This window comes from Psychrobacter sp. CoH-33_TS_01, assembly GCF_058189395.1.
Genome location: NZ_JBVGQI010000002.1, coordinates 387,505 through 445,175 on the forward strand (window position 1 = coordinate 387,505; position 57,671 = coordinate 445,175).

50 protein-coding genes and 3 tRNA genes (2 of these 53 only partly in view) are annotated in these 57,671 nt (G+C 46.7%); 36 read left to right on the plus strand and 17 right to left on the minus strand.

From position 1 onward, the window contains the following. Positions 1-621 carry the 3' portion of a diaminopimelate epimerase gene (dapF, locus tag ACZ2XM_RS04720; RefSeq protein WP_490587457.1) on the plus strand. The gene continues 273 nt to the left of window position 1, outside the view, so 621 of the gene's 894 nt are visible here — the last part of the coding sequence; its start codon lies beyond the left edge, outside the window; it ends in the stop codon at positions 619-621. Positions 622-781: 160 nt separating this feature from the next. After that, a complete protein-coding gene (locus ACZ2XM_RS04725) occupies positions 782-1,726 on the plus strand; it encodes a tyrosine recombinase XerC (RefSeq protein ID WP_490587458.1) in 945 nt (314 codons plus the stop codon). Positions 1,727-1,808: 82 nt separating this feature from the next. Here ACZ2XM_RS04725 and ACZ2XM_RS04730 read toward each other — a convergent pair whose 3' ends face one another. Beyond that, positions 1,809-2,699, minus strand: a complete 891-nt coding sequence (locus tag ACZ2XM_RS04730; RefSeq protein ID WP_490587226.1) for a nitrilase-related carbon-nitrogen hydrolase — start codon at positions 2,697-2,699, stop codon at positions 1,809-1,811. A 388-nt stretch (positions 2,700-3,087) separates the two neighbouring features. On the opposite strand from ACZ2XM_RS04730, the gene ACZ2XM_RS04735 reads away from it, so the two are divergent. Together ACZ2XM_RS04735 and hpf are read left to right on the plus strand one after the other, a co-directional pair. Continuing rightward, positions 3,088-4,725 carry an RNA polymerase factor sigma-54 gene (locus ACZ2XM_RS04735; protein ID WP_490587227.1) on the plus strand — a complete coding sequence of 546 codons (1,638 nt, stop codon included), beginning with the start codon at positions 3,088-3,090 and terminating at the stop codon, positions 4,723-4,725. Between the two features lie 345 nt (positions 4,726-5,070). Then, positions 5,071-5,454: a ribosome hibernation-promoting factor, HPF/YfiA family gene (hpf, locus tag ACZ2XM_RS04740; protein ID WP_490587228.1), complete on the plus strand. Its 384-nt coding sequence runs from the start codon at positions 5,071-5,073 to the stop codon at positions 5,452-5,454. Between the two features lie 335 nt (positions 5,455-5,789). Here the strand turns inward: hpf and thiS are convergent, their stop codons facing one another. The 4 genes from thiS to ACZ2XM_RS04760 form a co-directional block, all read right to left on the minus strand. After that, positions 5,790-5,990: a sulfur carrier protein ThiS gene (thiS, locus tag ACZ2XM_RS04745; protein WP_490587229.1), complete on the minus strand. Its 201-nt coding sequence runs from the start codon at positions 5,988-5,990 to the stop codon at positions 5,790-5,792. 206 nt (positions 5,991-6,196) lie between these two features. Next, positions 6,197-6,562 (minus strand): DUF423 domain-containing protein, encoded by a 366-nt coding sequence (locus ACZ2XM_RS04750; RefSeq protein ID WP_490587230.1) that lies wholly within the window; start codon positions 6,560-6,562, stop codon positions 6,197-6,199. Positions 6,563-6,601: 39 nt separating this feature from the next. Next, entirely contained in the window at positions 6,602-7,462 is an 861-nt protein-coding gene (gene rpoH / locus ACZ2XM_RS04755) for an RNA polymerase sigma factor RpoH (RefSeq protein WP_490587459.1), read from the minus strand. Between the two features lie 677 nt (positions 7,463-8,139). Further along, positions 8,140-8,631, minus strand: a complete 492-nt coding sequence (locus tag ACZ2XM_RS04760; RefSeq protein WP_490587231.1) for a sulfurtransferase TusA family protein — start codon at positions 8,629-8,631, stop codon at positions 8,140-8,142. 273 nt (positions 8,632-8,904) lie between these two features. Here ACZ2XM_RS04760 and ACZ2XM_RS04765 point away from each other — a divergent pair, with 273 nt between their 5' ends. After that, positions 8,905-10,572: a M48 family metalloprotease gene (locus ACZ2XM_RS04765; protein ID WP_490587232.1), complete on the plus strand. Its 1,668-nt coding sequence runs from the start codon at positions 8,905-8,907 to the stop codon at positions 10,570-10,572. A 138-nt stretch (positions 10,573-10,710) separates the two neighbouring features. Here ACZ2XM_RS04765 and ACZ2XM_RS04770 read toward each other — a convergent pair whose 3' ends face one another. Further along, positions 10,711-11,160: a GatB/YqeY domain-containing protein gene (locus ACZ2XM_RS04770; RefSeq protein ID WP_490587233.1), complete on the minus strand. Its 450-nt coding sequence runs from the start codon at positions 11,158-11,160 to the stop codon at positions 10,711-10,713. Positions 11,161-11,338: 178 nt separating this feature from the next. After that, on the minus strand, positions 11,339-11,554 hold the full coding sequence (gene rpsU, locus ACZ2XM_RS04775; protein ID WP_201498049.1) for a 30S ribosomal protein S21: 216 nt from the start codon (positions 11,552-11,554) through the stop codon (positions 11,339-11,341). Between the two features lie 478 nt (positions 11,555-12,032). Here rpsU and ACZ2XM_RS04780 point away from each other — a divergent pair, with 478 nt between their 5' ends. The 4 genes from ACZ2XM_RS04780 to crcB all read left to right on the plus strand — a co-directional run bounded on the left by ACZ2XM_RS04780 (position 12,033) and on the right by crcB (position 14,806). Next, on the plus strand, positions 12,033-12,452 hold the full coding sequence (locus ACZ2XM_RS04780) for a hypothetical protein (RefSeq protein ID WP_490587234.1): 420 nt from the start codon (positions 12,033-12,035) through the stop codon (positions 12,450-12,452). Between the two features lie 121 nt (positions 12,453-12,573). Beyond that, a complete protein-coding gene (locus ACZ2XM_RS04785; protein ID WP_490587235.1) occupies positions 12,574-13,080 on the plus strand; it encodes a c-type cytochrome in 507 nt (168 codons plus the stop codon). Positions 13,081-13,333: 253 nt separating this feature from the next. Further along, positions 13,334-14,431 carry a tRNA (adenosine(37)-N6)-threonylcarbamoyltransferase complex transferase subunit TsaD gene (gene tsaD, locus ACZ2XM_RS04790; RefSeq protein ID WP_490587236.1) on the plus strand — a complete coding sequence of 366 codons (1,098 nt, stop codon included), beginning with the start codon at positions 13,334-13,336 and terminating at the stop codon, positions 14,429-14,431. Positions 14,432-14,434: 3 nt separating this feature from the next. After that, the gene (crcB, locus tag ACZ2XM_RS04795) at positions 14,435-14,806 is read left to right on the plus strand and encodes a fluoride efflux transporter CrcB (RefSeq protein WP_490587237.1); all 372 of its coding nucleotides are present in this window, start codon (positions 14,435-14,437) and stop codon (positions 14,804-14,806) included. A 24-nt stretch (positions 14,807-14,830) separates the two neighbouring features. Here the strand turns inward: crcB and ACZ2XM_RS04800 are convergent, their stop codons facing one another. From ACZ2XM_RS04800 to potA, 4 genes are all read right to left on the minus strand, one after another. Further along, positions 14,831-15,721, minus strand: a complete 891-nt coding sequence (locus tag ACZ2XM_RS04800; RefSeq protein WP_490587238.1) for a LysR family transcriptional regulator — start codon at positions 15,719-15,721, stop codon at positions 14,831-14,833. Positions 15,722-16,010: 289 nt separating this feature from the next. Beyond that, positions 16,011-16,865: a spermidine/putrescine ABC transporter permease PotC gene (gene potC, locus ACZ2XM_RS04805; RefSeq protein WP_490587239.1), complete on the minus strand. Its 855-nt coding sequence runs from the start codon at positions 16,863-16,865 to the stop codon at positions 16,011-16,013. After that, positions 16,865-17,740 (minus strand): spermidine/putrescine ABC transporter permease PotB, encoded by an 876-nt coding sequence (potB, locus tag ACZ2XM_RS04810; RefSeq protein WP_490587240.1) that lies wholly within the window; start codon positions 17,738-17,740, stop codon positions 16,865-16,867. The genes potC and potB overlap by 1 nt, the downstream gene beginning before the upstream one ends. Beyond that, positions 17,737-19,005, minus strand: coding sequence for a spermidine/putrescine ABC transporter ATP-binding protein PotA (gene potA / locus ACZ2XM_RS04815; protein ID WP_490587241.1), 1,269 nt, complete (start codon positions 19,003-19,005; stop codon positions 17,737-17,739). The genes potB and potA overlap by 4 nt, the downstream gene beginning before the upstream one ends. A gap of 484 nt (positions 19,006-19,489) precedes the next feature. On the opposite strand from potA, the gene ACZ2XM_RS04820 reads away from it, so the two are divergent. From ACZ2XM_RS04820 to ACZ2XM_RS04830, 3 genes are all read left to right on the plus strand, one after another. Next, complete coding sequence (locus tag ACZ2XM_RS04820) at positions 19,490-20,128, plus strand: carbonic anhydrase (protein ID WP_490587242.1); 639 nt, start codon at positions 19,490-19,492, stop codon at positions 20,126-20,128. A gap of 123 nt (positions 20,129-20,251) precedes the next feature. After that, complete coding sequence (gloA, locus tag ACZ2XM_RS04825; RefSeq protein WP_490587243.1) at positions 20,252-20,842, plus strand: lactoylglutathione lyase; 591 nt, start codon at positions 20,252-20,254, stop codon at positions 20,840-20,842. A 116-nt stretch (positions 20,843-20,958) separates the two neighbouring features. Then, positions 20,959-21,879: a mechanosensitive ion channel family protein gene (locus ACZ2XM_RS04830; protein WP_490587244.1), complete on the plus strand. Its 921-nt coding sequence runs from the start codon at positions 20,959-20,961 to the stop codon at positions 21,877-21,879. A 136-nt stretch (positions 21,880-22,015) separates the two neighbouring features. On the opposite strand, the gene ACZ2XM_RS04835 is transcribed toward ACZ2XM_RS04830, so the two are convergent. The 3 genes from ACZ2XM_RS04835 to ribA all read right to left on the minus strand — a co-directional run bounded on the left by ACZ2XM_RS04835 (position 22,016) and on the right by ribA (position 24,725). Then, positions 22,016-22,492, minus strand: coding sequence for a c-type cytochrome (locus ACZ2XM_RS04835; RefSeq protein ID WP_490587245.1), 477 nt, complete (start codon positions 22,490-22,492; stop codon positions 22,016-22,018). Positions 22,493-22,818: 326 nt separating this feature from the next. Next, positions 22,819-23,817 (minus strand): oxygen-dependent coproporphyrinogen oxidase, encoded by a 999-nt coding sequence (hemF, locus tag ACZ2XM_RS04840; protein WP_490587246.1) that lies wholly within the window; start codon positions 23,815-23,817, stop codon positions 22,819-22,821. Between the two features lie 209 nt (positions 23,818-24,026). Further along, positions 24,027-24,725, minus strand: a complete 699-nt coding sequence (gene ribA / locus ACZ2XM_RS04845) for a GTP cyclohydrolase II (protein WP_490587247.1) — start codon at positions 24,723-24,725, stop codon at positions 24,027-24,029. A gap of 473 nt (positions 24,726-25,198) precedes the next feature. Between ribA and dxs the strand changes: the two genes are divergently transcribed. Further along, positions 25,199-27,247, plus strand: coding sequence for a 1-deoxy-D-xylulose-5-phosphate synthase (dxs, locus tag ACZ2XM_RS04850; protein WP_490587248.1), 2,049 nt, complete (start codon positions 25,199-25,201; stop codon positions 27,245-27,247). A gap of 88 nt (positions 27,248-27,335) precedes the next feature. Continuing rightward, positions 27,336-28,163 carry an inositol monophosphatase family protein gene (locus tag ACZ2XM_RS04855; protein ID WP_201498035.1) on the plus strand — a complete coding sequence of 276 codons (828 nt, stop codon included), beginning with the start codon at positions 27,336-27,338 and terminating at the stop codon, positions 28,161-28,163. A gap of 304 nt (positions 28,164-28,467) precedes the next feature. On the opposite strand, the gene ACZ2XM_RS04860 is transcribed toward ACZ2XM_RS04855, so the two are convergent. Beyond that, positions 28,468-29,853 (minus strand): WS/DGAT/MGAT family O-acyltransferase, encoded by a 1,386-nt coding sequence (locus tag ACZ2XM_RS04860; RefSeq protein ID WP_490587249.1) that lies wholly within the window; start codon positions 29,851-29,853, stop codon positions 28,468-28,470. A gap of 186 nt (positions 29,854-30,039) precedes the next feature. Beyond that, positions 30,040-30,873 carry a thiazole synthase gene (locus ACZ2XM_RS04865; RefSeq protein WP_490587250.1) on the minus strand — a complete coding sequence of 278 codons (834 nt, stop codon included), beginning with the start codon at positions 30,871-30,873 and terminating at the stop codon, positions 30,040-30,042. Positions 30,874-31,363: 490 nt separating this feature from the next. Here ACZ2XM_RS04865 and gspE point away from each other — a divergent pair, with 490 nt between their 5' ends. Next, positions 31,364-32,887, plus strand: coding sequence for a type II secretion system ATPase GspE (gene gspE, locus ACZ2XM_RS04870; RefSeq protein ID WP_490587251.1), 1,524 nt, complete (start codon positions 31,364-31,366; stop codon positions 32,885-32,887). Between the two features lie 62 nt (positions 32,888-32,949). Here the strand turns inward: gspE and ACZ2XM_RS04875 are convergent, their stop codons facing one another. Further along, positions 32,950-33,588, minus strand: coding sequence for a DUF4442 domain-containing protein (locus ACZ2XM_RS04875; protein ID WP_490587252.1), 639 nt, complete (start codon positions 33,586-33,588; stop codon positions 32,950-32,952). Between the two features lie 269 nt (positions 33,589-33,857). Between ACZ2XM_RS04875 and ACZ2XM_RS04880 the strand changes: the two genes are divergently transcribed. The 21 genes from ACZ2XM_RS04880 to ACZ2XM_RS04980 form a co-directional block, all read left to right on the plus strand. Next, positions 33,858-34,214 carry a rhodanese-like domain-containing protein gene (locus ACZ2XM_RS04880; protein ID WP_490587253.1) on the plus strand — a complete coding sequence of 119 codons (357 nt, stop codon included), beginning with the start codon at positions 33,858-33,860 and terminating at the stop codon, positions 34,212-34,214. Next, the gene (locus tag ACZ2XM_RS04885; RefSeq protein WP_490587254.1) at positions 34,211-35,671 is read left to right on the plus strand and encodes an McrB family protein; all 1,461 of its coding nucleotides are present in this window, start codon (positions 34,211-34,213) and stop codon (positions 35,669-35,671) included. Before ACZ2XM_RS04880 ends, ACZ2XM_RS04885 begins: the two co-directional genes overlap by 4 nt. A 108-nt stretch (positions 35,672-35,779) precedes the next feature. Then, a complete protein-coding gene (locus tag ACZ2XM_RS04890; RefSeq protein ID WP_490587255.1) occupies positions 35,780-37,300 on the plus strand; it encodes a 5-methylcytosine restriction system specificity protein McrC in 1,521 nt (506 codons plus the stop codon). 120 nt (positions 37,301-37,420) lie between these two features. Beyond that, positions 37,421-37,497, plus strand: a tRNA-Pro gene (locus ACZ2XM_RS04895). A gap of 83 nt (positions 37,498-37,580) precedes the next feature. Further along, positions 37,581-37,657, plus strand: a tRNA-Arg gene (locus ACZ2XM_RS04900). A 40-nt stretch (positions 37,658-37,697) separates the two neighbouring features. Beyond that, positions 37,698-37,773 (plus strand) — tRNA-His (locus tag ACZ2XM_RS04905). A 690-nt stretch (positions 37,774-38,463) separates the two neighbouring features. Next, on the plus strand, positions 38,464-39,441 hold the full coding sequence (locus ACZ2XM_RS04910; protein ID WP_490587256.1) for an AraC family transcriptional regulator: 978 nt from the start codon (positions 38,464-38,466) through the stop codon (positions 39,439-39,441). A 418-nt stretch (positions 39,442-39,859) separates the two neighbouring features. Further along, the gene (locus ACZ2XM_RS04915; protein WP_490587257.1) at positions 39,860-40,834 is read left to right on the plus strand and encodes a hypothetical protein; all 975 of its coding nucleotides are present in this window, start codon (positions 39,860-39,862) and stop codon (positions 40,832-40,834) included. A 318-nt stretch (positions 40,835-41,152) separates the two neighbouring features. Continuing rightward, positions 41,153-42,358 (plus strand): type II secretion system inner membrane protein GspF, encoded by a 1,206-nt coding sequence (gene gspF, locus ACZ2XM_RS04920; protein WP_490587258.1) that lies wholly within the window; start codon positions 41,153-41,155, stop codon positions 42,356-42,358. A 387-nt stretch (positions 42,359-42,745) separates the two neighbouring features. Next, entirely contained in the window at positions 42,746-43,174 is a 429-nt protein-coding gene (gspG, locus tag ACZ2XM_RS04925) for a type II secretion system major pseudopilin GspG (protein ID WP_490587460.1), read from the plus strand. Positions 43,175-43,622: 448 nt separating this feature from the next. Beyond that, the gene (locus tag ACZ2XM_RS04930; RefSeq protein ID WP_490587259.1) at positions 43,623-45,809 is read left to right on the plus strand and encodes a cytochrome c biogenesis protein CcdA; all 2,187 of its coding nucleotides are present in this window, start codon (positions 43,623-43,625) and stop codon (positions 45,807-45,809) included. A 172-nt stretch (positions 45,810-45,981) separates the two neighbouring features. Then, positions 45,982-46,536, plus strand: coding sequence for a DUF3465 domain-containing protein (locus ACZ2XM_RS04935; protein WP_490587260.1), 555 nt, complete (start codon positions 45,982-45,984; stop codon positions 46,534-46,536). Positions 46,537-47,076: 540 nt separating this feature from the next. After that, on the plus strand, positions 47,077-48,432 hold the full coding sequence (locus ACZ2XM_RS04940; protein WP_490587261.1) for a phospholipase A: 1,356 nt from the start codon (positions 47,077-47,079) through the stop codon (positions 48,430-48,432). Between the two features lie 162 nt (positions 48,433-48,594). Next, on the plus strand, positions 48,595-49,359 hold the full coding sequence (locus tag ACZ2XM_RS04945) for a ComF family protein (protein WP_490587262.1): 765 nt from the start codon (positions 48,595-48,597) through the stop codon (positions 49,357-49,359). Positions 49,360-49,759: 400 nt separating this feature from the next. After that, the gene (locus ACZ2XM_RS04950; RefSeq protein WP_490587263.1) at positions 49,760-50,224 is read left to right on the plus strand and encodes a prepilin-type N-terminal cleavage/methylation domain-containing protein; all 465 of its coding nucleotides are present in this window, start codon (positions 49,760-49,762) and stop codon (positions 50,222-50,224) included. Continuing rightward, positions 50,221-50,727, plus strand: coding sequence for a type IV pilus modification protein PilV (pilV, locus tag ACZ2XM_RS04955; protein ID WP_490587264.1), 507 nt, complete (start codon positions 50,221-50,223; stop codon positions 50,725-50,727). Before ACZ2XM_RS04950 ends, pilV begins: the two co-directional genes overlap by 4 nt. A gap of 1 nt (position 50,728) precedes the next feature. Continuing rightward, complete coding sequence (locus tag ACZ2XM_RS04960; protein WP_490587265.1) at positions 50,729-51,802, plus strand: PilW family protein; 1,074 nt, start codon at positions 50,729-50,731, stop codon at positions 51,800-51,802. Positions 51,803-51,866: 64 nt separating this feature from the next. Next, on the plus strand, positions 51,867-52,682 hold the full coding sequence (locus ACZ2XM_RS04965) for a pilus assembly PilX family protein (protein ID WP_490587266.1): 816 nt from the start codon (positions 51,867-51,869) through the stop codon (positions 52,680-52,682). Positions 52,683-52,766: 84 nt separating this feature from the next. Further along, positions 52,767-56,801 carry a pilus assembly protein gene (locus ACZ2XM_RS04970; protein WP_490587267.1) on the plus strand — a complete coding sequence of 1,345 codons (4,035 nt, stop codon included), beginning with the start codon at positions 52,767-52,769 and terminating at the stop codon, positions 56,799-56,801. A 17-nt stretch (positions 56,802-56,818) separates the two neighbouring features. Beyond that, a complete protein-coding gene (locus ACZ2XM_RS04975) occupies positions 56,819-57,454 on the plus strand; it encodes a type IV pilin protein (RefSeq protein ID WP_490587268.1) in 636 nt (211 codons plus the stop codon). After that, positions 57,455-57,671, plus strand: partial view of a type IV pilin protein gene (locus tag ACZ2XM_RS04980; protein ID WP_490587269.1) — the 5' portion only. It continues 275 nt past the right edge of the window; only the first 217 of its 492 coding nucleotides appear in the window; its start codon is at positions 57,455-57,457; the stop codon falls past the right edge of the window.

Consider the following 57,671-nt stretch of genomic DNA (forward strand, 5'->3'; position numbering starts at 1 on the left):
TCGTTTAAGCAGCGTTTACGTGTAGAAACGGCTAGTGGCATCATTACCTTAACCACCGACCGCTATGGTTGGGTGCAAGTGGATATGGGCAAGCCTAAATTTGAGCCTGACGAAATTCCTTTTACCCCAAAAGCGACCACCAAGATTCAAAACGCCTATCATCTTGATGTGAATGGCACGCCGGTACAGCTGTATGTCGCCAATATGGGCAACCCACATGCAGTGATTAAGGTCGATGATATCTTATCTGCGGAAGTCGAAAAGTTGGGCAAAGCAATAGAGTCGCATCCGGCCTTTCCAGCTCGGGTCAACGTCGGCTTTATGCAAGTGATGAATCAGCGTCATGTGCGTTTGCGCGTGTATGAGCGCGGTGTTGGCGAGACCCAAGCGTGTGGTACCGGCGCTTGTGCGGCCGTAGCGGTTGGCGTGCGTGAAGGCTGGCTTGATGAGGGCGAAGAAGTGCGTGCGCAATTGTACGGCGGTAGCTTGTTAATCCATTGGCAGCCCGGCTATTCCGTTATGATGACTGGGCCGACGGCATTCGTTTACGAAGGCGTGTTCAGTCCCGATGGGCTAATGGCGCAAGCAGGCATTAAGCCGCCGGCTGCTGATAAAGGCTAAGCGCTTCTGATTAAAAGTCAGCGGTTAAAACTGATAATTTATTAAAGTAGCCCAGGGTAGCCAACATGAAGGGGACAACGTGACCAGCGCTAAAAAATCTTTACAGCGTGCGGACAGTGCGGAGCTAGCAGGGGACAAAGTAGCCGTTGAAGCTGATACTCTGTCTGAGCACCTAGAGACTTTATTAGCCCCTGTAGAAGCTTGGCTGCATACCTTGTCTATTCAAAACCATTCCCCGCATACGCTAGCCGCGTATCATGCAGCTTTAAAACAGTTGGCGTATGGGTTAGAGGAAAAAGCGCTCACTTGGACACGCTGTGATAAACGCCAATTGGCACGGCATATTGGCCAACGTTTAGACCGCGATAAGCTGAAGCTCTCTAGTGTGCAGCAAGAGCTATCGGCTATACGACATTTTTATGGCTGGTTGATAGAGCAGGGGCAGGCGCGGATTAATCCAACGACCGGCTATCAACTCAAGCGTAGCCCGCGGCCGCTCCCTGCTATCGCTGACGTCGATATGATGACGCAGCTGTTAGATCAGGCGATGCCGGAGCAGCCCGAGCAAGCGCGTTTGTGGATTCGGGATAAGGCGATGTTTGAATTGCTGTACAGCAGTGGCCTGCGGGTCGGAGAGCTGGTCAGCTTAGATGTCAGTTCTGTGGACTTATCTTCGCAGCAAGTACGCGTGACCGGTAAAGGCAATAAAACGCGGATTGTGCCTTTAGGAAAGAAGGCAGCCGAGGCGATTGAACGTTATCTGCCGCACCGCTATCTGTGGGTAGAAAACCAAGACCAAGCCCTGTTTATTAGCGAAAAGTTAGGCACTCGCTTATCGACGCGCGCCGTGCAGCAGCGGTTAAAAGTGGCTGCCAATCGCGCCGGTATCGCGCAGAATTTATATCCACATTTACTGCGGCATTGCTTTGCATCCCATGTGCTATCAGGCAGTGGCGACTTGCGCGCAGTACAAGAGATGCTGGGCCACAGCGATATTAGTACCACGCAGATTTATACCCACGTGGACTTTGCCAAGCTCACCCAAGTCTACGATCAAGCCCACCCTCGCGCCTCGCATCCTACCAAAGCGGCTGTAGAAGAGTAAGGCCGTTTTTCCCCTATTTTACGGCTTATTAGCAATCTTGCTTGCGACTTATAACCCATCTTGCTTGTGACTTATCACTAACCTAAGCCAAACGATGGCAGTGACCCGTAGGCAATTGCTGGCGGGCCAAGTGCTGCGCTGCAGGGTCGAAATTTGCTAGCACTAAAGCGTATTGCTGCGCCGCCTCACTAGTGGCAACTTGCAGAGCACTGTGCTCATATTCGCTAACACAGATGCCATCGTGACTAGCAATGGCAGCATGCCCCCAAGTCTGTCGTATAGCGCCGTCTGCGTAGTGATGGTCGCCCCCTTGCGCCGCCCCAATAACCAGACACTGACTATCGAGAGCACGGGCCCGCAGCAGTAACTGCCAATGTGCTTTGCCCGTTTGGTAAGTAAAAGCGGAAGGGGCAGTCAATAGATCGGCACCAGCTTGCCGTAAGCGCTGCGCTAGCGCGGGAAAGCGCAAATCAAAGCAAACCATCAACCCTAAGTGATAAGTCCGCTCAGCGAGCGTAATAGGCGCCACTACGGTCTGGGAGCCCGGCTCAAAAGTAGCGGCTTCATTATAGCTGCCTTGATTATCGTTGACGGTGGCGGTAAACAGATGAATTTTATCGTAGCGGGCTAGCCGGCTGCCATGCGGGGCAAACAGTTGGCTGACTTGGCGTAGACGACCATCGCTAATGGTAGAGCCATCAGGACGATAGGGACAGGGCAATGACCCAGCAACCAAATGCACTTGATACTGAGCAGCCAGCTTACCCAGCTGCGCGCTTAGGTCATCAAAGCGCTCTGCCGTCTCGTGTTGACGTCCCATACTGCAAGCATTTTCTGGTATCACCACCAGTTCCGCGCCCGCTTGACTGGCGGCAGCAATACTCGCTTCGATAGTGACTAAATTTTGCGCGATATCTTGTTGGCTATTCATTTGAATAGCTGCGATTTTTGGGGTATGGGTTGCAACCGTCATAAGGGGTTCTCAGTAATCAGGGTTTTTTAGATATAACCAATTTAGATGTAACCACGTTAGATATAACCGTAACTATAACAATGACTAGATTTAACCGGCTTTATCTATGGCTGTCGTTACCATAGCATAGGTTCGTTATAATAGTGACTAGGCTATCAAGCTGATGCTAGCCCTGTGTTAGCCTAGCTACGCACACAGTAGCGCTATGAGAATTAGCATAGCAAATTTATAAGAAAAGATGCTATCTTCCCGTTAAGCCCGTAAGTTTTAGCCATTTCTAAGCTTATTTTTGCTTAGACTTTGCTTAATTTAGTCCCTTTGTGTCAGTATACTAATAGGAGAGTTAACCCTTTCTTATTTCTCACGACTTGGAGTGCCCCCAGTAGCAATGAGTATGTCATTCGGATTAGGCGCGAAGCTTGCGACCTCACAAAAACTTACGCCGCAAATGCAACAAGCCATCAAGCTATTGCAGATGTCTAGCCTAGAGCTTGCGCAAGAAGTGCAACTGAAGCTGGACAGTAATCCTTTACTGGAACGGGATGAGTCTTCGGAGGATGCGCTCGATAGAAGCGAGAGCTTAGACGACTTGGCGGAAGAGGGTAGCAGCGCTGCGACCTTACTAGAGGCGCAGCAAAACAGCGAGCTATGGAACAATACTGCGACGACCCAAAGTAGCGACAGGGCGACAACATCGACCAACGATGCAGAGTCAGACTTACCTGACAGCGCCGAAAAGCTGCAACAGAATACGATAGAGGACAGTCCTTTAGACAGTGCTGTACAGACGGACTGGGACGACTCGTACAGTTATGAGGCAACTGGGCTAGCACGGCCAGATTACGATGATATGGATGACTATCAAGGCAGTACTACGGCTTGTATCCAGGATCATGTACGTTGGCAGTTGAATTTTAAGCACCTATCCGAGACCGATATGCTCATCGCCGACTATCTCGTGGATGCGATGGATGATATCGGCTTTGTACAATTGGATATAGAAGAGCTCGAGCAAAGTCTCGCGACGATGGCTAGCTTCTATCAATGGGACGATGTGGTTGATAAAGCAGAAATTGAGGCGGTGCTGCGGGTCATACAGTCGTGCGATCCGCTCGGGGTAGGGGCGCGCAGTTTACCGGAGTGTCTACTGCTGCAACTGAATAAGCTGCCCAACACCACCCCTGATCTAGCCTCGGCAAAAGCCTTACTGACAGCGCCGCAGCATCTGGTCAGTAATAATATCAAAGCGTTAATGGAAGAGACGGGACTGCGACAAGAGCAGATTCAACCCGCGCTCAACCTAATCCGCACCCTCAATCCCTCGCCCGGGTTAGCGTTCGTCAATGCCCAGCCCAATTACGATACCACTCCTGAGAGCTACGATATTCCAGATGTGTTAGTAGCAGCTACCGTGGCTAGGTCAGTGGTAGGAGAGGAGGTGCAGCATTGGCAGGTGCGGCTAAACCCCGATACGCTGCCCAAGCTGCGGGTAAATAAAGAATATGCCAATCTGGTCAAACGTGGCGATGACAGCCCAGACAATCTATATTTACGCGAGCATCTCACTGATGCGCGCCTGTTTATTCGTAGTATAGAAGAGCGCAATCAAAACTTACTGAAGGTGGCTACCTGCATCGTAAGCCGCCAACAAGCCTTCTTGCTGCAAGGTGCCACAGCCATGCAACCATTGATCCTCAAAGACGTAGCAGACGAAGTTGGGTTGCATGAGTCTACCGTATCACGCCTGACGACTAGCAAAAGTATCCTAACGCCACAGGGCTTGTATTCGCTCAAATACTTTTTTTCCTCCCACGTAAACAGCAGCCAAGGCGATGTCTCTTCCACCGCTATTAGCGCGATGATTATGGAAATGATTGCGGCAGAAGACCCGAAAAAGACCTTGTCTGATAGTGCGATTAAGGAGCGTTTAGCTGGCGAGGGTATCGATATTGCCCGCCGTACGGTAGCGAAATACCGAGAAGCGATGAATATTGGCTCTTCCACACAACGCAAGCAAAAGTACTAAAATAGCCGATTGTGCAACAGAAGCTTAGGTTTAAAAATAAAATTTTTCGATTATATAAAAATCTGACAAAAACAAAAGCAATATTTACAAATAGTTACATAGTAAGACCTTGCCAGTGACGCGTTTTCATGACAAATTAAGGACATCTCCTAAGCACTTATAATCGCATTATAAAAGACAGTTGGTTATTGCTCTGAAAGTTAAATAAGCAGATAACTAATAGAAAAAGTCTTTTTTATCAAAATGTTAAGTAGCGTATTCTGAGATGGGACGCAGTTGTTCACATCGCTAAGGTTAGGCGAAACAACTGCTCTTTATGACACGATTATCACAAGGAACAGGCATATGAATATTTCCATCAGTGGCCATCACATCAGCATCACCGACGCAATGAAAGCAGCCGTCATGGACAAGCTTGAGAAGGTTGAACGCCATTTTGATCAAATTCAAAGCATTAAAGTAATCCTATCGCTTGATAATAACCGCGCAGAATCCGCCGGCAATGGCAAAAATAATCATAAAGCAGAAGCCATCATGCGAGTATCGGGACAAGAGATGTTTGTCCAAGCCAGTGATGATAATATGTATCAGGCCATTAATGAGATGGCAGACAAGCTAGATCGCCAAGTGCGCAAGTATAAAACCAGAATTGAACGCAAGGCTCGTGGCGGTAAGCGTGATGCCCAGCCTGTAGAAATGGAAGAGACCGCTGATTTGGCGATGCCATAATAAGTGGGTACTTACCTACAATGCGGTAGAAGAAAATTGAGCGCAATGCAATAAAGAAGCAAAGTTATAAAGAATTGGTTTCACTAGATTAAAAGGAGATTTGCTAAGTCGTTTAAGTAGATATTTTAATAGACACGAAACCATAAAAAGCCCGCGATATCATCTGATAAAGCGGGCTTTTTCTTGCTAACCGTTTAATAAGATAGGTTTATAAACTCTCTTATATACTTTTTATCGCTGACTTTAGGACTGCTACAGTGGCTATCCCACTCTATTAGCGCACTGCTGCTATTGGCTTCATGGACACGATGGCTAGGATGAGCTGACTAATAAGCTTAACCACCACCTACGGCTTGCACTACCTCAATCACCATACCCTCTTTAATATGCGTCTGATCCAGCTGACTCTTAGGGACTAAGTCCCCATCGACCTCTACCGCATAACGTCCTTGGCTTAGGCTTAGCTCGTTGACTAACAGCTGCACAGTTTGGTGGGTGGTCTGCATAGTTTTACCATTGACGGTAACAGTACTCATTATAGCGTCCTCTTTAGGCGAATATCGAAGGGGAATAGCAAATCATTAATACTATAACAATTATGAGCTTAATAGCCAATCTCGCCCAGACTACGGGGGTAGCCAAGCTATGAAGTAATCAAACCACTGAGGATTTCGCACAAGGCCTAGCCGTTACCAACAGGAGGGACTGTATGATTATAATAGTTATTTTATAGGAGCAGCGGCTAGCCTTGATAACGAAAAGCCAGTACGGCTAACCATAGCCAACCCACTATCATGAAGACCCCACCGATAGGCGTAATAGCTCCGAACCAACGCGGTGCGCCCAATGCCATCGCATACAGACTGCCCGTAAAGATTAAACTGCCGATTTGCAGCAGCCAAGCGGGGGTCTGAGACACCATTTGCAGACGAATCATAATGCCGATAGCCAGCAGGCCTATAGCATGTACCAATAAATATAAAGTTGCCGTATGCCACCAGTCCAATTGCGCAGCACTAGCGACTTTTTTGAGACCATGCGCCCCAAAAGCGCCGAGCCCCACCGCTACGGCCATATTCACAGCAGCGATTCCAATCCAATTTAGCATAAGTGGTTCACTTTCAAATAGGGGTGGCAGAGACAGCGCTTAGATATCGTCCGGCATAATGACGCTTTCAATGGTCATGGCTTCTTTAATTTTTTCCATGGCATTTTTTTCAATCTGTCGTACGCGCTCAGCGGAGATGTCATAAACCGCGGCAAGCTCATGCAAGGTAGATTTTTGCTCAGACAACCAGCGCTGCTCCACGATATCGCGTGAGCGCTCATCTAAAGTATCCATGGCAGCGATTAGCGCCGAGTTATTATTCTCTTCCCAATCAGCTTCCTCGACCATTTCTGCAGGGTCTATGCCGTCCTCTAAGAACAACTGCGGCGCATAGCGGCCATCATCGTCATCGCTCGACTGCGCTTCAAAGGAGGCATCGTAAGAGGTCAGGCGCGACTCCATCTCGAGCACTTGCTTACGCGTGACGTTTAAGTCGTTGGCGATGGCATCTGCCTCTTCTAAAGTCAGCTGGTTATTGGTCTTTTTCAAACTGCGTAAGTTAAAGAATAATTTACGATGCGCTTTAGTAGTAGCGACTTTGACAATACGCCAGTTACGAATCACAAACTCGTGAATTTCCGCTTTAATCCAATGCACTGCGAAAGATACCAAGCGCACGCCCTTGTTGGGGTCAAAACGTTTTACCGCTTTCATTAAGCCTAAGTTACCTTCCTGGATTAAATCGGCTTGTGGTAAGCCATAGCCGGAATAACTGCGGGCAATATGAATCACAAAACGTAGGTGCGACATGACCAACAGACGCGCAGCTTCGACATCGCCTTCATCGTAATAGCGATGGGCCAGCTCTTGCTCTTGCTCAGTGGTCAAAATAGGGATTTGATGCACCGTATTGATATAGGCCCCTAGGTTGACCCCAGGTGCACTTAAATGCGTCGGCATAGCGGGCACAAGATCACGCGTGCTAGTCGTGGCTAGCGCTGAGGCATCGTAAGGGGGTTTTGGCGTCATATTCGTCGCTCCACTAGCAGGCGCAGCGGACTTCGAGGCGCCAGTCTGCTTAGCGCTAGACTTGGTGGCGGCGGGAGAGACAGTGCCTGTGGTGGTTTTTGCCATGAGATAAACCTTAATATTGGACCGACAACTAATAATATTTAAAAGATTAATAATATTTAAACGACGGCTAGGCGCTTTACAGCGTAGCATTTTGTCTTATAGCGGCTGCTAATAGAGAGGAATGAAGCTTGTAAGTTAAGTAGGGCGGCTTTTAGACGGCTGTCCCTGTTTTGCATTTGAATAATTAAAAAGCTAATCTCTAGTGTACAAGTAATTAGTGTACAAATAATTAAAGACACTAGGAATATCATATTACTGATAGCAGAATTCAGTTTTTATCAAGCAAGCCTAAACCAGTATCAATCTCTCTTAAACTATAGCGCTAACAGGTTAGCTAAAGTAGCCAAACCCTTATTCAATACGAATAACAGGCCAGTATAGCGGAGCATAGACTAAAATATATATTGTACTTAACATTATATTGACTGCTGTCATTAGCAACCATCACTAGTGTTAGCAGCTATTTGTAATAGCAACAGATTAGTCCTAATTGTAAAGGATATCTACGCTGAGTTGCTATCAGTTTTGGTAATGATGAAGTGAAAGAATGTATCAGCTGACCCCTTTTGTGCGGCGTTATTCGCTACCGTAGCCTCCGAGAGAGCGTCATTGGCTATAGTCGCCGTCATAATTTCGCCATCGCTTTGATATTGCAGGCGTAAGTCTAGTTGAGCGCTCGCTGTATTGCTCAAGGTTTTAGCGCCACTTTGGCGGCAGAAAGCAGCAATATCTGCGGTAGAGTTAGGGTCGGTAGCGATGACATACAGCGCTTCCCCGCTATTGACGCTGCGCAAGGCCACTTTAGTCTTTAACAGTGGTAACGGGCACGCCATTCCGCGACCATCTACTACCGCAACGATAGCCATAGCTTCACAGGCCTCGGACACAGTGACAGGAATTTGTGGTAAAAAGTGCGTGAGTAACTGTTGCTGTGGCTCGGATAGCTCAGGGCTTATGCTCACTGCATAATCGGATAAAGTAGAGGGAGCGCTCATAGATAAGGCCTAAAATAACAAATATTTATAATGCTTATAGGATAACGAATATTGAGAGATTTTTCAGCTTAGAAAGTTGCAGGGCATGGTAATTCATAGGGGTAGCAGCCCCTAGCGCCGCCGCTTATTTATTGCTATAGCCTCACCCAATCATGTCATAACCGTGCGATAGATTGACCCTAGTTAAGCAAGCTCGTATAGTCAAAGCTGACCCTATTATAAACTATCCGTATATCCGCCGTATCTGTCCTACTATTATACAAGCGAGCCCTCATGACCCACCCTGTTCAGCAACGCCAACGGTTTAGTCAGCGGCCTTGGTCCCGCCTTAAAACTGTGCCTCTTGCCTTACCTAGTATGCTGACCACTATATTATCAGGGACGTTGTCTTGTACGCTAGCGGCCGCACAACCCATAGCTATGGTAGCGAACAGTGCTTATGCCTATAATAACAGCGCCTATAGCAGCGCTATGGTGACGAATAGTGGGTTTAGTGGCAGTAGTAATAGCAATGGCAGTTCCGAGACCTTGCGTATCCCTGATTTAAGCCGGCAGGGCGTCAGCTTTGCCGATCAGCATCAGAACCGGCTGGTCGGGGAGTGGTCATTACAGCGACTCAATGGTGAAGTGACCGCCCTCAATGACCCTTGGGTACAGACGGTGATGAATGACGTTACGTGGCAATTAAATGCGCAGGTACGCCAGCAGGCCCCGATAGCGTTAGTGGTGGTCAATGACCCCTCTATCAACGCCTTTGCGATACCGGGTGGCGTCATCGGTCTGCATACCGGCACCATTACCTCAGCCAAAAGTATGGATGAGGTGGCGAGCGTCTTGGCCCACGAAGTGGCGCATTTAAGCCAACGCCACTATGAGCACAGCAGCGAAGCCCGCCGTAATGCGCTGTTGTTACAAATTGGTGGTCTGCTCGCAGCCATTGCCGCCTCGTCAGCCGATGGCGATGCCGCAACCGCGATTATGATGGGCAGTCAGACGGCGGCGTTGGATAGCCAGATGGCCTTTAGCCGCTCTAATGAGCGCGAAGCCGATCGCGTTGGCATGCAAATTATGACGCAAGCCGGGTTTGACCCTAAGGCGATGCCGCGATTTTTCGCTACGATGAATGCGCGCAGTCAATTAAATCAATCGGATAAGAGTTTTCTCCCCAGCTTTATTCGCTCACATCCGCTGAGTAATGAGCGCTTAAGTGAAGCGCAAAGTCGTGCCCAACAATTCCCCAATGTGCCGTTAAATCAGCAACTGCGCCATGAGGCGCTATTTGATTTGCTGTATTGGCGGGTGCAACTGCTATCAAAGCAAGCGAATGAGCCAACGTTACAAACCGCGGCTAGGCACAGCCTTGGTGCCACACTCGCATTAAGTCATTGGTATGCGAGCCAGCAACGTTATGACGCTGCAGAGAAGACTTTAGCACCGCTGCTACAAAAGAGTGTCAATGAGCAAGCGGCGCTAGAGCCTTTACTTTCTATCACACGCAGTGAGTTGGCCAGTGCCCAAGGCAATTGGCAACAAGCCGCCGATATTTTACAAGCGCAGCAACGCTTATATCCTGAGCGCCGTGATTTACGCGTTTATTTAGCAGAGGCGCTGATTAATCTAGGCCAAGCGCAAGAAGCGCAGACCCTATTGAAACCTCTGGTGCAGCAGCAAGAGAGCGATATTCAGGCGTGGCAAGGGCTACAAAAAGCCAATGACTATCTGGCCAAGCACGCTACAGATGCGAAGCTAGCGCAAATAGCCACCATTAATGCCTTACGCTATCGCGGCCAAGTCGAGCTCTGGCGTGGGCGTTATAGCGACGCTCTAGTGTCGTTCACGCAGGGTTTAAACGTCGCCAAACAGGCCAAGCAGAACGCGCTAATAGCTACCATCAATAGTGAAATAGCCAACACAAAAATAGCCCGAGACTTCAAACCGTAAATAGGGGTCCCTAAGTAAATAGGAGGGCTATTAGGGTGAGCAATCGCGGGCTATCTTAAGGTCTGTAGGTTCGGGCTACATTTTCATTAGCGCACTAAACTGGTGAGACTAGTTCATTAGCGCACTAAACTGGTGAGACTAGCCTTGTAGCGCTTGTTTTACCAATTTAGAAACAATAGCAGGGTCTGCCTTGCCGGTAGTTTTCGCTTTTAAAACGGCCATGACTTGACCCATATCGCGCATAGAGGTGGCGCCTTGCTCAGCAATCTCGGCATTGACCATAGCGGCCAACTCTTCATCGCCCATCTGCTGCGGCATGAATTCATTGATGATATTAATCTCAAACTGTTCTTTTTCTGCTAAGTCTTCGCGGCCATTATCGGTAAAGATAGTGAGCGACTCTTGACGCTGTTTTAGCTGCTTTTGCAGAATGTCTAAGACGTCGGTATCGGTCAATTCAATTTGGCGATCGATTTCAATCTGTTTGATGACCGCTTGCACATTGCGCAGTACCTTCACTTTTTCTAGCTCACGCGCTCGCATGGCGGTTTTGACGGCTTCAGTCAGGGTATTTTTTAATTCGCTCATTATTATTCCTTAAACAGACAATCAAAGAGTAGCGGCTGTATAAAGCCCGCAAAATCGACAAAAAGTGTAGCATAAAAAACGCCACTGATATCATTCGATAACAGTGGCGCTTATAAAACTCTTATTAAGAATAAAGTTGTAGTATAAAGTTACAGCAACTTACTCTCAATAATGACGACTAGTATTTACGAGTCGTGCGGATAGACTCACGCTGTAGTTTTTTCTTATAACGCTTTACCGCGGCTGCTTTTTTACGCTTACGCTCTTGCGTTGGTTTTTCATAAAACTCACGCTTACGTACGTCAGACAATACACCGGCTTTTTCGCAAGCGCGCTTGAAGCGACGGATAGCGATATCAACAGGTTCGTTTTCTTTAACCTTAACTGCAGGCATGAAGACTCCTTCGTTTGGATTGAGACAATAAGGGCATTAGCTTGGCTGTGTGATTAGTATTAGCCGCACGGTCTCAACTGTGCAGGCATCAGCTCAAACTAGGAAACTATAGGAAGTAATAATGACTAGATAAATCAAGCCTTTATTATTATTCCACTATAGCTAAGAGTAATCTTTATACATATAGTCTGTGAAACAGCTATAGCATAAGGGCGGATATAGTACAATAATTAAATCGCCGTGTCAATATAGCGCAGGCAGTTATTATAGCGTTTTTTAGGCTGGCAGTGGCAGGTATTCCAGCGCATAATTGCCCTCATAGAAATGCCATGATATGACTAAGGACTATGTTTTTAGCCACGAGATTTGCCCGAATTATGCTATTATATTGTTAAAATTTAATGCGTTTATTTCATTTTATGGCAAACGTTTTAATAATCAATTACTGCCCGTATTGGGCACTCATTTGGAGCACGGTATGACTAATTCAACAATTCAAGGTAAGCCCACCTTTCGTAGCCCCCTAATCAAGTCTACATTGGCAATCGTTACCGCTATTATGCTCGCGACGGGCCTCAGTGCTTGTGGTGAAAAACATGAAGCGGTCACTGCTCCTGATAAAGTAGACGAAGCGGCTGAAATGGCCCGTGCCAACGCGCCAGAAGCGGAAGTTATTGAGTTTGAAACGACGGCCGCACCAGCAGCTACGACGACGGAAGGTACTGATACTGCTGCGGCAGAGGGCGATATGGCCACAGATGCTGCTGCACAGCCAGACACTACTGAGATTGCAGCCGATGCCGACGCGCCAGCGGCTGATGGCACTGTGCCAGTAGTAAAAGAGGGTGAGCCCGCACTTGACGAAGCGCCAGCTACAGATACTACTAAAGTAGAATAGCTTTATGCTTCAATAGCTTTATTATTAATTAATTGCTTAGCTATTAATAAGTTGCGCGACCTACGACGATTCGAGACCCTGTATGTTTCATTTATCACCTGCTAACTCTCAAGGATGACCTATGATGAGCAAAACTTTAGCCGCCCTATTAGTCATTAGCGCCGCCACTGCAATGAGTGCGTGTAGCAATAATGATACGGCCAGTACCGCCCCAGAAGCCGAAGCCCCAGTAGCGGAAACGCCTGTCGTTGCTGAGCCGGAAGCGACTACTGATGATGCTGTGGAAGAAGAAGTGCCTGCCACCGAGCCGGCTGCTGAAGCTCCTGTAGAAGAGAGCGCACCTGCTGAAGAAACGGCTGCGGCCGCTGGCCCAGAAGTGGCCTTAGCCGCTGATGCTGGCAAATTGCTGTATGAAAAACAGTGCAAAGCCTGTCACGAATCAGGGCTGTTAGAAGCACCGAAGTATGGCAATAAAGAGGCTTGGGCGCCGCATTTAGCAAAAGATAAAGCCACTTTATATGAGCACTCAGCACAAGGCTTTAATAAGATGCCTCCGCAAGCGGTCAATGGGGTGAGCGAAGCTGAAGTACATGCTGCGGTAGACTATATGATTGCTAGCGTTAGTTAGGTCCAAAGTGTCTGCTTAGCTTAGTCCAAAGGGTTTATGCTACTCAGTAAATAGGGTCTATCTTATAGAGCGTTTATAGTAGCGCAACCGTTATAGCGGCGTATGAGCCCCTTGTAAATTTGCTACACTACCGTCATTGTCATCGGCAATGGCGGTTTTTATTTTTTAATTGCCGGGTAAATCGTGTGGTAAGGCACGATTGCAATGGCATTTTTGACCTCTTCTTGAAGCATAAGACAAAGTAGGTAAGACTATGAAAGTATTAGGACTAGAGACCTCGTGTGACGAAACGGGTCTGGCGATTTTTGATAACGAGCAAATAGACAGTCCTAATCAAGGGCTCGTCGGCCAAGTGTTATATTCACAGATTGAGCTGCACGCTACCTATGGCGGTGTGGTGCCTGAGTTGGCGAGTCGCGATCATATTCGTAAGTTGGTGCCTCTATTGAATGAGCTGCTCGAGCAGTGTCAGCTCAAAAAGTCAGATATCGATGCCATTGCTTATACTAAAGGCCCCGGCTTGATTGGGGCTTTGATGACGGGCGCGCTATTTGGCCGCAGCTTGGCGTATGGGCTCGGCATCCCCGCTATTGGGATTCATCATATGGAAGGGCATTTATTGGCCCCATTGATGGGCGCAAACCCGCCGGCTTTTCCGTTTGTTTCCTTGCTAGTATCTGGTGGTCATACTATGTTGGTCGCAGCGCGCGGCGTGGGCGAGTATGAGATATTAGGCGAGTCTATCGATGATGCCGCAGGGGAGTGCTTTGATAAAGCAGCGAAGATGCTAGGCTTGCCTTATCCGGGCGGCCCCAACATTGCCAAGTTAGCGGAGAGTGGCAATCCCAATGCTTATGAGCTGCCAAGACCTATGCTACACAGAGGGCTCGATTTCTCCTTTAGTGGCATGAAAACAGCCGTACATAATCTGATTAAAGATACCCCAGGCTCTGAGGCTACAGGCGACAACAGCAACTCACAAGTACGCGCAGATATTGCGGCTAGTTTTCAGCATGCCGTTGTCGATACCTTAGTGAAAAAATGCATTAAGGCTTTAAAGCAAGCCGGGATGAATCGATTGGTGATCGCCGGTGGGGTCAGTGCCAATACTTATTTGCGCGCCAGACTCACGAGTGAGTTAGCGAAGATACAGGCGACCGTCCATTATGCGCCACCTGCCTTATGTACGGATAACGGGGCGATGATTGCTTATGCCGGTTATGAGCGTCTCGCCGCAGGACAAGCCGATGATTTGTCAGTCAGCTGCGTGCCCAGATGGAATATTGATGAGTTGCCGCCAGTTAAGCCAGGTACGGAAACCCACACCGCCCCAATAGCGCTCGGAGAGTAGTCGATGCAATGGTTAGCTATCGGTTTCGGAGCCGCTTTAGGGGCGTGCTTACGCGCGTGGTTGTCGCGTTTTAACGCAGGCGCACATTGGTTGCCACTCGGCACTTTAAGCGCCAACGTATTGGGTGGCTTACTTATTGGGGTGGCTTTATTGCTGTTCGAGCGCTTTGGTGCTGGTCTTAGCCCGCATTTACGTCTGTTCGTGGTCACTGGGTTTTTAGGCGGCCTGACTACCTTTAGTACCTTTAGCGCCGAGGTCTTTGACCTACTTAACAGTGGTCGGTTATTAGCAGGATTGATGTTGATAGGACTGCACGTCACGTTGACGCTATTGGCCACTGCTATAGGGTATTACCTCGTTAAAGGGCTATTTTAACGGTAGCCTGTTTTTTATTATAAGCTAGGGCTTTACCAAATCTTCTAATAAACTGGCAAACCCTTGCATATAAGCGGTATCGCGACTCGAAGTGCGGGTTGCGGCATACAGTTGACAATAAACCCCATTGCCCAAGGGGCGCGACACCACCCAACCTTTTTTCTCATATTCTGCCACCACCCAATCAGGGAGGGCGGCTATACCACGCTCGCTCGCTACCAACTGAATTAACATAGCGGTGAGATCCGTCGTACGTATCTGTTTAAAGCTGGCTTTGGCTGGGGTCATAAATTGAGCGATAATATCTAAGCGTTTGGCCTCTACCGGATAAGCAATCAAGGTCTCACTGGTCAATTGGCTCGGTGCTATCGTGGCGGTCTCTGCTGCTAACGGATGGGTCGGTGATAATACTAGCCGGCTCTCGTATTCAAAGAGCGGCTGATAATCAATCCCAGCAATCGGTAAATTACTGGTGGTAATCAGCAGGTCAATATCCCCTTCCAATAACAAATGATGCGGCTCAGGCTCGAAGCCTGTGGCAAAGTCGAGCTCGACATCCGACCAGTCGCGGCGGTATTGATTGAGGATAGGCATGAGCCAATCAAAACAGCTGTGACACTCCGAAGCTAAGCGCAACCTACCGGCTTGCCCATGGGCCAGACGTTTTAAATTCGCTTTGGTTCGCGTCACTTGCGGCAACACACTATCGGCGAGCTTGAGCACAGCTTTGCCCGCTGGGGTAAAGGTTAAGGGACGGGTACGGCGATTTACCAAGCTAATATCGTAGTAGTTTTCTAGTTCTTTTAATTGGTGGGAGACGGCTGAGGCGGTGACATGCAGCTCATCGGCAGCAGCGGCTAAGGAGCCATGGGCTCTAAGGGCGGTCAAGGTTTTTAAGTGTCGAAGTTCTAACATACGCGTGGCCAGTCCAAAGCATTATTGAAGATTAAAAATACCATCTAAGGTGAATGTTATTCATTGTAAACTATATTAAGCTGATTTTCATTCAAATATGCTCAGCGTTAGGGCTTAGACGAAATGAATAGTGCCTGGTCGTTATTAACACCGATTATGGACCGTTATATTGTCACCTAATCCTAGCCAGTAAAAAGGGCTATAACCGTGCAGCCGTTATAGCCCTTTTTTTATCCGTGTTTTATTTATCTGCTTAATAGTTGCCTGCTAATAGCTTACTGATAGGATGTTAGCGTTTGCGCATAAGCAGCTGCGAAATCACGACCAAGATTAACGAGGCGCCCAACAGTAAGGTGCCGATAGCATTGACCTCAGGTTTTAGGCCGACCCGCACCATAGAATAAATACGCAGCGGTAAGATTTCATAGCTCGGCCCCGTGACGAAAGTCGACACCACCACATCATCAAGCGATAGGGTAAAGGCCAATAACCAACCGGCCATTACGGCAGGGAAAATGACAGGAATCAAGACGGTACGTACCATAGTTGATTCGCTAGCGCCCAAATCACGTGCCGCTTCCATCAAGCGCTCATCCAAACTACTCAAGCGAGCAAAAACAGTAATCACTACGAACGGCAGGCAGAAAGTAATATGGGCAATTAATAAAGACACAAAGCCCAACTGTAAACCAACCAATAAGAACAGCGCCAATAGCGAAATCGCCAACACAATCTCAGGTGACATCATCAGGACGAATAATAAGCCGTTGAGCAGCCCTTTGGCGCGGAAGTCATAGCGGTGTAATGCCAATGCGGTCAAGGTCCCAATCAGGGTAGAGATGGTGGCCGCAGCCAATCCCAACCAAATCGAATGCAAAAAAGCATCGACCATCGCTTGGTTGTTAAATAAAGACTCGTACCACTTGAGGCTAAAGCCGCCCCAGTTATAGCCAATCTTCGATTTATTAAACGACATGATGACTAAGATAATAATGGGCAGGTACAGTAGGGCATAGATAAACCCTAAATAGCTGCGGCCAAACAAGCCTAAAGAGCCACCGCCTGATTTTTTACCTTTACGCGCCGCTTTAGTCGCTGCGGGCATGGGGGTAGGAGCGGCACTGTTATTATTAATATCTGACATTAGGCCACCTCGTTAAAATCAGTTTTGCCAATCCGGCGACTGCTCGCATAGTACGCCCACAGCAATATCGCCATCGCTAGCGTCAGGAGCACACTAGCCGCGGCACCAAACGGCCAGTCACGAGCATCTAAGAACTGGTTTTTGATGACGTTACCGACGAGTAGGTTGCGTGCGCCGCCTAAAATATCGGCCACATAGAACATGCCCATAGCGGGAAGTAGCACCAGCAGTACACCAGAGATTACCCCCGGCGTGGTTAGCGGCAGTACCACATGCCAAAAGGTCTGCAGCTTGGAGGCACCCAAGTCTTTGGAAGCCAACAGCATATCGTCGCGTAAATCGGTAAAGACGGCGTATAACGGCAGTACCATAAAGGGAAATAACAGATAGGTCAGACCCGCGATGACCGCGCCTTGGGTATACAAGATATCGAGCGGTTTATCGACAATGCCTAAGGTTAATAGCAGCTTATTGATCAAGCCATTATTGGCAAATAATAGCTTAAGCGCATAAGTCCGCACTAAAGAGTTGGTCCAAAATGGCAAGATGAGCATCATCATGAGCAGCGGCTGCCAGCGTGGATTAGCTTTAGAGACCAACCAAGCAAAGGGATAGCCAAAAAGTAGGCACAGTACGGTGGTGATACCCGCCATCCATAACGAATGCACGAACACCTCGAGATAGAGCGGATCGAGCATGCGGCGATAGCTGTCTATCGTCACGGGCAGACTGATAAAGTCTACGGTATCACGCGAGAGAAAGCTGGTCGCGATGACTAGGATATTTGGCAATAACGCAAAGACGATGAGCCAAGTCCAAATCAACCATAAGGTGGCGGTGCGAAAAGGGCTTTTTGCTTGCGATTTAGCACTCATGAGCCGTCGCTCCCTTGACCAGTAGAGGCGGCCGCCAAGCTGTTCAAACTAACTAAGCTCTCTGGGCCACGAGCCTCTTCTTCAGGCAATACCCACTCCCAACCATCGACCCAAGAGACCTTGACCAGCTCACCCATTTTATAATCAAAGCTAGGGTCGTCTTCATCAAAAAACTCTGAGGCCTTGACCATATGGCCATTGTGCAATTGAATAATGGAGTCGAGCGTACTGCCTTTATAGTTGCTTTCTACGACTTTGCCCGGCAAGCCCTGATGGCTCGCGTCATTGATATCATAAATCCGTAAATCTTCTGGACGCAGCAACAGGTTGACGGTATCACCGACCTGGATTTTATGGGCGAAGGCCGGACGGCGTAGATTGCGTAACCATTGCTCACCTTCTGGCGTCTCACAGACCTCCACATCGATACGGCCATTGGTCACCTTGCCGTTTAAGTCCGCCTGCTCAGGATTTACCGCTTTGACCACGGCTTGGAAGAGATTGGTCTCGCCAATGAACTTGGCGGTGAATAGGTTAGCAGGGGTCTCGTAAATCTCAATGGGCGTGCCAATCTGTTGAAAGCGACCATCTTTCATAACGGCGATCCGGTCTGACATGGACAGCGCCTCTTCTTGGTCGTGGGTGACGAAGATAAAGGTAATGCCCAACTCGCGCTGTAGGCGCTTGAGCTCAGACTGCATCTGTAGGCGCAACTTATAATCGAGCGCGGAGAGGGGCTCATCCAACAATAGCAATTTTGGACGGTTAATCACCGCACGCGCAATGGCTACGCGCTGCTGCTGACCGCCGGATAGGTCTTGCGGTTTACGATTGGCCAAGTGTTCTAGCTGCACCATTTGTAGCGCTTGACTGACGCGAGTATTAATCTCGGCTTTGGGCACTTTTTTTAGTTTCAGCCCATACGCTACGTTTTGCGCTACCGTCATATGCGGAAATAGCGCATATTGCTGAAACACCGTGTTGACCGGGCGTTTATCCGCAGGCAGGCCGGCCATCTGCTCGCCATCTAGATAGATAGCGCCCGCTGTGGGCTGCTCAAAGCCGGCAATCAAGCGTAGCAAGGTGGTTTTGCCGCAGCCTGAAGGCCCTAACAGGGTCAGAAACTCGCCATGTTTAATATCTAAATTGATGTCTGTGAGGACTTCGGTAGCGTCATAAGATTTTTTGATGCCAGCGATACGGAGTAAGACATCAGAGTCAGTAGCGTTGGGGCGCGGCGCCGACACAGAAAGCGGGTCAGTCATGGTGGGCAATCCTAAAAATTAGCGCAAAAAACGGTGCAGGGTACGGCAAAAGTGAGGCGTCAAAGCCTGACTAATTAGGCTCCCTGTCGAGCTTTGCTAGCGGGTGGGTCAAAGAATGAGTGGCGACATAGCTACGGAGCTTATAGGCCTATAGCAGGTCATTGTTGGCTCACTGTTGAGGTATTATAACAAAATCACTACAGCGGTCATCGGGCAATTTGTAGAGGTAAGCGCCTAACCTAGTTAAGGCACGAGCTAGTTAAAGCAATAATAGCGCATAGAAAGTACGACAGTATTGCGGAGATGCGCTATAGAGAATCTAGGGTAATTTCGGTACAATTATTAACCCAAAGTCTTAAACCAAAAGCTTCACTACCATCTCGCTCTGTGCCTTTCGGCTGCCCCTTTCATTAGGGAGTAACGCCAAGGCAGCAGCGGTCACGGTGATACCAAGCGCTCTCTAATAAATAATAAGGAAATTCTCATGCCGCAACGCCCCCGTCCTACCACTGGAGCAGAAGCTCTGGCGATGCTCAAAGAAGGCAACCAACGTTACGTCGCCAGTTTGACCGACCCTGACCCTAGTATGCAAAAACGTCCTGAGCTGATTAATGATCAGGACCCAGTCGCGATTATCTTAGGCTGTTCGGACGCTCGCGTACCGGTAGAGATTGTATTTGATCAAGGGCTTGGCGATTTATTCGTGATTCGGGTAGCGGGCAATGTGGTCGCCCCCTCGCAAATTGGCTCGGTCGAGTTTGCCGCTGAGAAGTTTGGCACGCAATTGGTAGTGGTCTTGGGCCATTCTCATTGTGGCGCGGTCACGGCCTGCGTTGAGGCACTGATTAATCCAGAGCAGTACTACTCACCAAATCTGCAATCTATCGTCGATCGTATTCGCCCTAGCGTCTATAACTTACATGAGTTGGCGACAGCGACAGGGCAAGATGTGGATGCCGATGAGCTGATCAATCGTTCTATCCGGGCCAATGCGCGCATGTCCGTCAGTCAGCTAAAGCATGGCTCTAGAATACTGGAAGACTTGGTGAGCTCAGGTCAGCTATTAATCGTAGGCGCTGAATACGATTTAGACACCGGTATTGTTAGATTTTTGGACTGCTAAATTCGGAAAATCCCCCCGATTTTAGGGCTTAAATCTGCTCTACATAAAAAATTAGATTAACTATTAATGATGACTCTTTAACATTATTTTCATGATTGTTTTTGCGAACCTATAAGGTGCTATATGAGCCAACCAAATAACGTAACCGCTATTGAGCAGCCCAGTATTGAGCAGGCCAGTATCGAACAGCCTAAGTCGAGCGTACAAGCGGCTGGTGTGCAAGCGATTGCTGGTCAAACCGAAGGCTTTACTTTTAACCATACGATGCTGCGTATCAAAGACCCGGAGCGTGCCCTAGCGTTTTACACCGGCGTGTTGGGCATGACTTTATTATGTGTGAAAAAGTTTGACGAGATGGGCTTTGATTTATACTTTTTAGCCAAGCTGACTGCCGAGGAGCGGGCAACACTGCCTGAGGGCGAGAGCGATTTGGCCATCTATACCTTCCGTCAGCGTGGTATCTTAGAATTGACCCACAATCATGGCACTGAGGATAAAGACAGCTTTAGCTACCACGATGGCAATGCAGAGCCGCAAGGGTTTGGCCATATTTGCTTTACCGTGCCAGACTTAACCGCAGCAGTCGCTTGGTTTGATGCTAATAACGTCACTTTCCAGAAGCGTCCAGAAGATGGCAAGATGAATAATATTGCTTTTATTAAAGATCCAGATGGCTATTGGATTGAGATTGTTGAAGCCGAAAAAATGGGCTAATATTTTATATTTCCCCCGTACTGCGTTATATTCTGTACCGTCAGCTAGCATCGCTTACGCAGGGTGCTAGCTGATTTCCTAGTAAGTAATGAGCATTATTAAGAGGTAAGTATAGGATGGCGAAGGAAAGCTTGGCGAATAATGCCGCGCAAAAAGTCAGTGAGTACCAAAGCATGGCGGCGTCAGGTCAACAAATACTGCAAGATTTGGCGGCACGAGTGCCTTATTTCTTAGTCGCCTTGGTGGTGTTTTTATTTTTTTGGGGACTGTCCGCTCTCTTCAAAAAAGTAGTGTATAAGCTATTGGGCAGTCGTAGCCGTCACGGTAATTTGGTCAAAGTCTTCCAACGGGTGGGCGGCGCGCTGATTTTATTCATCGGCTTTATGATTGCGATGGTGATTGCGATACCCGGCTTTACTCCCGCCAAGCTCATTGGGGCGTTAGGGATTGGCTCGGTAGCGATTGGCTTTGCCTTTAAAGACATCTTCCAAAATCTACTCTCGGGGATTTTATTACTCCTATCAGAGCCGTTCCGTATTGGCGATCAAATTGTCTCGGGCGACTATGAGGGCACGGTAGAAGACATTAAAATTCGCGCCACTACTATTAAGACTTTTGATGGGCGCCAAGTGGTCATCCCCAATTCGCAACTTTATACCTCGGCCTTGACCGTGAATACAGCGTATAAGCAGCGCCGCTTGCAAGTGGCTGTGGGTATCGGTTATGAGGATGATATCGAGGCAGCAAAAGCGGTTATTCTCCAAGCTTTAGATCGAGCAGAAACGGTCTCGCGTCGTGCTGAGCCTTCGGTTATTGCGACGGGCTTTGGGGACTCTACTATCGACTTAACTGTACGTTGGTTTATCGATGATGGCACCCAAGCGAATAAAGTTGCCTCGATTCACGAAGTCATCGTTGAGATGAAAAAAGGCTTGGATGGGGCCGGGGTTAATATGCCTTTCCCAATCCGTACTTTAGATTTAAGTGACGCTTCTGTAGATAAGGTAGTCAAGAAAATAGCCAAACCTGCCGCTTAATTGCTGTAAAAATCCCTAAACCTACTTATACAGAATAAAAAAAAGACGCTTAATTTAAGCGTCTTTTTTAATGGGTATTGTCTTTTTACAGCTAACCTTATCTTTTAGTGAAAAGGCTTAAAGCCACTTAACAAGATTAGTCATCTTTTTGTTTATAGTCAGTATGGCAAGACTTACAAGAGGCGCCCACTTCTTTAAATTCAGCGCCGACATCAGCGATACCATTGGCATTTTGCGCGACAAAGTTCAGGTCAGTAGCGGCTTGTTGGAATTTTTCTGCTTCAGCGGTAAAGCCAGCAGCATTGCTCCAGACCATATCGGTAGCATTACCGACCGCTTCTTTATCTTGGAAATGTTTCCACGGGCTATTGGCCGTATCCGCCAGATAAGCGGCTTGCTCTTGGAATTTAGCCGCATCAAAAGTATCTGGGTTTTTCATCATATCGCCCATCACACCCATAGCATCGCCATAGTTTTTCATAATATCTTGGCGGGCGCTGACATCCGGATTGCTCGGTGAGCTACAAGCGCCTAACAATAAGGCAGCAGCCAAAACAGGTAGCGCGGCTAAGCGCGAAGATTTCGCCAATGAAGGGGCTTTAAAAAGTGACATAGTGTCTCCTTATAATATAAGTTATGTGGCTGAGAATAGCGTGGCAAGGGGTAGCGTGCAACCATAAATGCTGCGTATTCTATAGCGGCAAAATTGTACAATAAAGCTGAGCTAGCCGACTTGATGACCAGCCCTTAGTAGGGCATACAGTCGGCAACGTTATGAAGTCTATCTATTATAACGGCTATGATTTTTTAAGCTACCCTAACGAACAATAGCTTAACAAACATAATGTTAAGCTATTGATTACAACATAAATGATCGGAGTTTAGCCAGTCGCTACCTTGGCTTGTTAGCTGAGTAGCAAAGGGGTAAAACTCACCAACTTAGGACTTGGTTACAGATAACCAGTCTCGCGGTTTTAAATAGAAGTCCGTCAATTCAAATTCAGGCGTGCCCGGCTCCGGCTCATAGCGATACTGCCAGCCCGTCAATGGCGGCATGCTGACCAAAATAGATTCGATACGGCCATTACTTTGCAGCCCAAATAGGGTGCCGCGGTCGTACACGAGGTTGTATTCGACATAGCGGCCACGGCGATACAGTTGGAAATCGCGCTGCGCCTCGGTATAAGGGGTGTCACGGCGGCGCTCAAAGATAGGGATTATGCCCTCCAGGTAGCCATTGCCCACGGCTTGCATAAAGTCAAAGCAAGTGTCGAAATCCCAACCCCGGCTCTCCGGATTAACATCATCATAGAATAAGCCGCCGATACCACGCTGCTCATCGCGGTGGCGCAGATAAAAATACTCATCACACCACTGTTTAAAGTCGTCATAGACACCAGCACCGAAAGGGGCACAGAGGTCATGGCACACTTGATGCCAATGCACGCAGTCTTCTAAAACCGGGTAGAACGGGGTTAAATCAAAGCCCCCGCCAAACCACCAAATCGGCGCTTCACCTTCGGCTTCCGCGACGAATAAGCGCACGTTGGCATGGCTGGTCGGCACGTAGGGATTTTTAGGATGAACCACTAACGATACGCCCAAGGCCTGCGCTTGCCGCCCCGCAATATTGGGGTGTCTCGCAGTGGCAGAAGCTGGCAGGTTTTTCACTTGGATATGGCTAAACATGACGCCTGCTTTCTCTAACACTTCACCACCGGCCAATACGCATGAGCGACCACCACCGCCTTCAGGACGCTCCCAATCATCGGGGATAAAGGTTGCCGTGCCGCCACCCGCGACTTCTTGCGCTTCTAAAGCCGCACAAATACGGGCTTGCAGGTCTAATAAAAAAGCTCTGACTTGTGCGATATTATCGGAAGTTGGCACACCATGATCAGAGACATTGTCTTTTGGGGCGGTAGGGGAAGTAGTCATAGGAGACTCCAAGCTTGAGGAACAGGAGGATGAGTAGACAGTCTACGGATTCGTTAAACCAACGATTTACGGGCAATCGTAGTAGTCTTTGAGTGTCGGCATGACCATATCAGGCGGTAAGGATTATCAAATTATAAGAAGCCACAATTTATCTGGCGCTAAGCCATTGTTATACGTTATATAACTGTTTAGTAGTTGGGCTTGAAAGCTTACAACGGATGATGGTCAACCACAGGCTCTAGCGCTTCGTTAAAGATATGACCCATACGGTCACGTTTGGTCGCTAGATAGGCACTGTTATGGTCATTGACACCGACCAATAAAGGCACGCGTTCTGTGACCTCAATGCCATGCTCGGTAAGATAGGCGACTTTATTCGGATTATTAGTCAGCAGACGCACTTGATCGACGCCCACGTGAGCCAGCATAGCCCCACACATATCGTAGACTCGAGCATCGGCTGGCAAGCCCAACATTAAATTGGCATCCAAAGTATCGTGGCCTTGATCCTGCAGAGCGTAAGCGCGAATCTTATTGGTCAAGCCAATACCGCGACCTTCTTGGCGCAGATATAGAATCGCCCCGCAGCCCGCTTGTTGAATCGCGGCCATAGCCGTATTTAATTGCGGGCCGCAGTCACATTTTAGCGAGCTAAACGCATCCCCAGTCAGACATTCTGAATGGATACGCACGAGCGGCGCTAGCCCAGACCTAGGCGTCGCGGTCGGCTCATGCGTAGCCCCCTCAGTCGACATGGCATCAGCAGAATCAGAAGAAGGAGTCGCAACCACAGGCAGACCTACCGTAAGCATCACATGCTCTTGGCCGGCAGCATTTTCAAACATATGGATGTCAAAGACGCCATAGGTGGTCGGAAGCTTAGCACTGGTAATAAATTGATATGACATTTAAGCCCTGAATAAAACTATAAATGATAGTAAGCCTGGCGCTAGCGGATAGCGTTGTCGTTATGCCGCCGATATATTTGCTATACTCAGCCTAAAGTAGGGCAGGAGCGCAAGCGGATAATCCCTATATGGGGACATTGTGAGCAAATCACACAAAATTCACAGACTTGCCACGATGAATAAAGCGGCTAGCAAAAAAAAGTGCTATTATGCCATACTATTTTAATAGACACAGTGACAAGTCTTTGCTCATTCAGTAAGTTTATCTCGCTGTTTACTAAGTAACTTTTGCAGTTTTTCTGCTAGGCAGTGACTTTGACAAGTAGTGGATAGAGCTTTTTCTGGCACCAGTTTTTGGGCAAAAAGTCACTCGTAAATAATTCATATATTAAGACGCGCTTGCTGCTCTCAAGTCGATTTCGCTTGAGGCATTTAAAGCCTTTGTCAGTAGATTGGTAGGTAAAGTACGGTTTATGCAGCAGACACCTCACTCCTCACAGTCTAGGTCATTATCGCCATCAACGCACGCCGATGCTGCTAATAACCCACCCAAGCCGCCATCGTTACAGCAGGTTTATTCAGAGATACCTCGCAGTCGCCCGCTAACACCTTTGTTAGATAGTGTTGATGCCCCCAATGACCTAAAGCGCTTTAGTCAGGATCAATTGATTGAGCTGGCCGATGAGCTGCGCCTATTCTTATTGTATTCTGCCGGTCAAAGTGGCGGTCACTTCGGCGCTAATTTAGGCGTGGTGGAGCTGACGATTGCGCTGCATTATTTGTTGAATGCGCCTGACGATCAACTCGTCTGGGATGTGGGTCACCAGGCTTATGCTCATAAAGTCTTAACCGGTCGCCGTGACCTGCTAGGGACTATCCGGGCTAAAGATGGCTTAACCGCTTTTCCTGAGCGGGCGGAATCCCCTTACGATACCTTTGGGGTAGGTCATTCCTCGACGGCTATTTCTGCCGGCTTGGGCATGAGCCTAGCGCTGCGTCATTTGGGCAAGCCGCATAAAGTCGCTTGCGTCGTCGGCGATGGGGCCATGACGGGTGGCATGGCGTTTGAGGCCATGAATGATGCGGTACAACAAAACGCTGATTTACTGGTCATTTTGAATGACAATGACATGTCAATATCTTGTTCAATTGGGGGTTTCTCACGGCATTTAGCTATGCTGTGGGAGTCGGGTTATCAAGTCGATATCACCCAAGCGGGCAAGCCTAAACTACGCCATCGTCCCGATATGCAAGCGCATGATCGGCGTATGCGTCACCATCAGCAGCGTGATGTGCCACAAGTGGCGGACAACGTTTTTAAAGCGATTGGCTTTACCTATTTTGGTCCCTTTGATGGCCATAATCTGCCAGAGCTGTTGCGCGTTTTAAGTCTGGCCAAGCAAGTCTCAGGCCCGGTGCTCGTCCATATTTATACGACCAAAGGCAAAGGTTTTGCCCCCGCAGAAATCGACCCAGTGGGCTATCACGCGATTGGTAAACTAGCGGCCGAAGCGGCTGCTGAAGAAGTGGTAAAGCAACCCACTACCACTGTGCAAGTTAAGAAAAAATTCGCGGAAGTCTTCGGTGAGTTTATCTGTGACAAAGCCGCGCTCGACCCCGATCTATTAGCCATTACCCCGGCTATGGAAGAGGGCTCGGGCATGACCGAGTTTGCACGTACTTTCCCTGAGCGCTTCTTTGATGTGGCTATCGCTGAGCAGCATGCCGTTACGCTAGCTGGGGGCATGGCTACTCAAGGCGTAAAGCCTATCGTGGCGATTTATTCGACCTTTTTGCAGCGTGGTTATGATCAATTGATTCATGATGTTGCTCTGCAAGATTTGGACGTGATGTTTGCTATTGATCGCGCCGGTTTGGTCGGGGAAGATGGCGCCACGCATGCGGGCGTATTTGATTTTGGCTTTTTACGCTGCGTGCCCAACATTATCATCGCTGCTCCAAAAGATGAAAATGAGTGCTATCAGCTGTTAAATACCTGCTATGAGCATCCGGGCTGTAGTGCGGTGCGTTATCCACGTGGTACCGGTACTGGCGCTGCTATTGTGAAACCTGCCGTATGCTACGAGATTGGCCGCGCAGTTATTGATTCCGTGCATGGTGCAGCAGAAGCCGCGACTAAGCTGGCTATTTTAGCCTTTGGTACGATGGTGGCGACCGCAGAGCAAGCAGCCGCTCAACTCATCGCTACCGAGATGGATTGCCAAATTACGGTCGTGAATATGCGTTGGGTAAAGCCCATCGATACTCAGTTGCTCAATGATTTGCTAGCGCAGGGTATCACCCATATTGCCACCTTAGAAGAACACGTTATCATGGGCGGCGCCGGCAGTGCCGTCAATGAGTACTTATTGTCTTTACAGCAACCCAAGACTTTGCCTGCGCTACTGAACATGGGTATTCCTGATCGCTTTATTGCGCACGGTAGCCATGCAGAGCAATTGGCAGATTGTGAGCTGGATGTCGCTGGGGTCAGCGCACAGCTTGCTACGTTTATTCAATAAAATATAGCTACAGTCTATTGAATAAGCGTCTTACACTTTAATTTACTTCACCCCTTACTTCACTCTCATATTATCGAATAGGTTATTTATGGAACCCATGGTCGTCATGGCAGCACGTGCTGCCGAAAAAGTTGGAACAGAGATTTTAAACGCACATCAAAACCGCCATAAGATTGAGCTGGATATCGAGTCGAAAGGGCTCGACGGCTTAGTGACACGTATCGACCGTTTTAGCGAAGAGCTGACCATTGCTACCCTAAAAAACAGCTATCCGAACCACTCTTTCTTAGGGGAAGAGTTTGGCATGCAAGAAGGCATTGGCGAAGATGCGGATTGGTGCTGGGTCATCGACCCGCTAGATGGTACCCAAAACTTTGTCCACGGTGTCCCGCATTTCTGTGTGTCTATCGCGGTTCAGCATAAAGGCGTCACGCAGCACGGTGTGGTCTACGATCCCGTCCGTGACGAAATGTTCTCGGCCAGCCGTGGTAAAGGCGCGCGTTTAAACAACCGTCGTATCAATGTCAGCGAGCGCAAAACGATTGAAGGTGGCTTATTTACTACCGGTCATCCGTTAGCACGCCAACGTAACGGTGAAGTCGTCTCTTACGCCAAGCAGCATTTCGAAAGCTTACAAGCCATTGCTGAAGCGGGCGGCCAAGTCCGTCGTTTAGGCTCAGCCGCGCTAGATTTATGCTACGTCGCTGCAGGCCGTTTTGATGGCTATTTTGAGATGTCATTGAAGCCATGGGATGTGGCCGCTGGTGAGTTAATCGTTAGCGAAGCACGCGGAGTCGTAGTCGATCATAAAGGCGCTCACGATGCTATGGAGACGGGCTCAGTCTTTGCGTGTAACGTGAAATTGTTAAAACCATTGATGAAAATGGTTGTGCCTATCTGGGGTGATGCGGTTTAACTGCCGTAATTTCTAGGGCGTGTCCTCAATTGAATCATGAGGCTAAAAGTGAGATAGATTTTTGTCAGTCCATGGAAATTTTGCAGAGAATATGAGCATATTGTCTAGAAATTTTCGCAGAGTGACGAAAATATAGCCAGTTTTAGTCCATTACACGCTAGTGTTGTTAATTGAGGACACGCCCTAAACTTATAGCATAAAAAACGGTCTCTATTATGAGACCGTTTTTTATGGGCAGCTTTTCTGCTAATACTAATTATACGAAGCTAATTATATGCTGCCAATGCAGAGCACTCTGCGCTTATTATTCACGGATACCGGAGCGCTGCTCAGCACAAATTTTTTCTAAATCCATCAACTCAGCTTCGATATGGGCCAACATATCTTGCACGTGTGGTAAGACTTTACTACAGGCAATAATACCGAATTCTACTTTATCTAAGTAACTCGCCAAAGTAATGTTGAGCGCCTGGCCATTAAAGACGATGGAGGCAGGATACAGCGATTGCAGTTTGGCCCCATTCCAATACAACGGCTTGGTCGTACCAGGAACGTTGGAGATGATAAGGTTAAAAGCTTGTTTCTTAGGGAATAACCCCGTCAATAAGTTTAAGCCTTCCCAAGCATAAGCGATACCACTGTAGTTAATAATCTGGGCTTGGTCCATACGGCCAAAGCGGCGCTTGCCGTTATTGATACTGCGATGGATGATATCGAGACGGCGTAATGGGTCTTCTAAATGGGTGCCCAAATTGGCTAACAAGAATGAAATCTGGTTGCCAGTAGCGCTTTCATCCGTGCGTAGGGAGATTGGCACAAAAGCAATCAAAGGCTTTTTAGGCAGTTCATTTAATGAGATTAGATAGCGGCGAATAGCCCCCGAACATACGGCCAGTACCACATCGTTAAAGCTGACATTTAAGTGTTTGCCAACCGCATCAAAGCGCTCAAACGAATAGGACTGCGCAGCAATCCGGCGTGACGCAGAAATTCTTTGGTTTAAGATACTGCTAGGGGCGTCTAAAGTGCCCACATAGTCGGCATCATTGCGCTGTTTAAAGCTGGTTTTTAGCTCACGGACGACGGGCAGCAGAGTGGTCATTTGGTGCTTGATAGTACTGAGCCAAGGTTTGGGGCTCGGCAGCAGTTTTTCAGTTTTCTTATTGCTATGGCGGGTGATTAGCGACCAAATAGGCAGGCTCATCATTTCATCAGGGGATTGCGACAGTGAGGTTTTCACTAAGCGCATGGCAGCGATGCCATCGACCAAGGAGTGGTGTATTTTAAAATAGAGGCCAAAGCGTTCTGGCTCGCCCTCAGACTGAGGTTGAATGCCTTCAATGACGTGACATTCCCAGAGTGGCTTGGCGCGGTCGAGCAAGCGACCATGTTCTTTAGAAATATAGACTAGCAGCTCACGGACACGCGCCGGTTTTGGCAGGGCAACATGACGGAAGTGATGGTCGATATCAAAGTCTTCATCTTCTATCCAGCGCAATTTGTCTAGGACTTGGTTGAAGGGAAAGGTAGGTGCTACCGTAGAAGATTGCATTTGCTGGACGAGTTGATAAACAAAGTCTTTATCCACCCCTTCTGGCAATTCAAATAAAAACAAACCACCCACGTGCATAGGCTGCTTGCGTGACTCTAATAATAAAAACAGCTGATCGACTGCGGTTAACAATCGCATATTATTTCCCCTAAAATGACCCAAAGCTGGGCATATAAGCTTTTAAATACGCCAGCGGGTTTTTAATAAATCCCCTCTTGGCGTATTTCCTGGAACGTCCTTGTTGCACTGAGGTCATGCTATGTACTCATACTTATCAGGCAGTTATAGTCAAAGATTTATTTTTATAAAACTCATTTTAACAATTTATTGAAAAAAGTAACCCGTCTGCGGTGAGCTAGCGGTAGCCATCCGGCGCATCGGCATACGACCCGCTAAAAAGGCCGCGCGTCCTGCCCATACCGCGTGTTTCATAGCCTGCGCCATCAACACTGGGTTTTGCGCACTGGCAATCGCTGAGTTCATCAATACCCCATCACAGCCAAGCTCCATAGCGATAGCGGCGTCAGAAGCTGTGCCCACACCAGCATCGACCAGCACAGGGACCTTTGCATTTTCAATAATCAGACTCAGAGTATGGCGGTTAAGTAAGCCCAAACCTGAGCCAATCAAGCTGCCCAATGGCATAATGGCGACGCAACCCATAGACTCTAATTCTTGCGCTACGATAGGGTCGTCTGAGGTATAGACCATCACCTCAAAACCGTCGTCTATCAAGACTCGTGCGGCCTTTAAAGTTTCAGTAATATTGGGATATAAATTGTCTTTATCCCCTAATACTTCTAGCTTGACCAAGTTATGACCGTCTAAAAGCTCACGCGCCAATTGGCAAGTGCGGATGGCGCTATCGGCGTCAAAACAGCCTGCAGTGTTGGGCAAAATCGTGTATTTATCAGGAGAGATGACATCGAGGAGGTTCGGCTGGTCGGCGTGCTGACCGATGTTGGTGCGGCGAATTGCTACAGTGACAATTTCTGCGCCCGAAGCCCCAATAGCGGCCCCTGTTTCCGCTAAATCTTTATATTTGCCTGTCCCTACCAGTAATCGTGATGAAAAACGGCGACTGCCTATCAAAAAGCTCTCGTCGTTGAAAGGGGCGGGGAGGTCTAAAGTCTGGGTAGCGTTAGAGAGGTCAGTCATAAATTATTTACCATAAGTGTGAACAAAGAAATAGCTTTGATATCACTAGTTTATGTAAAGTCGTCAGATACTAGCATTGCCACGCAGCATTTGCATTATTATGCAGGATAAAATAAATGACTACCACGGTAAATATAAGGGCATGCTTTAGCCATAGCAGCAGGCCAGTGGTATAGCAGGCAAGCATCACGCTATAATAAAGGCATGTGTGCATCTGTTGACTGAAAGCCAGCGATATCTAAGATAGTATAACAAAACGGCATCGCTTACTTGTACTGATTGCCTTGTTATAGTGTATAAATACTCAAGAAAGCGCTGTATGAATTTATGGCTCCTTGAGCGAGCAACCTAAAATGAAGTTAAAAATAAAGCTAAGTAGAAAAACTTAGTTAGCACCAAGCTATTTATCAAGAGAGCTATTTATAAAAAGCCGTTTATAAATAATTAGCTAGCACCCCATGCGTTCCCCTGACCGAACTGAGCCCTTATTATGCTGCAACTGCCTTATAGCTTTTCTAAACGCCATCAACTGCTAGCCATTCCTGCTATCGATGCGCAAAGCTCGCCAATTTTGGTCATTACCCCGAGTACCCCATTAGCGGCTATTAATGAAGCGGGTCGCTTTATGACAGAGCAGGGGGTGTTGGTACCGCCAACGTTTGAAAGTGTCAGCGGTGAGGAGTTTGAAAAGCGTCTAGCTGCGGCCTATGCGGGTAATACTGGGGAGTCGCAGCACATTGCGGCAGGTCTTGAGGATCATCCCGATTTAGTCAGTCTTGCGGACAGCGTCCCTGAGACTGAGGACTTGATGGATCAGCAAGACGATGCGCCCATCATTCGCTTAATTAATGCCTTACTGTCGGAAGCTATTCGCCTAAATGCCTCGGATATTCATATCGAAACTTTTGAGAAGCGCTTGGTCGTGCGCTTTCGTGTAGATGGTGAGCTTAAAGAAATCGTCAGCCCCAAACGCCAACTTGCACCGCTGTTGGTGTCGCGTATCAAGGTCATGGCCAAGTTAGATATTGCTGAAAAACGTGTCCCACAAGATGGCCGTATCAGCCTGCGTTTGGCAGGGCGTGAGGTCGATGTGCGTGTCTCAACCCTGCCGTCCAGCTTTGGCGAGCGCGTGGTTATGCGTTTATTAGATAAGCAGGCTGGTCGCTTAAATATGACCTATCTAGGCTTGGCTGATAATGACTATAGCGAGCTCAAACGCCTTATTCATCGACCGCATGGCATCATTTTGGTCACAGGGCCGACGGGCTCGGGTAAGACCACCACGTTATATGCTGCCTTGACCGACCTAAACGACCAAACGCGAAATATCCTTACCGCAGAAGACCCTATTGAATTTCAGTTGGATGGGATTGGCCAAACCCAGGTGAATAATAAAGTAGACATGACCTTTGCTAAAAGTCTGCGCGCCATGCTTCGTCAAGATCCAGACGTCGTGATGGTCGGGGAAATTCGTGATTTAGAGACGGCAGAAATCGCGGTACAGGCGTCTTTGACTGGGCATTTAGTATTATCCACCCTGCATACTAATACTGCCATTGGGGCGGTTACGCGTTTGCAAGATATGGGCGTAGAGCCCTTTTTGCTGTCATCGTCATTGATTGGCGTGGTAGCCCAGCGCTTAGTAAGGACGCTTTGCGCGCAGTGTCACGCTTGGGAGCAAGCGGATGCTGAGCAAACCAAGCTATTTACAGAGGTGGGGGTCACTGCGCAGACGGCTATTAAGTTACCGCGACCGGTAGGCTGTGACCATTGTAACCAATCCGGTTTTAAAGGCCGTACAGCGATCTACGAAGTGGTGCCCGTCGATGATACTTTACGCCGGATGATCCATAGCAATGCCGCTGAGTTTGATTTAGAGCATTACGCGCGGCAAAAAACGGCATCGATTCGTGCAGATGGTTTGCTAAAAGTATTGGCAGGCAAGACTACCTTAGAAGAGGTGTTGCGGGTAACGAAAGAAGCGGCACTCGAAAGTACCGCTGTCTTGGATTAAAGAATAGCTAGTCAGCAGATATAGCCAGTCAGCCATAGCGCTGATGAGCTTATAAGGTGCTGTTAGTCTTTAGATGGCTCGGTCTTGCCGGCGCGGCGAGCTTCTAGCTCAGCTTTTGGTACCCAAGCCCAAATCATATCCACGGTGATAGGGTCGCGATCGCTATCCGACTCTCGGTCATCGATGACACAAGGAATCACCATCTCCCCTTTTGGGGTGTCTAAGATATGCTGGCGTTGCTCATCGCTCAAAGTAGCGATAGCCGCGACTTGGCCCTTTTTTAGGGGACGATAAAAGTTAATCTGATACGACTTGACCAATAATACTCGGTCAGAAGGCAGGTTTAAGCCTAAAATAAAGCCAGTGGCCGTTTCTGCTAATAAAGTAACCGCGACGGCATGGACAGAACCAATATGGTTTTGCACTGATTTATTATTCTCAAGACTGACGACCACTTGGTTGGGCTGCACCGTTTCATAATAAATCCCCGCAGTACCGACGAACGGGACGATTTTGCCAAAAGCCTTTGAGAGTACCGACGAGCGCACACCAGCAGGCAGGTATTTGGTGACGTTAAGGATTTTGGTAAATTGATTATTGATGGGCTTTAAAGTAGTGGTTGGCGCCTGATAAGTAGGGGCAGCACTTTCCGTTAAAGTCGTCGTCAATTTGCTCGGTAATTTATTAATCAGTCCTAGCATGGTTCTTCCTTATCAATCCTCTGTCGCCAAGGTCTGGCAACATAGCGGCGCAATACCAAAGGGCACGGCCAGTGGGTAAACTAATGGTATTATCTTAAAATGCTCTAACAAAGTCTAACGATATATCCGCCAGCACGTTCACACATTTATGTGGTCAAATGAGCATTTAGTCCTATCAAAAGTAGCGGCATCAAGGCTAAAGCAAGCCGCTATGTTAGCCTATATAGGCCATTTATTTAGTAGACATTATTTTATGTAAGGAGGGTCTTATGGGCCTAAGTCGTGAGTTACCGGTTACTGAATTGGCAGACGAGTTAAGCCGCCAGTCTATCCCTTTACAGCAGGCTAATATCTGGGATGTCCGCGATACTAGCGCGTATCTTGAAGGGCATTTAGAGGGTGCGGTAAGCCGTCCAGTGGAGGCAGGGTTTGCCACTGAGATGCTAGCGGACGTCACGGGGCCGTTATACGTCTTATGTGGTGGCGGTAGCAAAGCGCCACGTGCAGCTGCATTACTGGCTGAGCTGCAGCCTGAATTGGAAGTGGTGGTATTAAGTGGCGGCACTCGCCAAGCTAAAGCAGCGGGCCTACCCATCGTCAGTGGTGAGGCTGTTTATTCTTCATGAGCCCTTCCTTAGCTACCGTTTCTCAAGACAGCTGTCCTGACTTTACCGTGTTACCCACTGTTACTACTAACGTCATTTTCACCGGGGTAGCGGGCACGGGTAAGACGCACCAGTTGCAACAGTTACAACGGCTTTATGATGAGCCGCTAGAAACATTACAGCCGTCGCTATTTGAGGCTTTGCTCAAACAGACTAGTTGGCGAGAAGTAGTTTGTGCCGTCCTATTACTAGAAAACCGAGCATTGAAAGTCGCAGAAATAGCGGCGCATACGCTGCTGCAAAAAAAGGCCAACGCTAATGGCCGTACTGAAAATATAGTACAAACAATTTGGGGAGTCCTGCTTCCTTACAGTGCGACTGACTCTACGACCGTAGATTTTAAAGGCGGTAATCGTGCTGGCCAGTCCTATTTTGACCAAACTAGTGATAAAGCTTGGTATCTATTGGAAGACAGTAAAGCAGAGCTGAGCGAAAATTTACAAGAGTTGCTAAGTCTTTATAAATCAGTCTCCACTACCGCAACCAATACAGCTGCGCAAGTTATCTCTCGCACCAGCTTCGTCAGCTTTCATCAAGCCTACGGTTACGAAGAGTTTGTCGAAGGCATTCGCCCTGCTGTCGGTGGGCAAGGGCAAATGAGCTATCAAATCCAGCCCGGTGCTTTTTTGAGGCTGTGTCAAAGGGCTATGCAAGACCCTGAGCATCGCTATGCCATGCTGATTGATGAGATTAATCGCGCCAATGTGGCGCGCGTGTTTGGGGAGCTGATGAGCCTGATTGAGCCGAGCAAACGCGCGGGTCAAGCCGATGCCATGCAGGTGACCTTAGCCTATTCCAATAAAGTTTTTAGTGTGCCGAGCAACGTCGATATTTACGCCACGATGAACGTGCAAGATCACTCATTACTGGCTTTGGATACTGCGTTTAGACGACGCTTTCACTTTATCGATTGTCCTCCTAAACCTGAGCTGTTGCCGGTGCTTAGCATAATCGTTGGGGGCGGGAACGGGGATGACAATGGAAAAGCGGTGGAGAAGATTGAGGTTGGTCGTATCTTAGCGGGGCTGAATTTACGCCTATGCCAAGTGTTGGGCCAAGACAGCCAATTAGGGCACGCTTATTTTATGGGCGTCACGGACTTAGCCCAGTTGCAACAAGTGTTGGTGCAGCAGATTGTACCGCAATTGGCACAAGCGACTGGTAGCCAAGTGGAAACGCTGCGGTATTTGTTTAATGACTCGCAAGCTAGCTCCGAGCAGCAGTTTATTCAGGCTAGCCCTAGCCAAAATCTATCTGATAGGCACGCTGCTCATAGCAACCCTACCGTAACTTCAGCAGGGTTATCTTCTCCTATGGGCACTATGGGTATACGAGCGGGGTTTTGGCTAAACCCCGATTTTATTAGCATGAACGGGATATTTCAGACAGCGCTACCTTATCAGCGTCTTTATCCCTAACCAGAAGTGGCGGATTGCGCTGATAGGCGACGTAAAAATAACCAAAGTAAAAATAGGGGCTGCAGGCCCATAGAGCGATAAGAAGAGAGGTAATGGGGTGGTATTCACATGACAGCTAGAGCCGCTATCCTTACCGTGTATGAGCACCAAGTGTTAAGGGCTGACGATTTTCCTGTGACGAGCGATTTTACTTGGTTGCTCGAGCAGGACTTCGCAGTGTTTACCCCAAGTCGCAAGCAGGGACAATGGTGTTTGAGCGTCCGCCAATATATTGGGGTAGTACGCCTGCCCAGCGGCACATTGTTAGAAATCTTACCTAAGATCGCCCAACCGTATTCGCAAGCGCCACCAGCAATGCGAAACTCGCCGGCAGTAGACAATCAGCACCTGCAGACCACCCGTGCTTGGGTACAACGTATGCTGAGCACTATTAATCGTACTAATTCTGCTAAGCTACGCCCTAAACACCTTAGCCAATTAACCCCGCAACTGCAAACCACCTTACCGACGACCTTGCCTTTATCAGAGTGGCTGCTAGCAGAGTTTATGGCGTTATTGGCGCAGTACAAACTGCTAAAACAATATAATACCCAAGAACAAAATAGCAGCAGCCTGCAAGGGAAACTGCTGATCAAACAGCAGCTACAGTACAATGCTCAGCAGCCCCACCGTTTCTATAGTGAAGTCACGCAATTGGCGCAAATGACGCTGAGTAATCGCTTTATCAAGCAAGCTTGGCAGTTGGTCACCGAGCTGGTGTATGGGGCGAGTTTATCTCAGGGCTTAGAGCTAAAATCCGCCGCTATACTAGTGGCGGTCGACCCAGCACCCGCACTTATGCAGACACTACGAGCACAAGCGCATCATTTACAAGGTCAGTGGCAGGCTATTGCAGGGTTGACCGCGCAAGAGCGGCACCGATTGGCGGAGAGCTATCAGCAAGCGGCCACTGAAATTACTAAAGCACCTATTGCACCGTCCCAAAAACAAGTAGGGCAGCAGCTGTTAGCATTGGCCCATTGGTTATTGAGCGCCAATACAGCCGCGCACTCTGCAGGTGTCGGTATTCACAATGCTGCAAATACTCCGTTTGCTAATAGCCTCGAACATTTACAGCTGAGTTTATTTATTAACATGCACCATGCTTTTGAGGCTTGGGCCAGTATCGTCTTAGCTGAGCAGTTTCACGAGCGTGACCCTAATTATCAGATGCAAGCACAACCGCAGCGGACTTGGTTGGTGGATGAAGCGGGTATGCCAAGCGTGACAGCAGTGCCAGACTTATATGTGAGTTATCAGCAGCAGCCTAGCCACATCATTGATATGAAATGGAAAAATATCCGTAGTAGTCGCGATATTAGTGCCAGCGATGCTTACCAACTGGCTGCCTACGCGCAAGCTTATCAAGTCCGCAAAGTTTGGCTGGTCTATCCGACGCAGGGCTGTGAAGATATAGCGCCCAGTAAACTGACCCCTCATATGACTATGAATACTAGCGCAGCTACTATTAGCGCTAACGGCCTCTCCGCAAAGGGCATAGCAGACTTAGAAATTTGGCTGGTTCCGTTTGCTGTAGATAGGGGCGAGGTCATTATTTTTAATCACAATAAATATTATGATTTATTTTAAAATAAGGGTTGACACAATCGTGAATCCGCTCTAATATGTGCACCTCGATAGCGATGTTGCTGAACGAAACTTAGTGATTAAATTTACCAAGTAAGTTACTTTATACATCGATGGCGAATTCGGAGTGTGGCGCAGTTTGGTAGCGCATCTGGTTTGGGACCAGAGGGTCGTAGGTTCGAATCCTATCACTCCGACCATTTTTTTAGAGCCTTACAGGCTTTTTTTTATGTATAATGATTATTCTACTGGTTAGAATTTATATATAAGAAGCCCTATAAGAGCGCCTGTAGCTCAGCTGGATAGAGCATCTCCCTTCTAAGGAGGTGGTCGCAGGTTCGAATCCTGCCAGGCGCACCATTTAGCCTGCAGTCATACCTATTTCTTAGGTAACACTATGGCGGTTGTAGCTCAGTTGGTAGAGCCCCGGGTTGTGATCTCGGTTGTCGTGGGTTCGAGTCCCATCAGTCGCCCCATTTTTTATTCCTTTCTCTATACTTGATTTACCTGATATATATTTTCAAGCTTGGCTACCCTTAGTCACGCTTTTTTTGTCGTTTCCTTTTACTAATTTTCGCATATCATAAAACCACGCAAAATTATAATTTTACGGTATAGTAGAAGTTCACAGTCGTGGTGATGACTTAGTTTGCAGTTTGCAGTCTTCTTAATAGCAGTTATTATAGTAGTTATTTCAAGGATGGACTGTGGGTCTAATAGCCGCGACCCAGCAGAATAAGATAATTATTATTGGCTAATCTCTAAGCTAACTATATAATTCTATTCATAATTGATATGATAGCGCTGAATATCAGAGTAGAGTCTCGCCTCAGTAAAAGTTATACCCCTATAGTTAGGTTTTCGCGAAGTAGTATTGATCACTTTCTTTTGCATACCTACCGCTACTCCAAGCTCTATTTTATTTACTGATTTTATAAACCCAAGCTTCCTTATATTGATAGCCTATCTCTAAGATAAAACACCGACTGTAAATTGCAGCACGGGCTTTACTTCCTAGCACTCGCCGAATACTTATAACAAGAGCGCTATAAAGAGACCAGTTTATGAATTAAGCCAGCTTTGAAAAATATTTTACTGCTGCAGCCATGGCACGCGCTGCCCGTTAGAATGTTGGGTTGTTTTGCTAGTCGTTAAGGATGTTACCGATGGACACGCTCAGTAGGCTGCTAGAAAATGTACACTTATATGACAGCAAGTATTATCGCCTGCAGGCTTGTGGTCAATGGTCGTATACGCTTACCAAGCAAGATACCATCTTATTTTATTTAGTCGAGTCGGGCTCTTTTACGATAGCCGTCAATGGCATATCACGGCAGATTCACCGTGGTGATATGATTATGATACCTGACTCTTATCAGCATGTTTGCTATGAGCCAGGGTCTGCTAATAAAGCCGCTAGCCCGTTAGACTTAACCCGCCAACCAGGGGAAAACGGCTCATTTGTGATCAATCCAGGTCATCCAGAAACTGCGTCCATCGTGTTAATCGAGTGTCGGTACGATAGAGAGATTACTCGGCCCTTATTGACGGCCCTCCCTACTATTTTACCGGATGCGGAGAGTAGCTCGCCCAGTCGGGTCAAGACGGTAGAGTGCAGTTGTCAAGTATTGCGGGTCGAGACAGAGCATCAAATCGGTAAGACTGCGACTGTGAATCATTTGGCGAGTATTTTGATGATTGAGTGTTTGCGGGCGCATATCGAGCAATTGCCTGAAGCAACTGACAGTTGGTTAATGGCGGTCAAAGACCCGTATTTGGCCAAAGCCTTGGCCGTCATGCACGATGCGCCTAATGAAAACTGGACAATTCATAAGCTTGCCGAAGTCGCGGGGATGTCTCGCTCCAGTTTTGCAGAACGCTTTAAACAAGTGGTGGGAGTACCGCCGCTGACCTATCTGATTGACTATCGCTTACGGTTGGCTGCGCGTTATTTGCGTTTGCAACAAAACAGCATTAGCCGGATTAGTGAATTGGTCGGTTATGCTTCAGATTCTACTTTTAGCCAGGCCTTTAAGCGGGTGTATGGTCTATCGCCTCGAGCTTACCGTCAAAATTTCCAGCAGCATCAAGCCCAGCAAGATGAGCCAGCTGGCTTAGAGACGTTAACGCACTCAGAAGACTGATGGCACTATAGTGATTGCCAGCGACGAGTAATTAACAAAACAAGTTATGAACAAGATAAGTTATGAACAAGATGGGTTATGAATAAGATAGCAAAAGGTAGCCTAGGCAAAATAACCTCAATGAAAAAATAGACGTGATGATAGCAATACTGTCGTCGCGTTTTTTTATGATGCCCTTTTAAAGGCGGTTATAGAATAATGCGGTAGCTCAGCCAGGCTTTATAATCAGAATTTATAATAGTGATATCTCTTAAGTCGGCTCACTCGTTCACAGCTTTGCCCATGACTGCAGCGGCGCAAAAAGTGTATCATACTCATATTCATGCAAATACGTTTTTCAAGTGGAAACGCTATCCCAGCAAATAGTTGATAAGGTCTGCTGTAAAACAGCTACAGGCCGTGTCAATCGGAGGATTATATGTCCAAGCTATCGGTGACCATCCAGCGCAAAAGTGCGGCGACAGCTGAGGCAGAAGTGACAAAGACTACAGCGAGTGCCTCTGAGGTCGTGGCTGAAAATACTGCCCTTAGTAAAGCCGACTTGTTGGCTTTGTTTACTGTACCCGCTTTGCCGGTGCAGACGTTAAACGATGGTGCCAACAATCAAAAAACTTCTGAGCAAAGACTAGCGCTGTATCAAAACCAACTGGAGCGTACCCGCAAATTGTATATGGCCTCCATTTACTCGCGGCCGACCTATTTGGTGCAGAGTTTAAAGGCGCAGTTTGCAGAATATCAGCATTATCAGATGTCTAAAGAGTTGGACAAACGCGGAGTCGCGGAGTCGGATGCCATTCGCAAGTTATGGCAACAGTTGCACATCGTCGATGATATTATTGAAGACATTATCCGCCATATGCCTGCGCAAAGCCCTGCAGGGTGGCAAATCACCACGCAAGGCCGCAACTCTCTCTGTCTGCCAACCGTGGGGCGGTTACGCAATGATATACCCATCGCGGATCAGGGCAGTTTGAACAGCTATGTTTTAGCGCATTTCGGGGTCATGAGCTATACTTATGATCGCAGCTACTATATTGGCCACGTGGTCGGCTATCTATTCTGCTGCTATTTCTGTGCGCATCTCTCCATCACTTATGGCGTGACGCCTTTGCCCACAAACATCATTCCCGGCTACCAGTATGCCAGTCTAGAGACCCCTAATATGGTCAGACTGCTGCAAGCTTTAGATGGTTATTGTAAGAAGCGCATTTATCAGTTGGCCATCGTCTGTGCCCGCCTAAGCTATTATGCTACCGATAAACGTATTGAAAAAATGCTCATTGCTGAAGTTAATGATTTCGATAAAAAATTGCAGCTGCGTCATTTAGATATGTTATTGCTACAAGGCGTGATGCCCGAATCTGCTGTGGACAATGGCTTTCCTGCTTCGTAGCGCTCAGTAAGCTAGGTAAATTAGGATAGGCAAATTAAGGTAGGCAAGTTAAGGTGGGCAAGTTAAGGTAGAGGCGGTGACTTGCTGACCTTATAAGAGGCTCATAACGCGCTCATAAAATACGTTTGCTAATAATAATCAATATCTTAGCCAAGACCTAACTAGTAGCTTGTTCCTGTGGCCTAGCAATAAACTGCAACAGTCATAATAAAGATATAAAATAGGGCGCGGCAAGCTGTATAGTATGTTGGGTAAAATGGACTCTACTCCGCATCATCACCTTTTATTTCTATGACCTCTTTATAGGGATTGCCTGTCATGCCGGCCTATCATTTCAAAGCATTAGACCAAAAAGGCGGCGTACAAAAAGGCCTACTAGAAGGCGATTCAGCTCGGCAAATTCGTCAGCAGCTGCGTGATAAATCTTGGTTGCCAGTCGAAGTCATGGCGGTACAAGATGCCAGTGGTACGCGCAAAGACAACCGCTTCAAAAAACCCTCCGCCTATGAGCTGGCCTTGATGACACGGCAACTGTCGGTGTTATTGGCGGCGGCCATTCCTTTAGAAGAAGCCTTAGCCGCCGTCGCTAAACAATCTCCCAAAACTCATATTAAATCGCTATTATTAGCGGTGCGCTCGCTCGTGTTAGAAGGCTTTAGCTTGGCTAATGCATTGAAGCAGGCCGCGAGCTTTCCGCCTCTTTACGTGGCTACCATTGCTGCAGGCGAGAAGTCAGGGCACTTGGACCTTATCCTCAATCAGCTGGCCGATTACACCGAAAACCGCTTTGCATTACAAAAGAAAATCCAAGGGGCGATGATCTATCCCATCGTGTTGATGCTTATGGCCGTCACGATTGTGATGGGGCTAATGAGTTACGTCGTACCCAAGATTGTGAAGGTGTTTGAGCAGTCTGAACAAGCCCTACCTTGGATTACCCAAGTGGTGCTCGGGATGTCTAACCTCATCACGCAATGGTGGTGGTTGATGCTCTTGGTGTTGAGTGGTGGCGCAGTATTACTATACCGTTTTGCTAAAACCCCAGCAGGCACGCTCGCGGTCGATAGCCTGGTGCTTAAGCTGCCTATTTTAGCTAGCTTATCGCGCTCATTGAATGCCGCAAGATTTGCCAGCACCCTGTCTATTTTGGTACGCTCGGGTGTGCCGCTCATTGAAGCCTTACGTATTGGTGCTGCGGTGACCACCAACGTGCATATTCAAAAAACTATCATGCAAGCAGCGGATAAAGTCACGGAAGGTGCCAGCTTATCGAGCCAACTGCAGCGCTCCAACTATTTTCCCCCGATGATGGTGCAAATGATTAAGAGTGGCGAAAACTCGGGTGAACTTGATAATATGTTAAGCCGCGCTGCGAGTATGCAAGAAGCCGAGGCCACCAATTTTATTAGCGCTTTATTGTCCTTATTAGAGCCCTTGATGTTGGTTTTGATGGGGGTCATCGTCATGATTATTGTGATGGCAGTGATGTTGCCTATCGTCAATATGAATGATTTAGCAGGCTAGAATGCCTTTATCTTATTTGTAAAATTTACTTCATGAGTCTAAGCGTTTATTTAACTTTTCTTTAAAATCACTGAGCTTACTTAAGTTTATCCCAATGGTTATAGATTGTTGAGTTAGCAGTAGTATTATGACTAACTCTATGATTACTCTATGAGCTTCGTTATGATAGCCGGAGCTTGATAGTAACTAGTCTTGATAGTGATTAGAGAAGCTATTGTTAATAGACTGCCTATGACCATTAAACACTTTGCCATCAGACAATTTTTATCCTTATCCTATTAAGAGTAATCGTTTATGAGTTCACGTACCATTGCGCAGCCTAACCCTAAACAAGACGTCTCTACTACTCGTTCTACTGATGCCAGCCTTAGCGTCAAGTCCGTTACTATGGCAGGGCGCCGTGCGCAGCAGTCAGGCTTTACGCTTATCGAAATTATGGTCGTTATCGTCATTTTGGCTATTCTGGCCGGCTTGGTCGTGCCAAAAGTCGTGGGTCAAAGTGATAAAGCTCGCGTCAAGACTACAGAAACAGCGCTGGCCACCGTCTCTAATGCTTTGGATATGTACAAAGTAGATAACTCACGTTATCCCAGTACGGCACAAGGGCTAGAGGCGCTAAGCACGCCACCCGCTGAGGCCAAAAACTATCCAGAAGGGGGCTATATTAAAGGCGGTTATCCTACTGATGGTTGGGAAAACGAGCTGCAATATGTGGCGCCGGGCAGCGAAGGCAAGCCTTATGACTTATTTTCATTAGGTGCCGATGCTCAGCAGGGTGGTGAAGGGCTAGACGCGGATATTTACGCCAAGCAGTAGGGCCCGTTAGCAGTAACTACCAAAACTATTTTATGCGCGGTAGTTAGCATCTCGAGTCTCAATAATGGCCTCGATAGTAATAGTCAGTCATCCACTCATCGGCTTTGCCTCCTATTTTACGGTTAATTTGCTAACCCATAGAGTAGGTAGCAAAGCCGATTTGTTTGTATCCAGTTGCATTAAATTAGTTGTACTAAAATCGACGCCGCAATCTTTAGCGGATTTGAGTCTTCACTGCACTCATTAGTTTCGCCCGTAGCCATTAGTAGGGCAACCTTAGTAAATTAATCCTAGTAACCCAACATTAGTTAGCCAATAGCTATTAACCAGTAGTTATTAAGTAGTAATTCAGTCCGTCACCTTCTTTAAGGTAGCCCGTCCGCTTTTTATCAAAAGTGAACCGTCTACCTCGCAACACATCCTTATCCAGTAAACGGTAGTTATCCTTATGGTCAAATTTATTCCGGCTTTTGCGCTCGTTTTTTTTGCCAGCACCCTAGTGCCAATGACGGCAAATAGTGAAGGTTTAGGCGATTTATTTAGTAACTCAGCCAGCAGTCAACAAGATAAATTTTTGCCAGTCACTCAGGCCTTTAATGTCTCTGCCAGTACCAAGGCCAAGGGGTCAGACGCGACCTTATCGGTACAATTTGACATTACTCCCGGCCATTATGTTTATAAAGACAAAATTAAACTGACGCTCCCGAAAGGAGTGACGGCCACACCATTTAGTTTTAATCAAAGCCCGCAGTCCATCGACGATCCGCAGTTTGGCCGTGTGCCTGTGTTCGATCAAAAAGCGGTGACGGCTACCACAACGCTAACCAATACGAGTGGGGCAGCCATAAATAATGCGGCAGTCAGTGTCGGGTGGCAAGGGTGTGCTAAAGCAGGTTTGTGCTATCCCCCTGAAAAAGTAGCGACGACCGTCACCTTGGGCGTGCCAGCAAAACCTGCGGCGGCAGTTGCCCCAACGGCCAAAGAAAAGCCTGCTGTAGTTAAGACAACGCCTAAAACGGTAGCCGCTGCGCCAGTGGTGGCTCCCAAGGAAGAGCCAGCAGCGGATACAGCGAAAGCTACCACGCAAACGCCTGTAGCCGCTGCTCCGCAAACAGAAGTGGCCACAGCGAACGATTCGTCAGATTCTACGGTAACGACAGACGCACCTTTAGTGGAAGAAGTCGTAGCGTTAGATGAAAATGGCAATCCTATTACTGAGGCAGGAGAGGTAACGGATGCGGCCGTGCTAGATGACGGCACTGTAGACGCTTTAGACAGCACCGATCCCGCTTTAGCTACGGCTGTAAATGCTACGACGACAGGCAATGCAGATGCGGAAAACACGCCGGCATTGGTGGACGCTGACCCATTTGGTTTGGGCACGCACCCCTGGTTAGCCTTGGGCATTTTATTCTTAGCAGGGTTAGGCTTGGCATTTACTCCTTGTGTGCTCCCTATGCTGCCTATCGTGGCCAATATCGTCGGTAACCAGAAAGATCCTACCCCTAAAAAAGCCGTGATCTTAACCAGTAGTTATGCCTTAGGTGTCGCTATTGCTTACGGTATTTTAGGGGCACTGATTGCAGTATTTGGTCAGTCGTTAAATATCATTGGCTGGCTACAAAATCCGGTTATCTTGCTTACTTTTGCAGCTATATTTGTGTTGTTAGCGCTGTATATGTTGGAGCTGGTGCCGCTGCGGTTACCGGCCTCAATTAGCAATAAGCTGACTAAGTTTAACGATGCAGGCAGCAGTAAGCTCGGCAGTGCCGGCGGCAGTCTCATCGCAGGTTTCTTATCAGCGCTAGTGGTATCCCCTTGTGTTTCAGCCCCTTTATTTGGTGCCTTACTGGCGGTATCCACGATTGGTAATCCACTCTTAGGCTTTGGTGCCTTATTTATGCTGGGCTTTGGTCTGTCAGCACCACTTATTCTATTGGGCGCGACCCAAGGCAGTATCATGCCGAAAGCCGGTATGTGGATGAACTGGGTGAAGCAAGGCTTTGCGCTAATGCTATTCGCAGTCGCTTTACTGTTGGTCGAGCGCGTATTTATCTCAGCGCTTATGCTGCTAGTTTGGGCGCTATGGTTTATGGTCGTGGCAGTCTGGGCATGGCAGTGGGACCGGGGTGGTCAAGTCTTAACTCGTGCTTTGGGGTTAGTGGCAGGCGTGTGGGCGACCGTACTCATCGTTGGTGGTGCCCTAGGCAATACAGACAGTTTAGCGCCATTGGCTTCGCTTAATAGTCAGTCCTCGCAAAGTGTTAGCTCGCAACCTGTAGCAGCGACTACTACTGCTACACCGACTCAACGTATTAATACCTTGGCTGAGCTCGATGCTATTGTGGCGAGCCAGCCGAATGTGTTGATTGATGTGACCGCAGACTGGTGTATCGAATGTCGCATCATGGATAAAAACTTATTTGCGCAACCGCCTGCAGAGTTGTCGGGCTGGCAAGTGGTTAAGCTAGACATCACTGAGACTACTGCAGAATCAAAAGCCATCTTGGCGCGTTATAAACTGTTTGGTCCGCCAACCTTGTTATATTATCAAGACGGTACGCTCGTCGGTCAGCAAGTGGGTGAGACTCAGCGCAAAGACTTTGTAGACCTGCTGACGAAGTTGCAGCGCTGATGGTGTGAGGCGAGGTAAAATGCAGTTGAGGTAGCTGAACAAAGGTGAATGGACAAAGGGCAGGGCACAAAGATAAGCGGATAAAGATTGCTAGTTAATCGCCATCTTATTAAACTAGCTCCTTACCTAGTCCGCCTGCTGCAGCGAAGTCATGTTTACCCTGAAAATAACTATGCCCGTCTCTACAATGCTAACGCCAAAAAAACTGAGCTTAACAGCGACCCTGTTAGGCTCAGTTTTATTATTTGGGGGCTGTACTCCGCCTGCATCCGAGTCCAATCAAGAGGTGCAGGACAATGTTATAGAGTCAGCTGAAGACGCTAAAAGTGCAGACTCCGATAATAAAAAGTCTAAACCGTCTAAACAACCGGCGTGTCAAAATGATTTAATCGTCGAGACCTTTAATGCACAACGCTCCGATGTGCAAGTAAAAGGCTGCGGCACCGTCGTCAAAGTATTGGCCGATGACAATGAAGGCAGCCGCCATCAGAAGTTTTTGCTTAAGCTAACACCGGTTACCGAGAGCAATCGCAAACTCACTTTGTTAATTGCGCATAACATTGACCTAGCGCCGCGTATAGCTAATTTGAATGCAGGGGACGAAGTCTCTTTTTATGGCGAGTATGAGTTTAACCCTAAAGGTGGGGTAGTGCATTGGACGCATCATGATCCTGCAGCGCGCCATCAACACGGTTGGCTAGAGCGGGCAGGGCAGCGGTATGAATAAAGCCGGCCCATTGCTCTGAAAAATAATTAATAGCGCCTGTTTATCAAGCTGTCATTTATTGCTCATATAATATTATTCCACATACCATGTTATTCCACATACCATGTTATTCCCCATATAAAGTTATTGGCATAAGTTTAGCTCTGCTCTAACCCCTGATTTATAAATGTACGGCTTAATAGGCCGTTGATAATTAAGGGCGTTATAAAGTTTTAGGCAATTACGCGCTAGGGTTGCTAATTAAGAATATGCGCTAAAATCTTTGCTTATTTATTTGCGAGAGCTCAGCAATTTTTTACTTTTCATTGCGCCTGCCTATAGTGATAAAAGCATAAAACTGCTAAAGTAGCCTCCTTAATATCTTCTTTCTCTAGTATTATCTATTTGTATACCGTAATGCCCTTAGACTGATTTCCTATCGGTCTAATCTCTCCGTTATTTTCGTTCAATCAAAAGACTAATGCCCCTGCAAAAGGATGTCTCTTCTGCTATAAGGGTCTTGCGCTGGTCAGATGTCGTCAGTTAAGGTTAAGGAAGTATATGAACGCTTTAAGCAGTCAGCACTGCAATTCTTCACTGTTATTTAAAAGCTCTCCATTGTCTTTGTCGTTAGCCGTGGCGCTAGCAATGGGGGCCATGACCTCTGCTCAAGCAGAAGAGGGTACAGAGGTATTTGAATCTTTAGGAGAGACCAGTCAAGCGTATAGCGCTAACGAAAAGCAAGCGTTACGCCGCAGCAAAAGAGAGTTATTTTTTGAATGTCAGCAAGTCAAAACGGATGCTGCCCGCTTAGCTTGCTACGATAAAGTAGCGGGTGACGGCGAGATTCCTACCTTTGCCACTGTTAAAAAACCGCTAGATTTAGCCAAGACTTTTCAGTCGACCATCTCTGGCAATCCACAGGTTGTTTTAGCAGAAAACGTCGTGCCACTAGATGCCGATACGGTAGAAGAGGCCGATGAAGTGCTATTGGTAGATTCGCAAGCGGCAGATAATGTGCAGTTAAATGGCGTGGCGAAAAGCGACCAAGAAATCTTAGCCGAAGTGGGCGTAACGCAAAGTGAGATTGAAAAGTATACGCCGCTAAGCTTAGCATATGACTTGGACAAAAATAGCGAGCGTGGTACTTGGACGGCAAGGCCGCATCGTCCTATGTACCTGTTGCCTCTCTATTTTAATGCTAAGCCAAACCGCTCTCCTGATACCTCAACTAGAGAGGAGGAGGTCTACAGTCCTAATGAGATGCGCGTCCCTGAGCTGAAGCTACAAATCTCAGTGAAAACTAAAGTGGCGGAAGATTTATTCGATAGCAGCGCGGACCTATGGTTTGGTTACACGCAGCAATCGCATTGGCAGGTCTATAACGAAGACAACTCGCGACCTTTTCGCGCAACTGACTATGAGCCAGAAATCTTCTTGACCCAACCTGTCGCAGCTGACCTGCCTTTTGGCGGACGCTTGCGTATGCTAGGTGCAGGAGCGGTGCATCACTCTAATGGTCAGTCTGATAATCTATCCCGGTCATGGAACCGAGCATATCTGATGGCAGGAGCGGAGTGGGGCCGTCTATCGGTAGTGCCAAGATTATGGGCACGCGTCACGGCAGACGGTAAAGAAGAGCTCGATGATAACCCAGATATCACTGATTTCATGGGCTATGGCGACGTAACTTTCCTTTATGACTTTGAAAATAAAAAGACGTTGGGTGGCACGATACGCTATAACCCTGAAACCAATAAGGGCGCACTACAGCTAGATTATATCCATCCTTTGTCTAATAATATGAATGGCTATATTCAAATATTCCAAGGCTATGGTGAATCTATCATTGATTACAATCACGAAAACACCGGTATTGGTTTTGGGGTGGTGCTCAACGATTGGAAAGGCCTGTAGTAAAGAATACTGCGGCAATACCATCCTAACGGGCTAATAAGATCACTATTTTAATAAAGCTGTACTTAGGTTGAGGCTAGTCATAGCCTCAACCTACGCTCTATAAATCATAGATTAAAATAGGGGAGTATAGTGACTCGGTGGCGACCTTACCGATTTGGCATGTGGCTCGCAGATCATCTACGATCACGCTGCTATCTTTGCCAGTGGTATCATACTCAGCCCCTATCCTTGCCAGCGCCCGCGCTAGGCAGTCCTACCCACAACCCTTCTCACAACTCTCAATCTCACAGTTCCCAGTCTCACAATGCTCAGCCGCAACTTTCTCAATACCAAAGCCGCAAAAGTTTACTCTGTAACGCCTGCCATCAGCAGATCGCTTGGTTGCCGCCCTCATTTAGTTTAGATGTGGCTACAGAGCTACTCATTACTGTCCAATCCGCCACCTATTACGACTATCCCATTCGCCAAGCTATTAGTGCCTTCAAGCACCACGAGGATATGACCAAGCTGCCCGTACTGGTTCACGCTTTACGCCAGTTGCCCAAACCGACGGGGTGCCATCAGCAAAATAGTGTCATCGTACCCATGCCAACGACTAGCGCTAGATTACAGCGGCGTGGTTTTGATCCAGTTACTATTCTGACGCACTACCTCTCCCAACATTGGCAGATCCCGATTTGGCGAGGCATAGCCCGTGTCGATGATACCCTCAGTCAGCAAGGATTGAGCCGTGCCGACCGCCTATCTAATTTAGAAGATGCTTTTAGCGTGATTTCTCCACCTCCTAAGGCGAATTTACTATTATTTGATGATGTGGCGACGACGGGTGCTAGCCTGAAATCACTCGCTAATACCTTGCATACTGCCGACCAGCGCCTACATGTATCCGCTTATGCTTTAGCTCACGGTAATCAGGTGACATAACAGCAATAATGTGTATACTTGATTGTAAGTAATGGTAATTTTATGATACACATTGTTTCAGTGCTATCTTGAGATAGATGCAGCTATAATGGCGATTGCTATTTTAACTCTATATTTTAGAAGTAATATTCATCAGATGCTGTGGACGTATTTTCAATAGAATAACAAGATAATCAACTGGTTTTATCGAACAACGATATGGGCTTGAGCGTTGCAATGACTTAGTGCTAATGGAATGAATATTGCTAGGTTATAGAGATTAATAATGGCTTTAATGAAGCTGTTAGCTCAATGTTTGTGAGGGGTCCAACCTAAGGTTGGTACAGCAATTTATTATAATGTGTGGATGTGTATAGTGGTTGAGTCGCAGTGTCTTAAGTGCCCAAAATCGGCTAGATCTTTGCAGCTAGGCTTTACCCTTATCGAATTAATGGTGACGATAGCTGTGATGGGCGTCATTGTTAGTTTGGCGGCTCCCAACGTTAGCCAACAACTCGCAGCACAACGCGTGAATAACACCACATCGATGCTAGCAACGGCACTTAAGCAAGCCAAGATTGAAAGTGCTATTCGCCGCCTAAATGTTTCAGTGATTATTAATGACACCAATAAGTCCATTACTGTACAAGATAGCAGTAGTAACCCAATCGCACAATATCAACTCAAGGCCGCTAGCAGTATTAAAATTAATCCGACAACGCAGACCACATTATCTTTCCAACCGAACCAGAGAGTGGTTATGACATCTCCTGCCACTTCAGTTACTTATACTATTTGTGATACCAATACCAATATTACCCCTAAGCGAATTAGCGTTGATGCTGTCGCTAATATCACTACCGAAACCGCAGGAAGCTGCATATGAGTACGAAGCATAACCAAGCTGGGATAGGTCTAGTAGAGGTGATGGTAGCCGTATTGCTATTAGCCATTGCTGTATTGGGTTTTAGTGCTCTACAAATGCGGGCTATCCAAGCTACTGATGAAAGCTTAATGCGTACTCAAGCGATGAGTGTGGTAAGAGGGTTATCTGAAAGTATGCGAGCGAATTCGGGTCAGCTTGCTACTTATCAAAACGTAATAAAAAATGGAGGTACGGCGAATGATTGCAGCAGTATTAGCAAAAAATGTACGGCTGCGCAGATTGCCACAAATGAAGCCTTAGCGGCTAAGGCTGCGGCTACGACTTATGGCGTGAAGCTAGGAATAGCTGAGTGTCCAGGCACTAGCGGTTTTGCCGAGGTCAAGTGTGTGATTGCCGCCTGGAACGATACAAAGGCTAAGTTTGGTACAGAGGGAGATGACTGTGCCGACACTGATGGTGTTTATAAAATCAATGCCTCTTGTGTGATAGTTGAGGCTTACTAATATGAAAAATTCTCTAATAAATAATGTTTTATTAATCAACAATGAAAATTCTAAAGTAAAATCTAACGCTCTTAAAAAACCAGTATCCTCAGTACGATATCCAAATATCCAAAGTCCCCGTTTTAAGCAAAGAGGCTTTACCTTGGTAGAGCTGATGATATCGCTAGTTTTAGGCCTCCTTATTTCAGCTGCTGTTATTCAAGTATTTATTACCAGTCAACGGGTAGATCGTATCCAAGCAGGTGGCTCCGATATTCAAGATAAGGCTATCTTTGGCGTACAAGCTATTACCCAACAGTTGCGTCTAGCCAATCTAGGCAATGCCGGCGTCCCTATAAACGATTTGACAGCTAAAGGCGGTGTGGTTCTGACGGCAGGGGATGCTACGGCTACCAATGTCAATGTTGCTGTCACTGGTGGCCTAAATGCTGATTATCTTACCAAGCGTAGTGGCCTTAGCAACACGAACGTGGCCAGTGATCAGTTGACCATTCAATATACTAATACGACGGGTGGTAAGCTCTATGATTGCGAAGGCGCTACAATAAATGAAGATGATCGAGTTATTGAGCGTTATTTCATTAAAGAAGGTCCGGCAGCGACAGGGACTCGAAAAAACCTTAATTTAGCTTGTGACGCGGGCCGGATTACCGTCACTACTACTCCCACCCCTACCACTACCTTAACTAATTTTGGCGCGACGTCTGGCAATAAGACGGCTACTATCATAGAAAATGTTGATCAGTTCAATATTAGTTTTGGCGTGCAGCAATTAGTGACGAGCGCTAGTGGGGTAGCCAGCTATGAGTATGCGGATATGACCGTACCCACTTATAAAGCTCTCACAGTGACTAAGCCTTATATTACCAGTGTGCGCTTTGCTATCTTAGCCCGCAGTACGGCAAATAGTCCTGAAGAGAGTGGCAATGCTTTTACAATATTAGGGACATCACAGACCCTCAAGACCGAAACCAATGCCCCCAAATATCTACGCCGCGTGTATGAGTCTAATGTACTCATTCGCAATGCTCGCCTGATGAGTATAAGTGGCGTTACGGTAAGTACTGGATCTTAACTGCTTTTTAAGTTTACTGTCGATAAAATCTTGTACTGCATGTATTAATAAGGACTAATAGATCATGAGCTTTAAGCGTACTTCATCGCAATTTACTCTGCCCTCAACTCAAAGTGGGGCAGTATTGATCGTAGTCTTATTATTCTTAATTATGATTACGGTCGTCGGCGTGATTGCGGTACGTAATAGTAGTACCAATTTAAAGCTGGCTACTAGTGATCAGATTAATACGGTATTGTTGCAGGCATCCGATAGTGCAAATAATAAACTTGAGCAATCTGTTAATGATGATCCTAGCTCTACCCAATATAAAAAAATTATGGGTCTTACCGGAGTCTTTGGCTACTATATCTTAGGCGATAATGATAATGATGTTATTGACTTCTGTTATAGACCCCGCGAAGACTTTTATAATATTGCTAATGCTACTATTCGTCGAGGTACTGGAGTCTTAGCCAGTAGTACTAATGGCTATTGTGATCCTACTTTACTTGCAGACTATACTTCTGAACGCAGTACCACCATAACCCAAGTACAAATTAGATCTATAACAGGCAGTGCTGGTGGCGCCTTTAGTGATATGGCATTAGGCACAGATTCAGCTGAGAAGACAGCAAAGCAACAACAATTTAGAATTTATACTACATCAGTACTGCCTTCGTATGGCAATGCTAACAGTGCCAAAGTCCAAGAATGTTTTAAAAAGGATGCTTCTGCAGCCACTGATAACGTAGCAAGCTGTATGGCAGAGAACAATATTCCAGCCAAAATGCTAGTTGAAGATGTAAATCTTGAAAACTTTGCCAGCAGCAAATACTGTGAAAAATTTGGTGATACTACTTTCACGGGAGTAAAAGATGACTTATGTAGTCAGAAATAGTTACAGAAAGGTGGTCTTTTTTCTAACTAAATTAGTGAACCAACCTATGAGCGTTTTATTCTACGGTGCTCAGGAGCGATTAAAATGATTTATCAAGAATTTAATCAAGAAATAATAACGTCTTTAAAGCGGGCGCCTAGGAAAATAATGAAGAAAAAAGTACTATATCTCGCGCTAATTGCTATGAGTACTACGATTGTCCCTGCTAATAGTGCGACAGACGGTATTGGTGATTTGTCCATATATGTACCCCCTAAAGATGGAGGCAACATTATGATGATGGTAGATATCTCTGGTTCTATGGGCACAGTATTACTGTCTAATGGAAAAGTATTTGTCGATAGTATTTATTCTGATTATAAGTATAGCTGTATAACGCAACCACCATATTATGGTGCTAGTAACCCCAACTATGTAACTAATAATGGTTTCAGTGAAGCGTCTTTAAGTAAAACGGTTACGGTAGATGGCTCTACAATTGGCTATGATTTATCAGGCTGTAAGCGAGGAGCATGGAAGAACGCACGTTACACTAATGCCTCATGGGTTGCATCAGGCTACGATACAGATCAAGTGTTTAGAGAAGCACAACCAGACCGTTTAGGTCGTTTAAAAGATGCCTTAATTCAATCTTTAGGACAAAATCCTGATGGAAGTTATCGTATAGAAAGTAAAAACCTAGTTGGCTTAGGACAGTTTTCTGGTAATGATAATATTAATAACACAAGCGATGTAAAAAGATGGCAAGGTAAGATATTGGTACCAGCCTCTGAACTTACTGTGGAGCATCGTAAAAGATTAATAAATGCTATTAAAGGGCTGAATTTAGGAAATAACACACCTTCTGCAAACGCGTATGCAGAAGCTGCAGCTTATATGATGGGCACCACAACTTATAAGAATAATTCTACGCCGCATAGTGGGGTAAAAGCCTCTGACAACAGTACTACCAATAGCACGCGCACTGGATACTTAGAGCCTATACCAGCTAATAATGCTGTCTGCTATGGTAAGGGGGTTTTCTTTCTAACAGATGGTGAGCCAAATTCAGCTTTTTATCCACAAACTCCAGATATGATGAATTTAAGTTTAAATTCTAGCAACGCAGTTAGCACTAACTGTAGCTTAAATGGATTAATCACTAATAGTAATACAGCTTCTGGTTCTGATTCTGGTTGGCAATGCATAGGGCAATATGCAAAAGCTCTCCGAAATTACACTGATAGAACTAAAGATATTCGTACTGCCACAGTCGGTCTTGGTAGTGTGTTTGAAGGTAGTGGTAAGTTGGCCGAAAAGACTATCCTAAATAGTTCGGGTAAAGCAGAGACTACAATTGACTGTAGTAAAATTAGTAACAGCTTTCAAGATGCCAAAAACCTATGCTATTGGGGTATGAAAGAAAACTATAAAGCTGATGGTACTATTAGTAACAGTGACAAAATGTATGGTGGTGGTGGCTTTACGGTAGCAAAGAGTGCGGAAGATATTCAAAATAGCCTACAGAAATTTATTCGATCTTTCGGCGACGGTATCAAGCCCTTACCGTCAGGTACTATCACCGTACCTGACGATCCCTATCAATCAAATGCACGTTTACCATTTGCTTATTTACCTATGCTACAGCCGTCCACAGTTGGTGGTAATCAAATTTGGCAAGGTAACTTAAAGCGTTATAAAACGCAAAATGGGACCTTAGTTGGCAGGTCAGCAACAGGTGATTCAAAAATACCATTATTTTTGAATAGTAATAATAAGCTTAATCCTAAAGTAGATTTTAATCCTGCAGCTATAGACTTATGGTCAGATTCTGTTTTAGAAGGTGGCAATAATGAGATTACTTCTGGAGGCTTCTATGCTCAATTAAAAGCCCCTAACAGTACAAGTGCTGCAAGTGTGCGTAATGTATGGGTAGAGAGCTATCGTGATTCTAAAGATAATTGGGTAGATAGTAGCGGTGTCATAAAGGTGGGAGTAGATGGGAACACTAATAAACCTACGCTTGAGTTTGCTAAATTAGGCCCCACCTTTGAGAATCATCCAGATTTTCCTAGTAATAGCTATGGCCAATTTCAGACCAGGCGTATCCTGTTGAATTTTTTAGGCTATAACATTGACTATAACTCTACTGAAACTATCGGCGTAGTTAATTTTGATATGACGAAATATTTGCCAACGGATGAAAGACGTGTAGTTGGCGGGATTATTCATTCTAAACCTACATTGGTGTCTTATGGTGCTAATGTAGCTACAGATGGTACTGTAAATGTTGAGGGTAGAGAAGATTACTTATTATTTGGTTCAATGGATGGGGCGCTGCATTTAGTAGATGCAGAATCTGGTGAAGAAAAGTGGGCATTAGTGCTACAAGAGATGTTTAGGACTCAGCCTACAGCATTAGCTTATGAGAGTAAGGGTAGTTTAAAATTTGGTATCGATGCTCCGTGGCTTGTTAATGCTCGTTATGACTATGGAGATGTCGAGAAAGAAGGAGTTACTACCCAGCGAGTTAAGCTCTTCAAAAAGTCTACGGGTAAAGATGCAGCTGATAGTGTGACCGAAAACTACTTGCCTATAGCGGCCTATGGTGGCTTTCGTATGGGTGGTGATGGTCTTTATGCTTTAGATTTAGAGAATAAAGAAAAGCCGAAAGTACTATTTAAGATTACAGCAGATCCTATTAAAAACACTGCACGTGTAGCTGCTGATAATATCGTAAAATTACATACCAATACGGGTACTAACTTAAAAACAGGTAATGCAACAGATTACGCCAATGTTGGGCAAATATGGAATCAAGTAACTATAGGCCGCCTTAACAAGGAGGTTAGTGATACAAAAAAACCTTACGATGTCATTATCTTTGGTGGTGGTTATGATATGGCTTATGAAGACCCAACCTTTATTCCTACTAAAGCTGCTAAAGGAAGTTCAGTATATATTGCTGATGCGGAGACAGGTGAACAATTATGGAAGTGGGACAACCCGCAAAATCATAGTATCGTAGGTGGGATAACCAAGTTAGATCGAGACAATGACGGTCTATTCGATCATCTTTATTTCGCTGATTTAGGAGGTAACGTATTCCGTGCGGACTTCACTAATAAAAAAGGCAAGAAGTTTGCAAATATCCGAGTAGTTCGTATTCTTGATAGTGCTGGATCTTTGCCAATGACTGATAAAAAACTAGCCTATCGTTTTTATAACCGTCCTGTAGTGAGTTTCTATAAAGATGAAGGGGGTAACCTATTTGCTCTAGTTAATATTGCCTCGGGTGATCGTAGTTCTCCACTAGTGAAGCAACGTAGCCTTGGGTATGCTAATCGTGTTTATGGCATTATTGATACTGATGTAACTAAGGACAGCATTATGTCTAAACCTGCTACAGGTTCAGATACAGCAGTTACTGTGTTGGATACCCAAGAGTCACAGCTTGTAAAGCTAGGAAGCTTACCAACGACAACAACTGTCGATGTTAAAGTGCCAATTTCTCAGTACTGTGGTTCTACACCATCAAACCTATGTAAACAAAAATATAATTTGATTAGCCCTATGTTATCAAGTGCGCCTGTTGGTACTAAAAAGAAAGGTTGGTATTATCCGCTTACCCGCTTTGCTGGTTTTGAAGGTATCAATGATGTCAAAGCTATGGGTGACTATAAAGTAACTAACAGCTTCTTATACCTTAGTGCTTTCGATCCAAACTTACTTTATCCTGTTGCAAATACCTGTGATGCACAAACAGTAGGTGGCTCAGAGCAGCAGCTATACTGTTTGCCATATGGTGTTTGCTTAGATGATTCCTCCAAGACGGGTTCAGGAGGTTTTAGTCCAGTAGGGCAAGGTATCCAAGAATTAGCATTTGCCCCAGTCGATGAAAATAATCGTACTTCATTAACAGTGTTAGGCTCTCGTTCATTGACTGATAGACTTACCATTACTAATCGCGTAGATTTTGGTGAGAGTACAAAGAAAGGTACTAATCCCGGGAGTGTATCTGATCCTAATAAACAACGCTATCCCAATCTCACCAAGCTAGGTGGTGATGGCTCGATGGCAGAGATGATATTTAAAGAGCGTTTCATCTTGCAGCCTACGCAATGGTTTGAGGCGCAATAAGGCTGATGGAATCCACTATGAATACATCAGTTGATAAGATGCGAGGCTCTATTCGCCAGAGTTACGAGCAATTCACATTAGGAAGGCTGCACAACCATCAGAGTATGGAGGCGCAGCGAGGTTTCACTCTAATTGAATTGATGATTGTCATCATGATTATAGCTGTCTTAGCAGCGATTGCGATTCCTTCGTATCGTCGCTACGTGATAAAGAATGCAGAGAAAGAAACTAAAGCCCAAATGAAAAAGTTGGAGCTACAGTTAGAGAGCTGGCGCGCATCCCGCTTGACTTATAAAGGCTTTATGCCTGAGCGTGGTGACAACGTTTGTGCCACTGGCAATTATTGCTATGATTCTAATAGCAAAGTCATCAATGTACCGACGCCAAAGCAAGGGGTAACAAGTACCGCAAAATATCATATTACTTTAGTAGATGGTACGGATACTACTAAGAGTTTGGTAATCGCAGGCACAGATGTAAATACAGCTATTGGTAGAGGGTGGAAGATGTTAGCTATTCCAAATGAGGATGGGCCTGTCAGTACAGGTCGTCGTATCATGCTAACCAGTACAGGGGTTCAATGTCTGACCAATGACGATAACGTTGACATCGACTCAACCAATTGCGGTACCAGTAACTCGGAGACTTGGTAGATGATAAAAGATTCATTACAAATTACTCAGCCTCGCGTACATTATCAGGCCAAATCTACTTTAGCGGGCTTTACTCTAATTGAAATGATGATCGTAATAGCTATCATTGGGGTATTAGCAGCTATCGCTGTGCCTAGCTATAAGAATTATACGGTGAAATCTAAGCGGGCTGATATGATGGCGGAAATGCAGAATATTGCCAGTAATATCGAAGCAA

Excerpts from the sequence above, each read along its gene's own strand:
- ACZ2XM_RS04730 (WP_490587226.1), bottom strand. The coding sequence starts at position 2,699 with ATGACGGTTGCAACCCATACCCCAAAAATCGCAGCTATTCAAATGAAT.
- ACZ2XM_RS04735 (WP_490587227.1), top strand. The coding sequence starts at position 3,088 with ATGAGTATGTCATTCGGATTAGGCGCGAAGCTTGCGACCTCACAAAAA.
- hpf (WP_490587228.1), top strand. The coding sequence starts at position 5,071 with ATGAATATTTCCATCAGTGGCCATCACATCAGCATCACCGACGCAATG.
- thiS (WP_490587229.1), bottom strand. The coding sequence starts at position 5,990 with ATGAGTACTGTTACCGTCAATGGTAAAACTATGCAGACCACCCACCAA.
- ACZ2XM_RS04750 (WP_490587230.1), bottom strand. The coding sequence starts at position 6,562 with ATGCTAAATTGGATTGGAATCGCTGCTGTGAATATGGCCGTAGCGGTG.
- rpoH (WP_490587459.1), bottom strand. The coding sequence starts at position 7,462 with ATGCCGACGCATTTAAGTGCACCTGGGGTCAACCTAGGGGCCTATATC.
- ACZ2XM_RS04760 (WP_490587231.1), bottom strand. The coding sequence starts at position 8,631 with ATGAGCGCTCCCTCTACTTTATCCGATTATGCAGTGAGCATAAGCCCT.
- ACZ2XM_RS04765 (WP_490587232.1), top strand. The coding sequence starts at position 8,905 with ATGACCCACCCTGTTCAGCAACGCCAACGGTTTAGTCAGCGGCCTTGG.
- ACZ2XM_RS04770 (WP_490587233.1), bottom strand. The coding sequence starts at position 11,160 with ATGAGCGAATTAAAAAATACCCTGACTGAAGCCGTCAAAACCGCCATG.
- rpsU (WP_201498049.1), bottom strand. The coding sequence starts at position 11,554 with ATGCCTGCAGTTAAGGTTAAAGAAAACGAACCTGTTGATATCGCTATC.
- ACZ2XM_RS04780 (WP_490587234.1), top strand. The coding sequence starts at position 12,033 with ATGACTAATTCAACAATTCAAGGTAAGCCCACCTTTCGTAGCCCCCTA.
- ACZ2XM_RS04785 (WP_490587235.1), top strand. The coding sequence starts at position 12,574 with ATGATGAGCAAAACTTTAGCCGCCCTATTAGTCATTAGCGCCGCCACT.
- tsaD (WP_490587236.1), top strand. The coding sequence starts at position 13,334 with ATGAAAGTATTAGGACTAGAGACCTCGTGTGACGAAACGGGTCTGGCG.
- crcB (WP_490587237.1), top strand. The coding sequence starts at position 14,435 with ATGCAATGGTTAGCTATCGGTTTCGGAGCCGCTTTAGGGGCGTGCTTA.
- ACZ2XM_RS04800 (WP_490587238.1), bottom strand. The coding sequence starts at position 15,721 with ATGTTAGAACTTCGACACTTAAAAACCTTGACCGCCCTTAGAGCCCAT.
- potC (WP_490587239.1), bottom strand. The coding sequence starts at position 16,865 with ATGTCAGATATTAATAATAACAGTGCCGCTCCTACCCCCATGCCCGCA.
- potB (WP_490587240.1), bottom strand. The coding sequence starts at position 17,740 with ATGAGTGCTAAATCGCAAGCAAAAAGCCCTTTTCGCACCGCCACCTTA.
- potA (WP_490587241.1), bottom strand. The coding sequence starts at position 19,005 with ATGACTGACCCGCTTTCTGTGTCGGCGCCGCGCCCCAACGCTACTGAC.
- ACZ2XM_RS04820 (WP_490587242.1), top strand. The coding sequence starts at position 19,490 with ATGCCGCAACGCCCCCGTCCTACCACTGGAGCAGAAGCTCTGGCGATG.
- gloA (WP_490587243.1), top strand. The coding sequence starts at position 20,252 with ATGAGCCAACCAAATAACGTAACCGCTATTGAGCAGCCCAGTATTGAG.
- ACZ2XM_RS04830 (WP_490587244.1), top strand. The coding sequence starts at position 20,959 with ATGGCGAAGGAAAGCTTGGCGAATAATGCCGCGCAAAAAGTCAGTGAG.
- ACZ2XM_RS04835 (WP_490587245.1), bottom strand. The coding sequence starts at position 22,492 with ATGTCACTTTTTAAAGCCCCTTCATTGGCGAAATCTTCGCGCTTAGCC.
- hemF (WP_490587246.1), bottom strand. The coding sequence starts at position 23,817 with ATGACTACTTCCCCTACCGCCCCAAAAGACAATGTCTCTGATCATGGT.
- ribA (WP_490587247.1), bottom strand. The coding sequence starts at position 24,725 with ATGTCATATCAATTTATTACCAGTGCTAAGCTTCCGACCACCTATGGC.
- dxs (WP_490587248.1), top strand. The coding sequence starts at position 25,199 with ATGCAGCAGACACCTCACTCCTCACAGTCTAGGTCATTATCGCCATCA.
- ACZ2XM_RS04855 (WP_201498035.1), top strand. The coding sequence starts at position 27,336 with ATGGAACCCATGGTCGTCATGGCAGCACGTGCTGCCGAAAAAGTTGGA.
- ACZ2XM_RS04860 (WP_490587249.1), bottom strand. The coding sequence starts at position 29,853 with ATGCGATTGTTAACCGCAGTCGATCAGCTGTTTTTATTATTAGAGTCA.
- ACZ2XM_RS04865 (WP_490587250.1), bottom strand. The coding sequence starts at position 30,873 with ATGACTGACCTCTCTAACGCTACCCAGACTTTAGACCTCCCCGCCCCT.
- gspE (WP_490587251.1), top strand. The coding sequence starts at position 31,364 with ATGCTGCAACTGCCTTATAGCTTTTCTAAACGCCATCAACTGCTAGCC.
- ACZ2XM_RS04875 (WP_490587252.1), bottom strand. The coding sequence starts at position 33,588 with ATGCTAGGACTGATTAATAAATTACCGAGCAAATTGACGACGACTTTA.
- ACZ2XM_RS04880 (WP_490587253.1), top strand. The coding sequence starts at position 33,858 with ATGGGCCTAAGTCGTGAGTTACCGGTTACTGAATTGGCAGACGAGTTA.
- ACZ2XM_RS04885 (WP_490587254.1), top strand. The coding sequence starts at position 34,211 with ATGAGCCCTTCCTTAGCTACCGTTTCTCAAGACAGCTGTCCTGACTTT.
- ACZ2XM_RS04890 (WP_490587255.1), top strand. The coding sequence starts at position 35,780 with ATGACAGCTAGAGCCGCTATCCTTACCGTGTATGAGCACCAAGTGTTA.
- ACZ2XM_RS04910 (WP_490587256.1), top strand. The coding sequence starts at position 38,464 with ATGGACACGCTCAGTAGGCTGCTAGAAAATGTACACTTATATGACAGC.
- ACZ2XM_RS04915 (WP_490587257.1), top strand. The coding sequence starts at position 39,860 with ATGTCCAAGCTATCGGTGACCATCCAGCGCAAAAGTGCGGCGACAGCT.
- gspF (WP_490587258.1), top strand. The coding sequence starts at position 41,153 with ATGCCGGCCTATCATTTCAAAGCATTAGACCAAAAAGGCGGCGTACAA.
- gspG (WP_490587460.1), top strand. The coding sequence starts at position 42,746 with ATGGCAGGGCGCCGTGCGCAGCAGTCAGGCTTTACGCTTATCGAAATT.
- ACZ2XM_RS04930 (WP_490587259.1), top strand. The coding sequence starts at position 43,623 with ATGGTCAAATTTATTCCGGCTTTTGCGCTCGTTTTTTTTGCCAGCACC.
- ACZ2XM_RS04935 (WP_490587260.1), top strand. The coding sequence starts at position 45,982 with ATGCCCGTCTCTACAATGCTAACGCCAAAAAAACTGAGCTTAACAGCG.
- ACZ2XM_RS04940 (WP_490587261.1), top strand. The coding sequence starts at position 47,077 with ATGAACGCTTTAAGCAGTCAGCACTGCAATTCTTCACTGTTATTTAAA.
- ACZ2XM_RS04945 (WP_490587262.1), top strand. The coding sequence starts at position 48,595 with ATGTGGCTCGCAGATCATCTACGATCACGCTGCTATCTTTGCCAGTGG.
- pilV (WP_490587264.1), top strand. The coding sequence starts at position 50,221 with ATGAGTACGAAGCATAACCAAGCTGGGATAGGTCTAGTAGAGGTGATG.
- ACZ2XM_RS04960 (WP_490587265.1), top strand. The coding sequence starts at position 50,729 with ATGAAAAATTCTCTAATAAATAATGTTTTATTAATCAACAATGAAAAT.
- ACZ2XM_RS04965 (WP_490587266.1), top strand. The coding sequence starts at position 51,867 with ATGAGCTTTAAGCGTACTTCATCGCAATTTACTCTGCCCTCAACTCAA.
- ACZ2XM_RS04970 (WP_490587267.1), top strand. The coding sequence starts at position 52,767 with ATGATTTATCAAGAATTTAATCAAGAAATAATAACGTCTTTAAAGCGG.
- ACZ2XM_RS04975 (WP_490587268.1), top strand. The coding sequence starts at position 56,819 with ATGAATACATCAGTTGATAAGATGCGAGGCTCTATTCGCCAGAGTTAC.